Genomic DNA, 50,883 nt, shown 5'->3' with positions numbered 1-50,883 from the left:
CTCAGAATGAACCGAAGCATACAGGCTGAAGGCGTATTCGGAGTGTTGAAACAGGATCATGGCTTCAGAAGATTCCTGTGCAGGGGCAAAAACAACATCAGAACTGAGTTCCTTTTGCTGGGACTTGCATACAACATAAAGAAGCTTTTTGCTAAGATCTCAGAAAACCGACTTGGAATTTCTCTTTTTGAACTGAAATCAGCATAAAACCAGCAGAACATTACACCCCCGAGTCCTCTTTTTTGAAGAGGGCTTGGGGGTGTGCGCACTGAAATAGCTTATTTCACCAGTAAATATGTTTTTTTACTCTGATGTTCGGATATGGTTAGGGGGTGCTGCGATTGCAACACCCCCTTGCTTTATTGCTGAAAAAAATCAGCCGGTTTATCACTTTAAAAGCTTTTTGCCCTTGACGTGTGCGGCTACCTTTGTAATATCGGTAACTGTTATTTTTCCATCCTTATTAACATCAGCACGGATGAACTCATCATTTTTCAGCAGCTTTTTGCCCTTGACATGAGCTGCTATCTTAGTGATATCTGTAACGTTGATCTTGCCGTCATTGTTGACGTCACCGAGTGAAGAACTGTTTTCATCGATGACTGCTTCAACACATTCTGCTTCTGTATCAAGAGTGTTTTTATCGCCCTTTACCTTGAACCATACAAAGTAAGTTCCCGCTTCTTTTCCATCGGGGATATCCTCGGAATATGCTTCATCATCGGGCGCCTGCTCCTCGCTGTCGCTGACAGCATATACGTAACGTCCGTCCTCGGAGGATCCTGCAAGGACAAGTGCCTGTTCCTCGCCGTTGAATTTAAGGTCTGCTATAGCTGTGGGCTTAGTGTCAAATTTGGCTTCTGCCTTTGCAATGCTTATCGTATTGCTTCCGCCTGCGGGAACAGGAATGTAGTTATCGGATACTACATAGAAATACACAGTGTATTCGCCCGCATCGGAGAATGTCAGATCTTCTGTGGTTCCTACGGTCTTATAATTATCCTTGGTGAGTTCTTCAGAAGCGTAATATACAACTGCATCTGAATCACCGATATCTACCGTGATACCATGTGCGGCTTCGTCGTATGTTCCGCTGTATCTCTCAGAAGTGACAGTCAGTTCTGCTTTGGAAACAGTAAAATCAACACTTGCCACCGCATCGCCGACCTTTACCTTTGCGGTGTAGTCGCCTGCATCAACAGGAGCGGCGGACAGCTTATTTTTGCCCTTGTAGTATTCTATGGTGTAATTATCGGGGAAAGCGGCTTTGTTATAGTCATCAGCGATATATGCTGACTTTTCTTTGCCGTCATAGGTAAGTGCTTCGGGGGCACATAGGGTAAGTGTCAGACCGTTTTTGGCATTGCATATGGAGTCAGCAGTGCATTCTGCGGTTATGGTGTTTTTATCAGCTGTGTATGACCATTCATGATCGTGGTCTTTCCACTTTGCGTAAAGTGTGGTATCCTTATCGAAAACCGTCTGTGCAGTTACGGGTACACCGCTGTATTCTTTGTTGTCATACCAGCCGTCAAAAACATAACCTGCCTGAACAGGGTCTCCTGGGAAAGCCTCACCCAGAGAATTACCCTGCCAGATGCCGTCATCGTCGAGCTGTTTGGTTATGGTCAGCGAAGCATACTTGTCATCGTCAGAACGCATAGCATCAAAGGATATAGTAACAACGTTATTATCGTTCAGTACCAATTTTGATCCCGAAGAATTTCTTCCCAGACCGCTGTAACCGAAATCAGGTGTAAAGTTGCTTTCGCCACAGCCCTCGATGGTCAGCTGTCCTGTGGCAATATCGGGAAGATGCAGGATCACATTACCGTCGCTCATGGCGATGGCTCCTCCTAAGCTTGCGTGGCAGTTCTCTATTTTGCCGCCAAGGACATAGTTCTCGGTATTTCCGTCAAAATTTATCGCACCTCCGCGGTAGTTTGCATAACAGTCGTGGATATATCCGCCGTACATATTTACAGTAGCGGCATCATCTCTCGAAGTTCCTGCTCTGTATGTGCAGCCGATAGCTCCGCCGTGGCCTGAAGCACAATTATAGATAGTTCCGCCATAAACGTTAAGATGAGCAAAGTTGTATGCGCCCAGTGCGCCGCCCCAGCCGCCGTTGGCATAGCAATCGTGTATAACTGATCCTGCTTTTACATTGACTGTTCCGCCGCCATGAGGTCTGGTATAATCAACTCTTACAGCACCGCCGTAGTTTGCAGATGTACCGCCGTCAGAACAGGTGGTATCAGTGGAATTGGTAGTCGATGAGTTGCGAAGCTCCAGTCCGTCACCGAGGTTCAGTACAGCGCCCTGAAATACATCTATCATAGCTCGTCCGCTGACACCTGAATTATGTGGAGATGTATTTGTTATACCATCTTCGCTCCATACTGCGCCTCCGTCGATTATGATATTGCGAAACTCAACTTCAACTGTATTTGTGGCAACATTGTTATATCCGTCGTCCTTACCGTTACCTTTTATGCCAAATACAGAGGTAAGGCTGCCGCTGTTAGCGCCTTCTGCGGCAGTACGCTTTATCGTAAATTTTTTACCTTCTGCACTTTCGATAGTAAGACTGCGGTCGATGACCAGCTGTAATGTGGTCACTGTCGATCTTTTTATTGTTTCACAGGGCACGTCAATATCCGCAGTGATTATAATGGTCGAAATGTTCTCGTTTTCAATTGCAGCCTTCAGTTCATCGTAATTTGAAACTTTTGCCGTGTTGACATCAGCCGCATAAGCTGTCAGCGATGTTCCTTCAAACATTTGAAAGCTGCCGCATATGGATGGTACAAAGCCTGCGGACATCGTTAATGCTATAACCGCCGCAGTTACATGTTTAAACGAAATATTCATTTCAGATCCTCCCTAAACGCATTAAAAATTGTATTTCAATGATTGATTAATATATTTAATAATATTCTATCACATTTATTTGAGAATGTCAATCGATTTTTGCTGATAAAGTGCCAATATCTCTTTTTATGGAGAAATATACTTTTCTGACTGTTGCTTATTCTCAAATGTGTACGTGATGGTAACAGGTTTCTATCGAAATTCCTTTAAACAGTTTATTTACTCATCAATTAATTTCGAAAATTATGTTTTCGCAAACTTAAACTGTTATTCTGAGAAAACCTAAAAATCTAAAAGTTGTATTAATAAATTATCATTTTGATACAATACATTGTTTGACAAAACAAAAACGTTTTTGAAATCACAAATCAAACGTTTTCGTGGGAATAAATGGTATTTACAGTACTAACATCAGTTGGGCACGACTTGCGTTCATGAAATTATAACAAAATTCCTATTGACAAAAGGTACAATTCGTGATATAGTTATTTACAGAAAACAAAATATTGTTTATTGAAATCAAGAAAAGATTTTCTATAATTCGAAAATGTTTCGTGGACATATTCATTGGGCGTGGCTGATGATATGTGGTCAAATATAGTTTTTAACTAAGACAATGATGATAAGGGTGGTTTATATGAAAAGAAATAATAACAATTTTCCGAACCGAAAGGGCTTTACACTGGTTGAACTTATCACAGTAATGGCAATTATTGCAACTTTAGCTGCAATAATCGTACCAAACCTGCTGAAGCTTATTGAAAAAGCAAACAATACCCGAGATGCTAATGAAGCAAAAGATATTGCAAAATTGATCATGGCTGAGGCTGCGATAGATGATGATATCAATCTATATAACCCATGGTCAACAAACCTGGATCCGGACGGCACGTCATCCTGGGGTTATATATATGTAGGTAAAGATGATGTAAGAACTTCATCAAAACAAATGATGCAGTTGCTGATCGACAATGGTTATGTAAAAGAAAATGCTGCTATAAGGAGACGAGGCGGAGATGTTCCCGGTGAAGGCGAGCAGCAGGTATATAAGAAAGATACAAATCTTCTTTGTCGTTCTAGTCATAACTGGGTAGCTTATGAGATTCATTTCAGAATAATGCCTGATGGTAATCTGGATATTTCATATTGTGCAACAAAAGCTAGTACAACTAATCTCGCAGATGCAGATGCAGATGAGAAAGCGACCAAATTATTCTGTCAGTTTACCGCAGGCCATACCGACGAATTCGCGATAGAACACGCTAACCATAACTACTGATATCTTTTCACGATAGTTTAATGCCAAATGATTTGTATGTGATGTTAGTCCATCATAAAATAGTTTTCCCAAACTTCCCCAAAAAACAGACCCTGCCAGTTCCGGCAGGGTCATGTTCATATATAATATTTATATTTGAACATCTTATCTGAGTTCTTGAAATCGGATTTTGAGCATATTAATCGTGGAGATAATCTTTGAGTCTTGTGACTTAAATCTGCGTTCACAATCAAAATCAAATCATGTGCAGAAAAAACAATTACAAAGAGCGAACCGAACATGATATTCGGTTCGCTCTCTTATACTGTAAAGTCTTTTTATGAAATGGTTATCTCCGGAGGTTCGTCCTGAATATGGATGATATCATATCTGCCGTTGATCTTGGCGGCAACAGCTACATGATAAGTGCCTTTAGAATATCAGGTGAGATGTAGGAAGTCTTGTCAGCAGGAATTGTAGTGACTATCTTCCATCTGTCGGTCTGGAATACTGCCACTGCATAGCTCTCAGCATCTTTATCGGCGTTCCAGGTAAGTTTGAATTTGCTTCTTTTTACTTCTGCTTTTTCCTTCAGATCATGAGGAGCATCGGGAGTAACGGTTACGGCATTTGAAAAATCCGGATCCCATTTGCCGTTGACCATACCAACAATTGCGACTTTGTAATATGTACCGTATTTGAGGTTTTTCAGTACCTAGTTGGGGGCGGGGAGTCACGGGAGTGGGTATGAATAAAAAACATCTGCGGAAACACTATCGAGAAGCTTACACTTACCGTTAACATAACCTGCTGTACCATAATGACTATTGCCTAACACATTTTCCCATTTGAACTTGACTGCACCGAGTTGCTTTTCGGAATGGGCAAAGCAATATACTTTGAAGTTTTCCTGTAATTTTTCATAAATTGCAGAGTCATCATAACAATACCCAATAGCATACCAGCCTATGAAGGAGACATTTTCAGGAATAGAAATAGAACTCATTGACGAACAGTTGAAGAATGCATCGCCTTGTATTTCGGTAACACTGTCGGGAATAGACACAGATGTGAGTTCTGAATTATTATAAAATGATAAACTGCCGATGATTTTGACGGTATCGGGAATGACAATATCTTCCGAAGCGGTACTGTTGTCTATAAGGATATTATTAACTATGACCAGAGGGTTTGCTTTTCTATGTTCATTTAGCCATTCGGTATTCTCGAAAGCATTACTGCCTATAGTTGATACACTTTACATAAAGCGAATAATGATATTAGTCAAATAACCGAACGCGTTGCGAACTGTTGAGTTAATTTAGATAACTCATGAAAAAATATCACAGTTTTTGTTGGCAACCCTTGAATTGTTTTGCGTTTTGTGCTATAATAAAACAAAAGTAATATGGGAGGTCGCACCATGGATCTTGATAGCATTCTTTCTGTTTATAAAAGTAAGACCTGTATTATTTCGGTCGAGAGATTTCCTGACGGAAAATACGGAAATATACGCATAGCTGCAGGAAACAAAGCCCACTGTGACGACATGATGAATGTTATGCACCGTCCGTTTATCCCGGATTCTCCTTATGCGGAGTATTTTCCTGAAAACAAGAATTTTGAGGATTTTTGCTGCCGCTGTGCTTTTACGGGACAGCCTCTTCATTCCTATGTCAGCCTTCCGCAGATGGGGCTGTGGCTGAATATGTTCCTGCTTCCACTTGAATCGGATAAGGAAAATATCGGATACTGCATATACTCATACGATGTTACGCCTGAAGTCGATGCCGAACAGAGGGCAACTCTTTCTGCTGATACATCTGCAGCGGTATTGAAGACCTGTATTAAACTTCACGGCGCTGATAACACAAGCCGTACATTTCAGGAAGTTATTGAGGATATCCGCGGTATATGCGATTCAAATTACTGTTGTATACTTCTCATTGATGAGGAAGAACGCAGATGCACGACTTTCTGTGAAGCCTTCAAGTACGATGCTCCGAAAAATTCCATAGACAATTACAACAACGATGCTTTTTATGATATTGTGGAAACATGGAAGGATACCATCGGTGACAGCACTTGTATCATAATCAAGGATAAAGAAGATATGGAATGGCTGAGGTCTATAAATCCTGTATGGCATAAATCGCTGACCGAGGCGGGTGCTAAAAGTATCGTTATGTTCCCGCTGAACCACAACGGAAAACTGCTGGGATATATGTTTGCTAGCGATTTCAATGTAGATAATACTGTTAAGATCAAAGAGACCCTTGAACTCAGCACATTCTTTATCGCTTCAGAGATAGATAACTTCCTGCTTCTGAAAAGGTTTGAAATACTCAGTTCGATGGATATGCTGACAGGCGTAAAGAACCGCAATGCTATGAATAATATCGTAGATGAGATAAAAAGCGGTAAGAAAACGATGGACGCTCCCTATGCGATCTTGTTTACTGATCTGAACGGTCTTAAAAAGGTGAACGACATCGAAGGACACAGTGCAGGAGACCAGCTTCTCCAAAAGGTGGCGGATGTACTTCAATGTGTATTTTTCGACAGTGAGATATACCGTGCAGGCGGAGACGAGTTCATGATACTTGTGGAGCGGGCTGATAAAGCTGAAATAGAATCAAGGCTTGAACGGCTGAGAAATTATTCAGAAAACGAAGATGAAGGTCATTTCGCTGTGGGCGTATGCTTTGTTGACGGAGATATGGACATCCTAAACGCTATGCGTATCGCAGATGAGCGTATGTATGACGACAAAAAAGAGTATTACCGCCGAAATCCCGAGCGAAAATACAGGTGAATAAAGGTTATATATTTAAATATAAAAGGTGTATGCTTCAAAATTTTTCCGTCCTCTTTTTATGTATGTATCCTCAGCTTTTGCAGATACTGTGAAAAAGGAGGAATGTGCATGAACAAGCTTATACTTGCAAGGCTGGCGGCGGTTTTCACCGCGGGTGTGCTGACTGCCTGCGGTGTAACAGGTAAGTCTGGCAAAAATGAGGATTTTCCTGAGACCACCACCGCCGAAGCTGAACCTGTGATGATGTCAGCTCAGGCGGCTAAGGATTATTCTGCGCTTTCGGCAGAAAAACAGGGCTACGGTCAAGGTGTTCAGGTGGACGAAAAGAACCGTACAACAGGCGCTCTGGATTTTAACCGCACATACGGAAAATTCAACGCAATAGCGCTGAATGAGGATACCGACAATATAACCCTCACCTTCGATCAGGGCTATGAAAACGGCTATACTTCGGGGATACTTGATACGCTGAAAGAGAAAAACGTCAAAGCGGTGTTTTTTCTGGTACAGGACTACGCCGAGCGGAATCCCGAGCTTGTGCGCCGCATGATAGATGAGGGTCATACCGTGGCGAACCATTCGGTGCACCACTACTCGATGCCGTCACTTACGCCTGAAACCGCCCGCAGCGAGATAATGGGTATGCATGAGTATATGCAGAAAAATTTCGGTGTTGAAATGAACCTGTTCCGTCCGCCTATGGGTGAGTTTTCCGAACAGTCCCTGGCGGTGACATCGGACTGCGGCTACCGGACGATGCTGTGGAGTTTTGCCTACGCTGACTGGGATACAGACGATCAGCCGGAACCCGCAGAGTCCCTTGAAAAGCTGAAAAATGCCGCTCACCCCGGTGCGATATATCTGCTCCATTCTGTGTCAGCAACAAACGCAAAGATACTCCCCGAACTTATAGATTCTATCCGTGCAGAGGGCTTTGAATTTAACTAAATTAACCATAACGGCACTTTTGTTAGAAAGGCAGAAGTGCTGTTTTTGTGTCAAGAAAAACCATCGCCAAAGGCGATAACTTTATTATTCATTTTTCGTTATTCACTATTCATTATTCATTGAGCAAAGCGATACCGTTTCTGTCGATTTTCACAATATCATCATATTCACTTTGGGTGAAATGACTAACAATTATCGAGCCGATATATCTAAATTAACGAATCGAAGTCAAAACTATTAATAACTCTTGACTTTTATTTGCTGAATGAGGTATAATAGATAAGGAAAATAATACCTTAATAACGGTATTATCCAAAAGAAAAAATGCTCCGCCAAAAACCGCCGAAAAAGGCTTGTTTTGCGGATAAATAAGGGTATGTCTGAATGTTTGAACATAAGAGATTGGTCGGTCTTGATGACTACTTCAAGGAACTTAGCGCAAGACACGAAAAAGGAGTTTATTTTTACCGCGTCTGCGGATATAACGAGCAGGTAGCGGAATTTCTGAAAAAATACTACGAAGCCGCACGGACAAGCGGTGTCATCATAGAGGGCAGGATACCGAATCCCGATAATAAGAACCTTGCCTATTTCGAAGAAATGATGGGCATGGATTTCAAGATGGATCTGAATTTCCTGACAATGAAGCTGAAAAAATGGCTTCCCCGAATGAGTGATTATCAGCGTGGTGCCGTGGCAGGTTCTATTTATAATACCATGAATGATCTTCGCAGTCAGGGCAAAAATGATAATATGCTCAAAAACTGCTATATCAAATTCATGTGCTGGCTTTACTATAAGTTTGAGCGAGTGACAGCTCAGCTGGGCGAGAGCAAAGTACCGAAAATACTCTATGAGGGCGATATCAGCAACTACGAACTTCTGCTGATAACCGTGCTTTCAAATGCAGGGTGTGATGTGGTGCTTTTGCAGTATAACGGCGATGATGAGTATCTGAAACTCGACCCCATGTCGAAAACATCATATAAGCTTGATATCGCATGTCTGGGTGCTTTCCCCGATGGTTTCAGCCTTAAGGGTATGCGCCAGATGCAGCAGGCTGAGGCTAACAGGCAGAGGCTCTACGGACCAGAGCCGAGATTCACCAACTGCACCAACGCGTGGATGAGCGGCGAAGAAGAACATATCGCCGATTTCAAAAAGCCAGCCACTGAGAGAGGTACTGACCCAAAGATGTTCTATAACATCTTTACGCGGATAAACGGCGTTTGGGATAAGCTGACCTACCTCAACGACCTTTACCAGATGCAGCTTGAACTTAAAAAGAGCGGCAGACAGGTTGTGGTGATAGACGAGGGTATACCTCTCCCCACACCGGATGAGATAAACGGCGTTCCGAGAAAATACTATAACCAGCCCGAGCAGATGATATCCGACCTTGCGCTGCAGATACGCTACGGCAACAATATCGAACTGCAAAGGGTGATGGTGAAAAGCTTCGTTGATACCATGCTGGGCGAATGCGCTGCCGATAACAGCAACCTCAACAGGCTGACAAATAAAGCGGTATATATCATATGCTGGCTGAAACGTTATATGACACAGCTTTTCGCCAACTGGCGTATGCCCGAGCTAGCCTGCTTTATACTGATGGGTGGCTGTAAGAATGAGCATGAAGCTATGTTTCTGAGATTTCTGGCAAGGCTGCCTGTGGACGTATTGATACTCGTCCCTGACCTGAATGCAGATAAGTGCTGCCTTACAGATAAACTTCTGTTTGAGCAGAACTGTGCCGAGACTCTCGATGCGAAGAAATTCCCGTCAGAGACCACACAGATACAGATGGGCACCCTTGCTTACCATGCTGAGCGTGAGCTCGATTCACTGATGTATCAGGATTCGGGCATCTACCGCAACAGGCAGTATTCAAAGGCAAATGCCCTGACATTAAAGACGATGTACGAGGAGATAGCTCTGCTGTGGAAAGAGGAGCTTAAATACCGCCCGAATTTCAGCACCGTCGAGGACGTTGTGAATATGCCTGTCATCTTCGCAAAGGTATCCGGCGTTAAGGACGGTGACCTTGAGCAGTACTGGGGCAGCATAAAACAGCTGCTTACTCCCGATACGTTCCTGATAACTCAGGCGCCTTATATAAGCACTGACAGTTATAACGAAATGAAGAGCTACAGCACAGAGTTCCTGAAAAGAGGTATGCTGCAAAGGCGTGTCATAAAGAACCACCCAAGCTACCGCTACGGATTCCTGCGTGATGAGATTCAGGATCATATGCTGGATAAGTTACAGCTCCTCATCGACAGCCGTATGATAAAGGGCACTTTTGAAAACGGCACCGAGTATACGATAGTCGCGACCATAATGAACCTTAATATGGATATGGTCAGAAAGATACAGAGCTTTGATTTCACAAAGTCTAACCCCAAGCTGGTATACATCAATCCGGGTGAGAGGATGATATCGCTGGAGGATTCAATCATAATCGCATTCCTGAATCTTATAGGCTTCGATATAGTTTTCTTCGTGCCCACAGGATATCAGAGCGTTGAGAAATTCTTCAACACAACTGTGATGGAGGAACATCAGATAGGGCAGTACGTCTATGACCTTAACGTGCCCGATCTGAGAAGATTTGTAGTTAAAAAACAGCCAACTTCATGGCGAGAAAGAATATTTAAGAGAGGTAAATAACTATGGGACTTGATTTCACAAAGGCTGCACCCCAGCCTGCACCCGCAGCAGCACCGACAACAGACGCAATGCCTACAATGGCAGCAACTCCTGTACAGCAGGAGACAGAGCTTTCAGTGGTAGAAAAGTATGATATCGTTGCAGACAGAGAAAAGATGACCACCGAACTCGTAAATTCACCTGAGGTAGATGCTCTTGTTAGCACTATCGAACTGGATAACCTTGATTCTATCGTATCTTTCGGCGCAGAGGCTGCCGATGAGATAGCAAAGGCTTCCGACCAGGTGCTCAACAGCATGAATATGTCGCAGATAGATGAGACCAGCAAGCTGATGCAGGTCCTGGCAAACATTATGTCGAAGTTCGATGCTGACGAGATAAAGGATGATCCTTCCTTCTTCAAGAAGTTCTTCAACAACGCAAGAAAGCAGCTGGATAAGATACTCGCAAAGTATCACACTATGGGCGATGAAGTAGATAAGATCTACGTTCAGCTGAGAAAATACGAGGACGAGATCAAGCAGTCCAACAGAAAGCTGAACACTATGTTCGACGCTAATGTCAACTTCTATCATGATCTTGTAAAGTATATCCTCGCAGGCGAGCAGGGCTGCCGCGAGCTGGAAGCTTACATAGCACAGAAGCAGGATGAGCTTGAAAAGACAGGCGATAATTCCATACAGTTCGAGCTGCAGTCCCTCAATCAGGCACTGATGATGCTGGAGCAGAGAGTACAGGATCTGAGAACAGCCGAGAACGTTGCTATGCAGTCCATTCCTATGCTGAAGACAATGGAGTTCTCCAACTACAACCTTGTAAGAAAGATCAACTCCGCATTCATCATTACCCTGCCTATATTCAAGCAGGCACTGGCTCAGGCTATACTGCTGAAGAGACAGAAGATACAGGCTGAATCAATGGCAGCACTCGATCAGAAGACCAACGAGATGCTGATAAAGAATGCTCACAATACTGTTGAGCAGTCCAAGATGACCGCAAGACTTGCTTCGGGCAGCTCGATACAGATCGAGACCCTTGAGACTACATGGAAGACCATCATGAACGGTATCGAGGAGACCAGAGGCATCGAGGCTGAGGCAAGAAAGAAGCGTCAGGAAGACAAGGTCAGACTTGAAGCCATCAAAGAGGACTTCAAGGCTCACTACGACGTTCCCGACAAGAGGAAGTAAACCGCTTATCATGTATGCTATCTGTAATTTGCAACTGTCCGTTGCGGAAGTTCCAACTTTCGTAGCTGGACAAGCAGGTAAAAATCTGGTATAATGCAATTACAGAAAGATAAAGGGGCTAAGCCCCATACCAAAAGAAAGGCACAAAGCCAAAATGTATTTATGAGGAGGACAATATTATGCCTATCAATCTTAGCAAGGGACAGAAAGTTAGCTTGACAAAGGGAAATCCCGGACTGAAAAATATCATGATCGGTCTTGGCTGGGACGTTAATGCGTTCGATTCAGGTGCAGATTTCGACCTGGATGCAGCCTGCTTCATGGCAGATGACAGCGGAAGATGCCCTTCCGAAAAGGAATTCATCTTCTACGGCAACCTGGAGCACTCAAGCGGCGCTGTTAAACATATGGGTGATAACCTGACAGGCGGCGGAGACGGCGATGATGAGCAGATCATGATCGACCTGAGCTTGATGCCTGCAAACATCTCCAAGATCGCATTCACAGTTACTATATACGATGCTGACAACAGAAGACAGAACTTCGGTCAGGTATCCAACTCCTTCATCCGTGTTGTTGATCAGGCAACAGGCGAGGAGATCGTAAGATACGACCTCGGTGAGGACTTCTCCATCGAGACAGCTATCGTTGTTGGCGAGCTTTACAGAAATAACGGCGAGTGGAAGTTCAACGCTATCGGCAGCGGCTTCCAGGGCGGTCTGGCTGCACTTTGCGGTCACTACGGCATCGACGCTGAATAAGGAGCGACCTGATAATGTCTATTAATCTTCAAAAAGGACAAAAAGTCAGCCTTTCCAAGGAAAGTGCCGGACTTTCAAAAGTAATAGTTGGTCTGGGCTGGGACGAGGCTGCGCCCGCTCCCGCACCGCAGAAGCAGGGCGGATTCTTCTCTAACCTCTTCGGCGGCAATACCTCAGGAGGTATGCAGAGTGTTGGCGGCGATACCATCGACTGCGACGCATCGGCATTCGTTCTACAGGGCGGAAAGCTCACCAACAAGAACGATATCATCTATTACGGCAATCTGCGCCACGCTACAGGTTCTGTAGTCCACATGGGCGATAACCTGACAGGTGCGGGCGACGGCGATGATGAGCAGATCGTAGTTGATCTTTCTCAGGTACCGCCTCAGTATGACAGGATAGTCATTACTGTAAATATCTACCACGCACTGCAGAAGAACCAGCATTTCGGCATGATCAGAAATGCATTCATCAGGCTGGTAGATGGCAGGAATAACAATGAGATATGCAGGTACAATCTTACCGAAAGTTATCCCGGCATAACAGCTATGGTATTCGGCGAGATATACAGACACGGCAATGAATGGAAGTTCAATGCAATCGGTCAGGGTACCAACGACGGCAGTATCGCTGATCTTGCCAAGAGATACGCGGGTATGTGATACCCCATTCAAATTGAGAAAAACAGGAGAACTGCGGCGCTGCCGTGGTTTCTCCTTATTTTCTGACAATTATTTCTAACGTTTTCGTTGGAAAAAAGCTGTAAGGGAGTTTATTGAACTATGGATTTAAAAGGTTTGACCTCACAGCAGGTCGAAGAATCTCGCGCGAAAAACGGCTCAAACGCCATCCCCGAGGCAGAGCCCACCACGTTTCTGAAAGAGTTCCTTGAAACCTTCGGAGACCCGATGATAAAGATACTCCTTGCTATCGCAGCACTGATGATAGTAATGGCAATCGCGGGACTTGCCGAGCCATATGAGCCTATCGGTACGATAGTTGCCGTTCTGATAGTTGCATTCGTTTCGGCAAAAACAAACGTGGCAAGTGACCAGAAGTATATCGAACTGAAAGAAAGTGCCGAGAAAGATAAGTGTAAGGCTATCCGTGACGGTGCTACAAACGTTATCGAAGTCGATGACGTTGTTACAGGCGACCTGATACTTCTCCAGTCGGGTGATAAGATACCTGCGGACGGTGTTCTGGTACACGGTAACATCAAGGTGGATAACTCCGCACTTAACGGTGAGGCTGAAGAATGTAAGAAGACCGCAGCTGAGCCCGGTTTTGAAATGCCCACTGATATCACAGGTGATACTTTCGTTGATGAACACTCTCTGTTCAGAGGTGCTGTTTGTATCGACGGCGAAGGCTACCTCGATGTAAGACAGGTCGGTCTGAAGACCATGATGGGTAAGATGGCAGAGGAGATGAACGAGGAAGAACCTGATTCACCTCTGAAAGTCAAGCTGGCTAAGCTGGCAAATCAGATATCCGTTTTCGGATATGTTTCCGCTATCATAATCGCTATCGTTTACTTTATTTACTTCGTTATCAAAGCAGGAGGTCCTGCAGAGTTCTTCTCACAGGACATTTCCACTATCGTCAAGAAGATCGTTGATGGTGTATCCATCGCTATACTGATCGTTGTCTGTGCAGTCCCCGAGGGTCTGCCTCTGATGATATCCCTGGTTCTTATGCAGAATACCAGCAAGATGCTGGATCACAACGTACTTGTTCGTAAGGCTGTCGGTATCGAGACCGCAGGTTCTCTGAACGTTCTGTTCTCCGATAAGACAGGTACCATCACCAAGGGTAAGCTTGAAGTTGTTGAGTTCTTCACAGCTGACGGCGAAGTTATCCCTAATGATAAGCTTGCAGGCTGCAAGAAGGTCAAGGAACTGCTGGATATATCCATCGGTAAGAACACACAGTCACTGTTCGACGGCAACCACAATGTAATCGGCGGTAACTTTACAGATCAGGCGCTGATGCACTTCATCGGCGAGGCTGATTTCAATGCACTGAAAGACAATAAGGAATATGAAGTTACCACATATCAGGGCTTCAATTCTGCTAACAAGTTCAGCCAGTCGAGAATAGATAATCTGGGCAAGACCTTCTACAAGGGCGCTCCCGAAAGACTTCTCGCAAAGGCAACAAAGTATCTTGATGCTGACGGCAATATCAAGGATATCGATATGGCAAAGCTGAACGAAAAGATAGACGCACTTGCAAACAAGGCAATGCGTGTGCTCAGTTTCGGTTATTCCGAGAAGCCCATGGTCGAGAATGAGATCAATGATGACGTTGTAATCATCGGTCTCGTTGGTATTCGTGACGATGTTCGTCCCGAGGCAAAGGAAGCTATCAAGGAAGTTCAGGACGCAGGTATCCAGGTCGTTATGATAACAGGTGACCGTCTTGAAACTGCTAAGGCTATAGCTAAGGACGCAGGTCTTATCAAGAGCGATAAAGACATCGCACTCTCTTCTGCCGAACTCAATAAGATGAGCGACGAAGAGGTAAAGAAGATCGTAAAGGATATCCGCGTTATCGCAAGAGCACTGCCAACCGATAAGTCCAGAATGGTAAGACTCTGCCAGGAAATGAACCTGGTTGTAGGTATGACAGGTGACGGCGTAAACGACAGCCCTGCACTTAAAAAGGCTGATGTCGGCTTTGCAATGGGCAGCGGTACCGAAGCTGCTAAGGAAGCAGGCGAGATCGTTATCCTCGACGATAACTTCAAGTCCATAAAGGATGCTATCCTCTACGGCAGAACTATCTACCGCAATATCCTTAAGTTCTGTAAGTTCCAGCTGGTAATCAACGTTGCAGCTGTACTTGTATCCGCATTCGGACCTTTCTTCGGCATCGAAGAACCTCTGAAAGTTACACACCTGCTGTTTGTTAACCTCGTTATGGACGGTCTGGGCGCTATCATGCTGGGTAATGAGCCCGCACTTGAAAAGTATATGCACGAGAAGCCCAGAAGAAGAGACGAGAGCATCATCAGCAAGCCTATGGCTGTACAGATCGGCGTTATGGGCGCATGGCTGACTATCATGAGCTTCCTGTTCTTCCTGTTACCTGCTGCTGGCAACAGTGTCGGCGACGTTATGAAGGATCTCTCAAAGGGTCTGCTCTGCCAGAATTTCTTTGATGGTGATGTTGATAAGCTGAAAACAGGCTATTTCGTACTGTTTATCGTCAGCGCACTTGCAAACGGCTTCAATGTAAGAGACGAGAAGTTCGGTATCTTCAAGGGTCTGAACCTGAACCCCGGTTTCCTGAGAGTTATGTGCGCTATCATCGCTGTTCAGGCAGTTATCGTAAACTGCGGTCTTATCCCCCTGGCACCTTTCCAGTGGCTGGGTAAGATGTTCAGCTGCGTACCTTTCGGCATCACAGGCTGGGTAGTAGTAGTCCTCATGGCTATTACTATGATACCTGTTGATCTTATCAGAAAGTCAGTTTCGGGCTCCGGCAATACTGCTGAATAAGCAATAACCATATCAACTGTACACGGCTCACACGCTTTTGTGCGAGCCGTGTTTACAGTAATGGTATCGGGTGCTTTTTATAATGCTCACGGTCTTACGCGGGCATTTTAAAAGGCATAAAACGAATCAAACATAAAGGAGAAAGCAATATGAAAAACAAGCTCACATCAGAGAATAGAAACAGCTTTGAAAGTGAACTGACCTGTGTCATCAAGGGCAGCTCGGTGATGAACGTATCAGTGGCTGAGGATTGCGAACCTCTCAGAGAATACACCCTCCCTCAGCTGATGCACCTTGCAAAGCGCTTCCATAACACCAAGCGCACCTATCTTCTGGTAGACCCACTGCAGGGCAAGCATATCCCCGTAAGCCCCAATGACTGCCTCACCATGCTGCGCACCCTGGGCGCAAAGCTGAAGAGGGAATTCCCACATACAAAGCTGGTAGTCGGCTTTGCTGAAACTGCAACTGCCATCGGCGCAGCTGTTGCAGAGTATATGGGCAGTGACTGTGTCTATATCCAGACCACCCGTGAGGAAGTTCCTGAGGTCAGCAAATGGATAGAGTTTCAGGAAGAACACAGTCACGCCACCGAGCAGAAGCTCTCTGCTGACGGCTTTGCTGCCGCCCTCGACAATACAGAAACCGTCATATTCGTGGACGATGAGTTTTCAACAGGCAAGACCCTTGTGAACATGATAGAACAGCTCAGGGACGAATTTCCGCAGCTGTGCGATAAGCAGATAGTGGCTGCTTCCATCATCGACCGCATGAGCGAGGAAAACGTCCGCAGACTTGAAATGCACGGCATGATATGCCGTCAGCTATTGAAGATAGACAACGTGGATTATACCGAGACAGTCAACAAGTTTGATATCCGCGGCGCTTCCGACCTGCCCGGCGCAGATAACAGCGATGACATGATAAAGGCGGCTTATCTGCTGAAAGAGGACGGCGACACTTCACCAAGAACAGGTGTCGTGATAGGGGAGTACATCGACAACATCCTCACTCGTCATGAAATGATAAATTCAGCCGACAGCACAATGATACCCTCGGGCAGGGATATTGCCGTTATCGGCACCGAGGAGTGTATGTATGCGGGACTTATCATAGCCGAAAAGCTTGAAAACAGCGGCGCTTACAACAGCGTAAAATTCCATGCCACCACCCGAAGCCCCATAGGTATCTGCGAAAGCGAGGGCTATCCCATATTCAACGGTTATAAACTGCAAAGCCTCTACGAAAAGGGCAGGCAGACTTTCCTGTACGACCTTGCAAAGTACGATTCAGTACTCATCGTGACAGATTCCGCCCCAGAGAATATGGAAGCTGTAAACGAACTTGGTTCGCTATTCAGGCATTACGGCTGCAAAGAGATCATCGTAGAAAGGATATAGCTGATGTTCGGTTCCTATAAAAATGAAGATGTAACGATACTGCTGAAAGATATCACAGGTCAGGTAAAGCCCCAGAGCACCGAGGAAAGAGAAAAGCTCATACAGGGCGGCAGGCACTACTGTGAGATGCTGCCCATCGAGTATGAACCCTCGGAGCAGTACATGAAGTCTTTTTACACGGCACTTGATATGTACAGCGGCATCACCGCCGAAGCCGTTGGCAGGCTCGGTCAGCTGATATACAAAGACAAAGGCGAGAATGCAGTTCTTGTATCTCTGGCGAGAGCAGGCACTTCCATCGGCGTACTGCTGAAACACTATATGGACAGAAAGTACGGCATAAATACTGCTCACTACACCATCTCCATTATCCGCGGCAGAGGTATCGACCAAAATGCCATGGACAATATCCTTGCAAGGCACAGACCTCAGGATATCCAGTTCATTGATGGCTGGACAGGCAAGGGCGCTATCACCCGCCAGCTTGAAGAAGCTATGAAAGATTATCCGCAGGTGAGTGCAGGTCTAGGTGTGCTTTCAGACCCGGCCTTTATCTCCGAAAAATGCGGCACTCACGATGATTTTCTCATCGCCAGCAGCTGTCTGAATTCAACAGTTTCGGGACTTTTGAGCAGAACTTTTCTGAGAAGCGATATCATAGGTGAAAAGGATTTCCACGGCGCAGTCTTCTACAAAGAACTGGCCCACAAGGACCTCACCTATAAATTTATAAACACCGTGGAGGAGCATTTCAGCTTTGAGGACTACGACCTCACCGACAATGCCGCCGACACAGCAGAAAACACCATGGAGGAGGTAAAAAGCATCTGCCGCGATTTCGGTATCGCAGATATAAATCTGGTCAAGCCCAGCATTGGCGAAGCCACAAGAGTGCTTCTGCGCAGAATGCCGTGGAAAATGCTGGTACACAGCCTTGATGATAATGAGCATCTCGGTCATCTGTATCAGCTTGCCGAGGAAAAGGGCTGTGAGCTTGTGGAGTACCCGCTGAAACACTACCGTGCCTGCGGGCTTATCAAGGCGATGGCGGATAACTGATATGAAAAAGATACTACTTGCAAGCGACCTTGACAACACGCTGATACATTCATACAAGCACAAGCGTGAGGGAGATATCTGCGTTGAGATGCTAAACGGTGCGGAGCAGGGCTTCATGAGCGGTAAAGTTCATACACAGCTGTCAGCTCTCCCCGAATGTGTCGAGCTTGTTCCCCTGACCACCCGTTCCGTGGCGCAGTTTGAAAGGATACAATTGCCGGAAGGCTGTTACAAAAGGGCGATAACCACCAACGGCGCCATACTCATTGAAAACGGCATTCAGAACGAGGAATGGCGTACCAGCGAAAAGCGCTTCGCCGATGAACTCATGCCCCTGATGGAAAAACTCCGCGATGAGCTTGAAGGCAACGCAAAGCTTAATGTGGTGAGGATAGTCGATGAGATGTACCTCTACATATCCTGTGCAAAGCCCGAATATGTGGGCGAATTTATGGACAGATACAGTTCCATCACCGAGCTTGATGTCATGCTCTCAGGCAGAAAAATTTACTTCCTGCCCTCCGAGATAAACAAGGGCAAAGCTCTGAAACGTCTTGCACAGGGCGAAAACGGCGCATTCATCATTGCCGCAGGGGACAGCACCATTGATCTGCCCATGCTTGAAGCCGCAGATCTAGCCATTATCCCCGAAGCCCTCGAACAGCTTCTAAAAAATCCCAACAGAAGCGTCTTCAAAGGCGACGGCGATTTCGCTGAATTCGTCATTGAAACACTTCTTGATAAATGCAAAGAATAACCTATTAAAGGCACTTTTGACAAATACTGTCAGAAGTGACTTTTTGTATGCAAATAAAAAGGCATCGTTCTCAGCGATGATAAGTTATCACCGCCGAAGCCGATACCATGTGATCAATTATTTACTTAAAACGCGAGCCGGAACTCGCCCTCAAATCCAGCAATCTTAGGAGGCTTTGAGTAGCCGTCTGTAATGGCAGTTCCGCTTATCTTAACGTGAACGAGATTATCTTCAACTCCGATGATAGTCCATTTGTAGTTTACTAGCGGCTCGTGCTCAAATACATACAAGCTGTCCTCACGTTCGTAGGCTTCATCAACGCTTGCTACTTCAAACTCCATGCCGATCATCTCGCCAATAGCAGTTTTGTTCGTGGAAAACTCATTTATATTCAGCCTAGGAGCAATCTCTTCAGCGCCGAAACGCCCTTTTTCAAAGCTGACTTCCATGGAAACGGTTTTGGTTATGATATCACGTTCCTCGTCAATGTCCTCGTCGTTGTCGAATATATAGAACTTTGTCATTCCGCAGTCCTTGACCTGAAATTCGTGACCGCCGAGAATTAATCTGCCATATGATTTTTTGGTCATATCAATACCTCTGTCGAGAGTTCAGACATTCAGCTTATCCGAAGTCACAAGCTGACCTCCGCAGGAAGTGCAGAACTTGCCGTGATCGAATACAGCGCCGCACTGTACGCAGTGCAGCTTGCCGTCATTTACAGGTGCCGCTGGAGCCGCATTCTGAGCTACAAGAGTTGAGCCGCAAACCGTGCAGAATTTGCCGCGTTCAAAAGTTTTGCCGCAGGTGGGGCAAACAAGACCGCTGTTATCGGCAATAGGCGCGGTCACAGGCTGGCTGTCCATAGGAACAAGGTCGCCGCCGCAGGCTGTGCAGAACTTGCCCTTATCCAGTATCTTACCGCAGACTTTGCATACCAGCTTTCCCGAAGCTTCTGCGCTCGCATCCAGTGGTGATGAAATAGGTGCCGTCGGATCAGTTGGCAGGTGAGCGGATACAGGCGTAGGTATTACCGATGCCACTGGCTCAATAGGTGTGGGTATGGCAGGAGTCGGATCGACTGCTGCGCTTGCAGAAATGAGCTGACCTCCGCAAGCTGTGCAGAATTTGCCCTTGTCGTGAAGCTTGCCGCAAACAGCGCATTTTAGCCATTCAGCCGCGGGAGCTACTGTATTTGCAGGAGCAGTATCGTTAGCCGCAGAGATGAGCTTTCCGCCGCATACAGTGCAGAATTTACCTTTATCATGTGGCTTTCCGCAGATTTCGCACTTTAGTCCGCTTGCCGGAATTTCAGCCACAGGAGTACTTTCTATAACCGCCTCAGGAGCTGTTTCAGTAGCAGCAGGAATAAGCTTTCCGCCGCAGGAAGTGCAGAACTTGCCCTTGTCGTGGGGCTTGCCGCAGACCTCGCACTTAAGTCCGTCTGCAGGAGCATCAACTACAGGTGCACTTTCTATTACAGGAGCGGACTCAGGCTCTTTGGTCAGTGAGGGAGCAGTGCTCGGTGCTTCAACAGGTTCGCCGACAGGTTTCAGCGCACCGCCGCAGGCAGTACAGAACTTTCCGCCGTCGTGAACTTTTCCGCAGACAACGCAGGCAAGCTTGCCTGCGTCATCCTTAGCTGCGGGAGCGTTCGCAGGTATGAGAGCGCCGCCGCAAGCTACGCAGAATTTGCCGGTGCTGTGTATCTTTCCGCACTCACTGCATTTCAGCTTGCTTTCCTCAGCAGGGGCAGCTTCAACTATGGGAGCAGTTTCAGCAACAGGAGCAGTTTCAACTTCGGGCACAGGCTCAGGTGTAGCGGCAGGTTCGGGCTCGGCAATAGCCTGAATTTCAACAACAGGCTCTGCAACAGGAGCGGTTTCAACAACGGGAACAGCTTCCACAACAGTTTCTGTCACAGTCTCGACAACCGTGCTGTTGTCAAGCTTTGTGCCGCAGAATACGCAGAATCCACCCTCTGTGTACTCCTTTCCGCACTGAGGGCAGGTGCCCTTGGGGGCATTGTTGTTTTCGGCAGTTTTCAGCTTAAAGAACTCAGTGAGCTCACCGCCGCAGTACACGCAGAATTTACCGCGCTTGCTTGTTTTTCCGCATTTATTGCATATCAGCATATATCCTCCTGACCCGACAAGCCTGAGGGGCATTGCCGTAAAGTTATTCTCTACCGTATAAGATCTCGGTTATTATAATTATAATATTAATTTGACTGATTGTCAAGTGAAATTTGTCATATCCAACAAAAAAAGCGACCGTCCCGACAGTTTCATGTCGAGGCGGTCTATATTACTATACTTCGCAAAGAACATTATTTACTTGCATTTTACGAATTTGATGACCAACATAGCATCGGTGACATTTACCCAACCGTTGCCGTCGATATCAGCTTTCTTTTCAATAGTCGAAAGCATAAGCTTTCTTCCGGAAATATGCGCCATTACAACTACGATATCTGTAACATTGACCTTGCCGTCGCCGTTTATATCGTATTTCAAAGATGCCTTTTTCGTATTGTTCACTGCTGACTTGGAAGCTTTGTTAACAGTGATCTTGTACACTCTGGTAGTTCCTGCGGGTGAAACGCATGAAACTTCGATAGTGTTCTTACCATCTTTAAGAGCGATCTCGCCGGTGCCGTAAACATCTGAGGTGCTGCTGCTTGCTTCAGCCGAAACAGAAATACTGTTTGTGTCAGCTGATACCTTAGCGGTATAAGACTCAGTATAGCTGTTAAAAGCTGGGCTGATGCTGACACCTGAAATGCTCAGAGAACTGAGGTAATCATTGTTATCCAACTCTGAATCAGGCTTGGGACAGCGTGTTTCAGGCATATTGTTGTATACGGGTATCTTGAATTCCATAGCGGAATCCAGAACTTCGTCACTGTAAGCTTTCAGCAGGCTGACAGCTTCATTGGCTTGTCCGAACACACAGGTCATGTACTGGTGTGCGAAATATCCGTTGCCGCCGTCGGTCACATCAAACTTCTGAAGATAAAGTGTATCCTGATCTTTGGTGATATAACCGTTGCCCAGGAATATCGAACCGCCAACTATCGATCTGTACTGATTCGTCCAGGGCATCAGATAGTTTTCGTTGTAGTTTGAAGCATATTTTGCAGCCATTTCTCCGGCTGTCATTGAAGAAGTAGCATAAGCACCTACATCGAAGAAATTGAAGTAATTCTCATATCCCGATATTGTGCCCAGTGACTGTGGTGCACCGTAAACGCCCTGTTCATTGCGGCATCTCGAAGCCAGATGGTAAGGCGAAACGCCTGATACCTCAGCAGCTTCCATAAAGGTGTCTGCATAAGAGAACCACTCGCCTGTATCGGGACAAGTGTATCCGCCATCCATGAAAGTGCCGCGTAGTATAGCCTCAACGCCTTCCCTGGTATGTACATCAGGGTCGTATGACAGATTTTCAAACATGAAAATGTAGTTCTCGCTCAGGAAATTCCTGGGGTCGAGATAATACTTTATTATACCGTCAGAAGCCGCTACCCAGCCTGTATCCAGCTGATACCAGCTATCTGTATTGGGGTCGTAAGCACCTTTTGCTCTGGACTTCCATGAATCGGGAGCACCATTGTGAACAAGATTCCTGCCGACTACGGTCTCTTCGCTTACAGCGGTATCCCAGTCGATACCTACGTGCTGAGCTTTGAATATCCAGTTAGGATGCTGCTTGTGCAGTTCTCTGAGATATATCCTGTAGCTCTCAGGGAAAGCCTGAGAATCCAGATAGCTTTCAAAATCGCTGCTGTTATCAGCAGACTGAGAGCCGTTTACCGATATAGAAGCTGCGGGAACATATCCCACAAGAAGTTCAAATTGTATCTTATACCAAAGAGTACCGTTGCTGTCGTATTTCTCGCCGAGTATGCTAACTGCATCTCCGCCGTCCAGCCAGCCTTTGGCAGCCGAATTCTTATCTGCGTCTTTTCTGACGTCTATATATGTGTATGAACATACACCGTTTCTGTCCTGTGCTGCTGCAGCCTTGATGATATTGCTGCCAGATGCTGCAGCTGTACCAAACATCATAGCCGCTGCCATGAGCACAGCCGCTGTTCTTTTAAGTATCAACGAACTCACCTCCGGGTGAACAAAAGAGACATATTTTTATGATTGTTCTTAACTCGTACTGTTTGTTTTGTTGTATTCATATTATATAGTAAAATACTAGCATTGTCAACCGCATGGTTTATTAACGTGTGGTATATTTGGTTAAATTAAATTGTTTGGTTCATTAGTTACAAAATAATTACAAGCTATATAGGCGCAAAATTCAAGCCGCATACAATATATGGTATAGGAATATTTGTTCTGATATATTAATGGGCATTTTTAACGAATTTTAATAACTATTTTTGGCATTTTGATCATCTTAGTGTCAGAAATTTATATCGCAGATTAACGATGCTAAAATTGTTACAAAGTTTGTAACCGAATCTGCCCTGTTTATCGCGAAAATCGATTGTTAAATTTATTTATCAATATGCCGATTTTGACTTTGGTTAAAAGAAAATATAATGATATGAAACTTGATGCAAATTTACGATTTTGCAAGAAAACGTTTAAGATAAATATATTAGTCGATTTTACACGAATTCATAATGATTAAAAGATAAAACATGAAAGATTATTAGCTCCCGTATGCTATAAGGCGCATACAGGAGCTAATTGGCTACCTCAGTTCAAGCAAACAGTTTTCAAGGTCAAGTTCATTTACCAGTTCTGAATTATCTTTTTCCTTGTATATCGGATCGCGGTAAAACTCGAGATCATGGTCGAAATATTCAAGCAGGTAAGGATCATTGAATTTCAAAACCGCATACCCCTTTTTATCGATCAGCTCTTTTAGCTTTTCGTTTTCTACCGATTTATGTGATTTCCCGTCGTATATGTATTCGATGTCGTCGCTTTCCTCGGTAACATTCACCAGGATATCTGCACACTTTGCCGCAGGAGAATCAACAGAAAACTTTTCTTCCGTGGGCGGCAGGAAGTATATGCAATTATCGTTCAGGTTGGTCATTCCCAGCTTTGAACTGCGTTCCGTACCGAACCATTTGTAGTATTCGGGATCTTCAACGGATGTAAGTTCATCGCCCTCTGATTCGCAGTAGTTCCTCAGATCCCAAGTGGCATCGAAATCCCATACCTCATCTCCGATGTAGGCGAAATTCCAGACATGACCCGATTCATCGGCGCTTATAGCATCTGCATCGACCTTGCCACAGTCGATATCAGCCATATTGAACAGCAGCTGTACTGCACTTGCGATACCGTCACATACGGCTCTCTTTTTTACTATCGCTCCGTAAACGGACTGCGGTTCGTTATTTACCATACCGGTGCTGTTTATATGGTATTCGTCATAGGCAACATTTGTGCATATCCAGTCATAAAGATAATAAGCTTTATCTGCATCGGTGGTACATTCTGGCGGTATGCTGTCAACTATCTCCTTAGCGGCGGCAATAACTTCATCGGTGTGAGAAGCTGCTTTCAGCACAGAATCAGAAAGCTTCATGCGGTAATATCCGTTCTCTGTAAGCTGGTATTCGCAGCCACCTGCCGTCATTGGTACATCCGGAAATGATAGCCCTGCGTACTGCCAGCCCAGGTCGATCAGGGCAGAATCGTACTCAACAGGGAATTCCAGCTCCTCAATGCCGTTCTCGTAGGCGTAGCGTATAGCGAAAGCCACAGTATCCAGAGTGGTGTAATATCCGCTGTCATCGCTGTATAACAAAGGCACATATTCATCATAGGGGCTTACATAAGAAAGCCATTCCTCGTATGGTTTATCAAGATAATTGAATTTTATCTCCTTGCTGTACACCTGATAAAAACTGCCGTCGACCTCCAGCTGATGTGTCTTTGTCTCAAATTTGTAATTGCTGTTCTGTGAGACCTCTGTACTATCCGCTGTCTGACTTGAGGGATCATCAGCATTACCGCTTTTTTCGGACTTTGAATTCTTATTGCAGCTGACGGGTATAGTCACCGTAAGCAGAAGCGCAGCTGCTGCCGACAAATACTTTTTTATGTCTATGACCATTTCGTTCTCCTTTGTATTATCATCAGAGATAATGCTTCTGTCGGGCACAGCGCGATCCGTACCCGACAGAATCTTTTTTATTTTGAGGTGATATGAGTTTTAGCCGACTATGGCTCGATTATCTCAACGTCGTTAGCGCCGAGCTTCTTGGTCTCTTCCTCTGCAACTCTCTGGATAGCCTCCTCGCGGGACTTCTCCAGAGCATCCTTCATGTCCTTGCCCAGGAACTCGGGCAGAGACATACCTGCCTGCTCGAACAGATCGTTCAGAGGAGGAACGCTTTTCATCAGACCGCTCAGGAAGTTAGCGGTAGAACCGCCGCCCTGACCGCCGTTAGCGCCGCTGTCCCAAACAGTGATCTTATCGATCTTGATGTTCTTGATAGCCTCAACCTGGATAGCGATCAGCTGCTCCATCTTGTCAGCGATGATGAGTCTTACGGCTGCATCTGCATCGCCGCCTGCAGCAGCAACTATCTGCTTCAGACCTTCTGCCTGCTTGGTGAGTATCTCCTGATTACCATTAGCCTCAGCTTCCATCTTAGCGAAGATAGCGTCAGCTTCACCCTTTGCCTTACGTCTTGTAACTTCAGCCTGTGCCTCAGCTGCGATCTCAGCCTGCTGCTTGCTGATCTCAGCCTTAACGATAACGTCAGCCTTCTGGGTTGCCTTTTCCAGCTCTGCTCTTGTAAGCTCTGCTTCCTGCTGAGCGATGTAAGCTTCCTGCTTAGCCTTTGCAGCCTGAACTGCCTCGGCAGCGGTAGCCTTACGCAGAGATTCTGCTTCTCTTTCTCTTCTCTCTGCCTCGGACTGTGCAACAGCTACCTTAGCATCGTTCTCACCCTTGATAGCATCAGCATTTGCAGCTGCAACTTCGATCCTCTGCTCTTTCTGAGCGTGTGACTGACCGATCTCACCGTCTCTGTGCTTCTCCGCAACGCTCTTCTTAGCGTCGTTGATAGCCTTAGCGGCAGCCTCTTTTCCGAGAGCTTCCAGATATCCGGACTCGTCTGTGATATCGGTAACGTTAACGTTTATCAGTTTCAGACCGATTTTTTTCAGCTCGATCTCAACGTTGTTGGATACTGCCAGCAGGAACTTGTCTCTGTCGGAGTTGATCTCTTCGATGTCCATTGTAGCGATGATAAGTCTCAGCTGACCGAAGATGATATCCTTAGCCAGTTCCTGGATCTCCATCATTTTCAGTCCGAGAAGTCTCTCGGCTGCGTTCTGCATGATGCCGGGTTCGGTAGAGATACCAACTGTGAATCTAGAAGGAACATCGATACGGATATTCTGCTTTGAAAGTGCATTTTTCAGGTCAACGTTGATGGAGATAGGTGTCAGATCCATGTACTCATAGGACTGGATAACAGGCATGATAAATGCCGCACCGCCGTGGATACATCTGGCACTTCTTGCCTGACCGTTCTTGTCTGTACCTACCTTACCGTAGATTACCAGCACCTTATCGGAAGGGCATTTTCTGTATCTTGAAAGTATAGCCATAAGCGCTGCGAAAAGTACCGCAACTATAACACATATAATAATCATTGTCTCGGTTCCCATAATAGATCTCCTTTGTCTGTAAACGAATTTGGTTTATGTGAGATGTTGTCTTTTTCTATGTTCTTTGTTCCTTTATCTTTCTGTCAGGAACGGGCGTTAACATCGGTATGTTCCGGTGAACTGCTTGCCGTCCGATTCATATCGGTATACGGACTTCTGAAGTATGTTTTTCATGTTCTTCTCCTTTATTTTTCGGATGTGTTATATCCGCATTTTTCGACGATCATATCTTTGTACTTATCATGTGCTTTATCGTCATCTGGGTCGAAGTTAACTTTTTCACCGCTTGCGACAAATATTTGATTTTTATCAATTTCCTCAAAACCTTTTTCCTCGCCGCTTAGTGTGCGTACTGTACAGCAATAATTTCCTCCAAAGTCCGAAGCAGCCGCATATTCTTTGCATAAAGCTTCTGCTTTTTCAGTAAATTCATCTATCATATCATATTTGCTTTCATCGGTTATATCGATATTTACGCGAAAAACAAAGGTTTTGATATCTGCGGCTGAATCCATATCGATATCTGATAATACAGGGCAATTTTCGGGTGATAAGTATTCAGATACCTTGTCATTGTTACGATATCTATATTGGGTATAACCTGCCGCGTAATCAAAAGCTGTTATATTGATCGTATATCCATCGCCATTTACTCTATGTGAAATGTCAGGATCACGTTCTGCTTCAAAATACTTAGGCAGTACATTATCGATTATATCATCGTTTACTATGTTGTATATCTGTAACGAAAACGCTGTCATCATAGCACCGTCTGATTTAGTATATCTGTTTCTTATGTATTCGCTCAGACTTTCATCTTGATACCACTTAAGGTAACCCTCTCCGCTGTTAAGTTCAAGGTGTCTTTCGTTGCCGTTTTTATCCTTGTATTCAATATCATAATCTTTCATTATGGAAGGAATTTTCAGCGGAGCATCATCATCGGTACCAAACCCGCTATCAGTAACGGTTATCTTATAATCCCCTTTGAAAGTCTTATCAAAGAGTTTCTTGTATCTTCTCTCGTAATTGATACCGCTGCACCACGAAAACCATATTCCGCCTGCTACCCCAACTATTGCTGCAGCAGATATCAGTGCGGCTTTTGCTTTTGTTTTCATTCAAATTACCTCTGCTTCCATGTGGTGTCATATCCGTATTTTTCAACTATAGTATCTCTGAACTTTCGTCTAGCCTTGCCTGTATCTAAATCGTAAGTAACTTCTTCTCCGTTAATTACATAGATGGCTTTGTGATCGATAGTTTTAGTCTCATCGCCATCTTCTTTTACCGTTCCGACTATGCACATGTAATTTCCACCATAGTCAGAAGCTTCCGAGTATTCTTTGCATAAAGCTTCGGCCTTTTCAGCAAATTCATCCATCATATCATATTTGCTTTCATCGTTAATAGATACAGATAGATTTAAAGAATAAGTCTTGATGTCTGCGGCTGATCTCCAATCAATGTCAGAAAGTACAGGACAAGTTTCAGGTGAGATAAACTCAAGCATTTTATCATCGTTATTGTGATATTGGTCGATATAATCGTAAGAAAAATCGATTGGGTTCATAAAGATCCTATAACCGTCCCCCTCTGCTCTAATGGTCATGGAATCATCGGGTTCCGCATCGTCAAAATATTTTGGCAGAAGATCATTGAAAGCATCATTCGATACAATTAAATATATTTCATTATGCAACGCCAATGCTACATCTCTGTCTGCCTTGATGTTCCTGTTTTTAATGTATTCAAACAGGGTCTCGTAATCGGAATAATCTTCTTTATTGTAATAATAATATGGATATCTGCTGTCAAAAGTTATATTCCTTGTATTGCCGTTTTTATCTTTATATTCAACATCATAAACTTTGTATTTGACAGGAAGCTTTAAAGGTAAATTTTCTTCTGTATAATAACCGCTTTCAGTAACGGTTATCTTGTAATCCCCCTTGAAAGTCTTGTCAAAGAGTTTCTTGTATCTTCTCTCGTAGTTGATACCGCTGCACCAAGCGATGCACAGCCCTCCTGCTACCCCCGCTATTGCTGCACCGGCTATCAGTGCGGCTTTTGCTTTTGTTTTCATTCAAATTACCTCTTCTCTCTTTTTTGCCTTATCAAAAGCCGTCTTGTTGTCTTCCTTCTTTTGTCCTACACATAAGATATTGTCTCTTTTTTATGTCTCTTTCTTTTGTATTTTTATACGTCCTGTTGTCTTCCTTCTTCTGTCCTACACATAAGATATTGTCTCTTTTTTATGTCTCTTTCTTTTGTATTTTTATACGTCCTGTTGTCTTCTTTCTTCTGTTCTACACATGGATATTTTTGTCTCTTTTATTCTTTTTGTCTCTTCTCTTGTCTTATAGTTTTTTATTTATTTCCCGTGTCATTTTGACTTTTTTCTATCTTTACTGTAGAGATAACTGCGTATATCACAGCGCCCGCTATCAGAGGTATCTCGATAAGTTCGAGTTTTGTATTCTCAAATATCACCGTCAGTCCCAGCACGATGAATACCGCACTCATCAGTAAAAATACAACAGCGGACTGTCTGTAATACGGCTTTTTGTTCATTGACTCCCGTTCTGTTTTCGGTGCGGATATATACGCATTGTTTAATAAGTATCCCCGTTCGAGAAAATGCCTTATGCTGCATTTCGCTAACAGTGCGCTTATCACGAATAGTATTATCGAAGTAATTGTCCTCGTCATATTCCGCACCTCCCGGATCTATTAAGCGTCTTTTTCTACTATCACATCGTCCCCGCGAACGTCTACCACAACTACCTTGGTGCCTGTTTTCAGCATCTCTTCGCCCTCGTTGAAAGCTCCCAGCTCCATCATCTGACCCTGAAGCGTCATGGTTATCTTGCCCATACCCTGATTTTTCGGCGGACAGGGGATATAGACCGTTGCACTTTCGCCTATGGCATTTCTCAGGTCTACTGTGCCGTTTTCAGCAAGTCTCATTGAAAGCTGTACCATCTTTGCTACCAGTACCATCGTTCCCAGACCAAGCAGTATTCCCACCGGCAGTGCCGCGATGCTGGGTACCTTTGAACCTACCAGCACTATGGACGACCAGCTGAATACCGTCAGGAAAGCAACTATCGTCTGTAAAGTGAAGAAGTGCATCGAGGTGTCTGTCACACTGTCATTGTAAGAATGATCATGGAAGTCGCCGTCGTGATGTGCATCGATATCGTGATGTACATCGATATCATGATGACCGCCGTGGATATCGAACCCGTGGTGTCCGCCTATATCATGAGGTGCGCCGTGTCCTATATCGAAACCGTGACCACCCACATCTGTGTGCATATCCAATCCGGAAGTATCACTTACATCGTGCCCGCCGTGGTGCATACCGAACATTGCCAGCAGGGTCTGCAGTATCAGCAGCATTGTTGATGGGAAGGCGATGCAGTAAAGCACTTTCAGCAGTCCGCTGAGCCCGTTCCACCAGATATCAAATCTTTCCATCATATTTCCCGCCTCCTTTTACGTAGGTAAATATGTGCTGTAAATTTAATTTACCTAATTATACACCAAACGATTTACTTTGTCAAGAGGTTTTTCAAAAAAATTTTTACGAAATTGACCTATTGTTATATATAATACTATTATAATAATAAAAAATCATTCTGCATTTACCTTTTTCGTAAATGATATATCCCAAACGGGTAAATATAAATGTTAATTTTTCGTGAAGCTCTTGCAATTTCTTGAAAAGTGTGATATAGTATATGTAAATCGAATTGACACGTAAAGGAGGTTAACAAATGGATGCTAAAAATATAGGACGTATTATAAAGGAAGCCCGCCTCGCCAAGAAAATGACACAGAATGAAGTGGTGGGCGATTTCATAACCAGAAATATGCTCAGCCAGATAGAGAGCGGCAGTGCGATGCCCTCGGTGAAGACCCTTGAATATCTCTGCAAAGTGCTTGATATACAGCTTGAAGCCTACGATACTACCCCTGCGGCAGATGCCGGAATGATGGGATATATCGAACTGCGAAACCTCTACGCCGCAGGCGTTTATGAGGAGATAGTAAAGGCCGAGCCGCCACACGGATACATCGACGAGTTCACCGCCCTTAAAGCAAGAGCCTGCCTGCACCTTGCGGAACAGCTTACAGAAAATGATGATATATCTGCATTTCAGCGCGCCGTAGAACTCGCCAAGCAGGCACAGGAGCTCTCATCACAGGGCATATTTGCAGATATAAACGCCCACGACAAGGCTGAACAGCTGATAAAAAAAGCTGCTGCGAAGCTCAGTGCTTATTACAGCAGTCTTATCTGAAAAAAAGATAAAGGAGGACAACTTTATGGATTTCATCATTGATATAGCAGAAGAGTTTGTAGCAGGTTTTCTAAACAGCAGATATGTACCTCGCCCCATAAGGCTTATCCTTCGCGCAGGATTTTTCATGCTCTGCCTTGCAGTAAGTATACTTGTTACAGCAGCGGGCATCTATATCCTGAGACGCTCTATCGCTCTTGGCTCGGTTTGTGCTGTTATTGGTATTACAATGCTTATCCGTTCTGTAAAAATGTTCACCGCAGCAATTCGTAAAGCATGAGTTTCTTATTAATATAGTATGCGGGAGATATCCGTACTGTTAAAGTGCGTTTATCTCCCGCATTTTTTATGGCAGAAATCCCGTGATCTCCCTGTAAACATCGAGTATATCCGATATGCCATTCTTTTTCTTCGAGAATCTCATTCTTCGCATATCGATCTCGTCACAGTGAGATATCCCGCGGAAAGAACTGCTTCGCTTTATCCCCATGAACTTGCCCCACATTACCCCGCGGGGCGCAAGCAGACCGTCGTTTTCACCCTCGAAATGTTTGACCACCAAGTATGGCAGCCACATGAAGATATCGCTGAGTGCATTTTTCATGACGAAAGCATAGCTTCGGTAGACCACATTCGGGTCATCTGGGTTTTCACGATTGAACCTTTCAGCCCCAGCCGTTGTGAAAGAGTGAAAAACGAGGTAAGCATCAGGGTGCTTGTCTCCGAGGATCTTAAGCCATATATCAGAACATTTCGCCACGAACCTCACGGCAATATCGGGAAGTTTCATCAGTCTGTCAACGGTCAGAGAACCGTGATGCGGCGTTGAAAGGGTAGTCAGAGTTGCAACATATTTACCCATGCCAAGGGTGGAAATCGCATACCTAGCGTCCATTCCGCCCTTTGAATGTGCGATGATATTTACCTTGCCGCAGTTTGTTTTACGGACAATCTCTTCTATCTTGTCCGCGATGACTTTCCCGTTTGATTCGGTAGTGCCGTTGCTGTCCTGTCCGCCGTAGTAAACATCAAAGCCTGCCTTTTTCAGCATTTTTGGAACTCTGCCCCAGTAATTGATAACTTTGCTGTCACGAAAACCCATACCGTGAATCAGCAGTATCGGATATGCCATGGTTTTTCTCCTTACTTTTTTTGTGACAGCCGTACAGCTGCCAAATATTTCTTTTGTACCACTTGCAAAAATCGAAAAAATATGTTATTATATATGATATAATTAATTACAACGGAGGTGCAGCTTTGAAAATACAGGAATCTGCCGAAAATTATCTTGAAAGCATACTCATGATCAGTGAACGTAAGGGCGATGTAAGAAGCATCGATATAGTAAACGAGCTTGAATTTTCCAAGCCCAGCGTCAGCATTGCCATGAAAAATCTTCGCGAGAACGGATATATTTCAGTTGATAAGGACGGCTACATCACACTTACAGATAAAGGTATGGAGATAGCTGAAAAAATGTATGAGCGCCATAAGCTGTTTTCCAAGCTGTTTGTTTCACTGGGCGTAAGCGAAGCTACTGCTTCCAAGGATGCCTGCCGCGTTGAACATATCCTCAGCGATGAGACCTATGCGGCAATCAAGAAGTTTATAAAAGAAAAAGGTCTTGTGGACTAATGACCAATAAAACCCGCGGCGGAGCAGTTATGCCCCGCCGTTTTTATTTTCTGAGTTTATCAAGAGTTTCGTCAAGTATCTCTTTTCTGAGTTCGGTCAGCCATTCAGAGAAAGCCGTCGCATCTGTTCCATAAGTAAGATTTAATTCGCGTTCATTTTCAGACCATGTGTCAAGCGGCGATTCGTTGTGCTGTATAAGGGCTTCAAGCTTGTCAAGTGCCTTGAACAGTTTTGCTTCAACTGTTTTCTGTTCTTCCATTTCTTGATATAATGCTTTGAATTCACAAGAAATATCAACAGGCAGAGAATCGAGCCATTTTGACAGAAGTCTGTCCTCGGTTTCACGGTCTTTGTCAGTCTTAATGAATGTGGGTATGTCACCTGTAAAACATTCGCCAAGGTCGTGTATTATACACATGGCGGTCAGCTTGTTTATGTCGGCTTCGGGAAATTCTCCCCGAAGCATTATTGACATAAGTGCTAGTCGCCAACTGTGTTCTGCCACACTTTCGATACGTCTGCCTGAAGTTGTGCAGTGCCTTGTGGTGTCTTTCAATTTTTCTGCGGTGTGCAGTATTTTCAGATATTCTTTTGGTGCCATTATGCCTCCGTTAATCAGGTGCTATCTCAGCCATTATCTTCAGCGCAGTGTTGAGACCATCTACCGCCGCGCTCATTATTCCGCCCGCATAACCCGCACCCTCGCCACAGGGATAGAGATTATCGCAGGAAAGGGAAGTCATGCTTTCGCCGTTTCTTGTTATCCTGACCGGTGAACTTGTCCTGGTTTCCGGTGCGCACAGCAGTGCCTTGCCGTCACCGAAGCACTTCATTTTACGTGAAAATACTTTCAGTCCCGTGCGCATCATGTCAGTCACCTGCTTCGGGAATATCTTTTCATAATCCACCGCAGTTATACCCAGAGAATAGCTGGGCTCGATATCCGTGTCAAGGTCAGCTCTGCCATCAAGGAATCCCTTTACGCTGGAAGCGCAAGCCTTATAGCTGCCCGCACATCTGTAAGCTTTCTGCTCTATCTCCCGCGCGAAGTACATACCGTCCAAAGGCTTGCTGCCGAAATCATCGGGAGTTACCGATACCACCAGCGCCGAATTGGCATTTTTACCGTCACGGGCGAACACGCTCATTCCGTTTGTGACAGTTCCGCCGTTCTCCGAAGCCGCAGGCACCACCGTACCGCCGGGGCACATACAGAAAGTATATGCCGCACGACCGCTTCCGACGCGGTGAGAAAGCTGATATTCACCCTTGGGCAGCATGGGGCTTCCTGCGTACTCGCCGTAAAGACTTTTGTCTACTTCGGTCTGCCTGTGCTCTATCCTTGCTCCAACGGAGAAAGGCTTGGCTTCAAGAAAAATTCCTTTTCTGTGGAGCATCTCAAAGGTATTTCGTGCCGAATGACCAATCGCCAGCACCACCGCAGAGACTTCCTCACGACCTCCGTTGAAGCGTACAGCCTCAGCCTGTCTGCCGTTCAGCTCGATATCTTCCAGCATCGTCCCGAACCTTATCTCGCCCCCAAGTTCGATAATTCGTTCCCTTATCGCCTTAACAACACCCCTCAATCTGTCCGTGCCGATGTGGGGTTTTGCCTTTGTAAGTATCTCTTCGGGGGCGCCGAATCCCACCATTCTCTCTAGCACGTATCTGCAAAGCGGGTCTTTTATGCGGGTCGTGAGTTTCCCGTCCGAGAAAGTTCCTGCGCCGCCCTCACCGAACTGTATGTTGGATTCCTCATTGAGTATACCCGTGCTCATGAAACTTTCCACCGAAGCAACACGGTCTTCGATGCATTCGCCGCGTTCCAGTATAATAGGGCGATATCCCTGTTCAGCCAGCGCCAGCCCGCAGAACATTCCAGCAGGACCGAATCCTGCGATGACTACACGTCCCTTGACCTTGTTTTTTGATATCACAGGCGAGAATCCCGCAGGCGCAGCATAGGTGAAAGAGTTGTCCTTCTCGGCAAGACGCTTCTCCTCATCACTGCTGCCAAGTGTGAATATCACCGAATGTACATAGTGGATATTCTCCCTCTTTCTCGCATCAAGAGAGGTCTTGTATATATGCGCTCCGCGTATGGCAGATGAGTTTATTCCCAGCTTTTTCCTTGCCGTTTCAATGACACTTTTTTCATCCGTACTCAGTGCGGAACTTATCTGATTTACAATAACAGGCATTGCTGTACCTCCAAAAAAGCGGTCCGACATCTTCCGCGCCGAACCGCTGTTTATAATTTTTTTATGAGAGCTCAGAGTCAGAACTGCTATCGTCTGTCTTTGGCTTGGATACTGTGATCTGTACCTCGTTTGTGCCGAAGCACCAGACGTTCTTCTTGCCCTCTGCGTAAATAGTTGCTTCCTTGGTGTAAGAACCTACTTCCTTGATATCGCTGAGTGATACCTTAGCACGGATATCATCGTCAGTAAGGCTCTCGATCACCTCTTTGGGACCGTAAAGCACCACGTTCGGCAGCTTCTCGTTGTCGATCTCGCTGGTGAATACCATAGGCGTACCCACGAGTTCTATGTTATCCGAATCAAGGGTGAATGTTGCTGAGCTGTAACCCTCTTTGTCGAAGCTTACGATTACGGAATCAGTACCGCTCATATTGACCTCGCCCTTATTTTTCTGAGGGATCTTGAATGAGAATGTCCTTTTGAGGTCGATGCTGCTCAGTGGGATATCACCAAGTTCGAGATCTTCCTCATCGGGATCGTCCAGATGGGGCGTTATCACCGAGATCTTGTCTTCCGAAAGCTTCATAGGCAGCGAAGATACATCAAATCCATCAGGCGCACCTGTGATATTTACCGACAGGTTCAGCACTTTCTTTTTGTATATCTCGAACTGTACGATGTAGTCGGAAGCGCTGTTTGCAGTGAACTTAGAGCTGTCCAGCTTGTTGCTGTCAGCATCATAGAATACCAGTTCCTCAGCCTGCATCGGAGAATTCTCCGAAAGTTTTTTGGATTTCGATATCCTTGCCGATACTCTGTCTATCTTGTCAAGCTCGTTTTTTGGACCGCTGATAGTTATTTCCTCAGGTGTCACTGAGGTCTTGTTAAGAGTGTAGCCTTCTTCCGCCGAAACCAGCGGAGCTTCCGCATCTACCTTGAGAGTCTTCTGGGTCATCCTGTCAAAATCCACTTCAATGGTGTCGGGGGTCACCGAAACTATCGTGCATCTGTCCGTGGTATGATTGCTCCTCACATCGATATCCAGCAGGTAAGTGCCTTCTTTGGTAACATCTTTAAGATTCACCGTGGCGCTAAGATCGTTTTCCGTATATGTTCCTATCTCGTAGTTCATGCCCTTGATCTCAACATCAACAGTGATATCCTTGTAATTCAGCGCCTCCAGACCTTTTTCCTCAGCCGCCGTGCCGTCCATATTGAAATCAACATGAACTCCAGAGATCGTCTTATTTATCGTCGGGAACTGAGTTATGGACATTATGAACCAGCTTATCACCGCGATGATGAAAGCCAGTATTCTCAGGGAAAAGTCTGTACCCTTGTCCTTGATGTTCTTTATCTTTTTGGATATCGGAGTGTTCTTGGTGTTTTCTTTTACTTCTTCCATCTTGAGAACACCCTTCCTGCTAAAGATTTTTCTTTGCCCGAACTGCTTTCCTTATCGGTTATCAGCGAGGAAGTCAGCAGCTTTTTCAGGGATTCCTTTGAATATCCCCTGGTAAGCTCGCCGTTTTCAGCCACCGATATAGCGCCTGTTTCCTCAGATACAACTATTACCAGTGCGTCCGAGTTCTCGCTCATGCCGATAGCAGCTCTGTGTCTTGAACCCAGCTGCTTGTTTATCAGCTCGTCTTTCTGCGGCCTTGGCAGAAAACAGCCCGCCGCAAGTATAATACCGTCCCTGACTATCACCGCGCCGTCATGCAGCGGGGTATTGGGGTAAAAGATATTTCCGAATACAGCAACAGATGGTGTACAGTTCAGCACTGTACCCGTAGCTATCTGTTCGCCCAGCTTTGTCTTGCGCTCACAGATTATCAGCGCACCTGTCTTGCTTGATGAAAGATTCTGTGCCGCATCGCAGATAGCGTCTATGGCACTGCTCCACTTCATCTCGTCCGAGGTAGCGTCCTGCGGATTCAGAAAACTGAGCTCCGCGATCTTTGTTCGTCCGACTTTTTCCAGCATACGCCGAAGCTCCGGCTGGAAAAGTATGATAAGAGCAAGAAAGCCCCACTGAAAACACAGTTTCAGCAGAAAACGAATAGTGTTCAGATTGAACAGATAAGCTATGGCGTAGCAGGCAAGCAGCACTGCGATACCTTTTGTCAGCTGCTGTGCCCTTGTCTCACGGATAAGCTTGATGCCGTTGTATATAAGAAAATAAAGTATGATTATGTCAACAATATCGTTAATACGTATATTGAGAAACACGCCCCATATTGAATTCAAGGTCTCTTGTATTGTCTGAAGCATATTCCACACCCTTTGCAAAAAAGTAAATGAACTCTACATTCTTTAATATTATAGCATAATCCATAAAAAAGTACAAGAGTCCACGCCCAAAATTTTTATACAAATTGTAACTAATCTGCCAATAATTTTTCATACTTATCACAAAGGCGGATAATCCCATTGATACGCCATTTAACCCACTTCTGTACACCCGATGTCAGGTAAAGTATGTTTCAAAAGGTTAAAATTTCGGTACAATTTACTGTAATTCATTGACAAAAATACAATTTCGGCGTATAATAAATATGTATGTGCGATAAGCGCAAAAGTCCTCCCGAATGGGAGCAAATACTATATTATATGAAGGAGTGTGTACAAGTGGACGATGCCGATAATTGCCGAACGTGCTTTGCTGCCGTGAGCAGGCGTTTTCTGCCTGTGCATATTTTTTGACCCACGGCAGCAATAGTAAATGATAAACTATTATTACTATAATAAGCATGATTCGTGCATGGTAGCCCTTGACATTTTGGAGGGATAGATATGTATGAAAAAGTTTTGCAGCTGCTGACAGACCGCGATTTCAAGAGTATCCGCGGGATATTCATTGAGATGAACGAAGCCGATGTAGCTTCTCTGCTCCAGCGATTCCACGATGACCATGAAGCCGACAAGCGCGACCTTACTGTGCTTTTCAGGCTTTTAAACAAAGATATCGCCGCCGACGTTTTTGCCTATATGGACAGCGATATGCAGATGATGCTCATAAATGCTTTCTCGGATAAGGAGCTTCAGGAAGTCGTCGATGACCTGTATGTCGATGATACCGTTGACATCATCGAGGAAATGCCCGCCAATGTTGTGGCGAGGATAATCAAGTCGGCAGATGCCGAGACCAGGAAACAGATAAACCAGATACTCAAATACCCAAAGGACAGTGCAGGCTCGGTAATGACCACCGAGTATGTCTACCTGAAAAAGGATTATACCGTAAAGGAAGCTCTTGAATGGATACGCCATGTAGGCGTTGTAAAGGAAACGGTATATACCCTTTATGTTACCGAGAGCCGTGTGCTGATAGGCGTGCTTTCTCTCCTAGACCTCATCACAGCCGATGAGCAGGATAAGATAGAGGATATCATGGAGACTAACATCATCACCGTGAGTACCCTTGAAGACCGAGAGCTTGTGGCTTCAAAAATGGCTAAGTACGACTTTGCCGCTATGCCCGTTGTGGATAAAGATATGCGCCTTGTTGGTATCATCACCTACGATGATGCTATGGACGTTATCGAAGAAGAGACCACTGAGGACTTCTCAAAGATGGCAGCCGTTGCCCCCAGTGAGGAATCCTATTTCAAGACCTCTGTTTTCGCCCATGCAAAGAACAGGATAATGTGGCTTCTGGTGCTGATGCTTTCCGCAACCCTTACAGGCGCGGTGGTAAATCATTATCAGGAAGCCTTCGCGGCAGTACCCGTGCTGGTGTCATTCCTTTCCATGCTCAGCGGTACAGGCGGTAACTGCGGTTCCCAGACCTCCACCCTCGTTATCAGAGGTATGGCTCTGGGTGAGATAGATATGCGTGATTTCTTCAAAGTCATATTCAAGGAATTCCGCATAGCCATAGTCTGCGGCATACTGCTTTCCATAGTAAACGCAGGCAGGATAATACTTGTATACCATAACGATACCTCGGTGAACTGTTATAAACTTGCATTCACCGTAAGCGCCGCCATTCTGCTGACGGTCATTCTTTCAAAGCTGATAGCCGCCATGCTTCCCATGGCAGCCAAAAAGCTGAAACTCGATCCCGCGATAATGGCAGCCCCGCTGATAACAACTATCGTCGATACCTGCTCAACTCTTATGTTCTTCATTCTCGCGACTATAGTATTCGATATCAAATAAAAATCCAAGCCGCAGCTTACCTGTTGATAAGCCGCGGCTTTTTGATATTTATTCAGTCAGTACATACCTGACAACCGTGGACGCTCAGATATGTATCATGCACCGCGCATTTCGGGAAACCGCACTTCACGGGATCATTCTCATCGGCTTCCGAGAGCCATTCATCCAGCGAAGCATCGATGATATCATCGGCGGTCATGCGATATATCAGTTTCTTGAATGCTCCCAGAAATTCTTCTGCATATTCCTCGTTGGGTGAATACCCAAGAGTCTCCCAACCCAGCTTGTTTTTCGCTCCCTCGATGACCCTCAGCATAAATGCTTTGTCCTCATGGAAACTGCGCCTGTCCCAGGGAATATCAACTATATTAAAACCCACAGTTCCTATCCCGACAACGCTTTGATTCTTCTCCGCCAGAAAAACCATCAAGCGCTTCTGGCTTTCCGTTTCGGCAAGCCGTCCGCCGCTTAGGCAAAGTATATTTATTAACATCGAAGTGCTTCCGTTTTGAATATGGAGACAGTCTTCGTCAGCATAGTCTTTAAAACATATCGTGTTCATCTGTGCATCACCCCGTCATGAGCATATTTTGAGGATAATATACATATTATAAAAAGAGCGCTCCACACTCGTGCAGCGCTCAGATATTTATCAGTCGATCTTAACGGTCCAGCCGAAAGTATCGGGGATCTTGCCCCACTGGATACCTGTCATGGTATCATACAGCATCTGGGAGATCTTGCCTATCTTGTTATCGTTGATAGTCATTACCTTGTCGCCCCACTTCAGGTGGCCAACAGGGGAGATAACAGCAGCAGTACCTGTGCCGAATACCTCGTCCAGCTTGCCCTCGTCATAAGCCTTGGCAACTTCCTCGATGGTGATGCGTCTCTCGCTGCATGGGATACCCTTGCTCTTGCATACTTCAAGTGCAGACTTTCTGGTGATGCCGGGGAGTACGGAACCTGTCAGCTGAGGTGTAACAACTTCGCCGTCGATAACGAAGAATATGTTCATCGAACCAACTTCCTCGATGTACTTCTGCTCAACACCGTCCAGCCACAGAACCTGCTCGTAATCCTGATTGTGAGCCTCGTCCTGACCCTTCAGGGAGATAGCGTAGTTAGCAGCAGTCTTTGCGAAACCTGTGCCGCCGCGTACCGCTCTTACATACTTCTGCTCAACATAGATCTTAACAGGGTTCAGACCTGTGGAGTAGTAAGCGCCTGAGGGCGAGAGGATTATGATGAACAGATAGTGGTCAGCGGGTCTGACACCAACATAAGGATCGGTAGCGAAAATGAAAGGTCTGATGTACAGTGAAGCACCATCGGTGTGAGGAACCCAGTCCTTCTCTATCTCTACCAGTTTCTTTGTAGCTTCTACCATGAACTCCTCATCGATCTGAGGGATAACCATTCTCTCAGCAGATACGTTCATTCTCTTGTAGTTCTCATCGGGTCTGAACAGCTGAACGCTGCCGTCAGCAGTTCTGTAAGCCTTAAGACCCTCAAAGATCTCCTGACCGTAGTGCAGGCACATTGCGGAAGGAGAAAGTGAGATATTGTCAAAGGGAACGATACGAGCATCGTGCCAGCCCTCGCCGGCGTCATAGTTCATAACGAACATATGGTCTGTGAATATGTGACCGAAACCAAGCTTAGTCTCATCTGTAGGCTTAGCCTTAGGAGTTTTGGTCAGTTCGATTTTGATTTCCATAGTGATCCTTCTTTCTTAAAAATTGATCTGTTACTATTATAATACACTTTCTCTGATTTTTCAAGGGGTAAAATGACATTTCTTGAAATATTTCTGATTTTTTCCTGCAAAAATGCGATATCCCATCACGAAGAATCCGCTTAACAGCCCATTGGCTTGAATTTTTTTGCAGTTCGATTTTACAAATATTCACAAGATCTTTTCCCGCCATTTTTATCACGGATGCCTGTGTTTTGCGCCACTTGACAAATTCGTAAAAAAGTTGTATATTATAGACTATATTTATGTGCTATATCAATCAAATATAAACGGAGTGATAAATAATGAGTTTTAAGATCAGAGCGGCAGCTCTTGTTATGGCGGCAGTTACCGTCAGCAGCAGTCTGTCGGTACTTCCTGTGTCAGCAGCAGTACAGTCCGCTTCATACAGTGCGTCTTCTTCAAAGGCGCCTACAGCCAAAATGACCTATACCTCCACAGATAAATCTATAACCATCAGCTGGGATAAGGTCAGCGGGGCGACGGGATACTATATTTACAGATGGTCAGATCTTGCCCCCGCATGGGTCAGGGTGGGAGTTGCCGGCTCCACGGCGACCAACTATACCGATAAAAAGGTAACAGCGGGTACATCTTATAAGTACTATATCGTGGCGTATAAAACCAGTGGAGGCAAGCGTATCATGAGCGGCAGGAGCAGTGAGATATCAGCTAGCACCAAGCCTGCAGCACCAAAGATCACGAATACTTTTGCTGATACAAACAGCATTTCTTTCAGCTGGAATAAGATCAAGTGCAATGGCTATGAAGTCAGCTACAAGAAAAGCAGCGGTTCATGGAGTTCTTCAAAGAAGATAAACTCAGCCAACACCACTTCCTATGATATCACAGGTCTGAAAGAGGAAACAACTTACACCGTCAGGGTGAGAGCTTTTGTAAAATCAGCTGATGGCACTCTTGTTTACAGCAGTTACTCCACCGCTGATATCAGTACGGAATCCGATTTTCCCTACAGAAAAAGCAGCAAGTACCTTATAGAAAGGCTTGACAGCGCAAAGCGTACATCTTCCCAAAATACCTACTACGAGTGCAACCGTCAGGATTCAAAAGAAACCAAGACTCTCATCACCATAAGCGATGAAGATATGGCGACCATCAAGCGCTTTGTTGATGCACACTATAAGTCCGATATGTCTGTTGGTGAGTTTCTTGATTACACCGTTCAGTGGCTCAACAAGAATATCTCTTACGCTGACGGCTACCACGGACCCGCATACAGTGAGATATGGAATAGGAGCCATGTTGACAATTGCTTCAACTACAAGGTAGGACAGTGCATACAGTATAACTCTACCATATGCGCAGTTATGAGATATCTGGGTTACGATGCAAGAGTTATCCAAGGCTGGCGCGGAACTTCCCTTGATAACAAGTGGCAGCATTTCTGGTGCGAAGTTACTATAAACGGCACGGATTACGTCATGGATTCCTATAACTACGGTACCGACGGCGACTGGTATTTCGTATGCGCAACCTATGAGGAAACTGCTCCATATTCATATAATTCCCATTATATAATGAATAAAAAGCTGATGGCACCATTCTCGGGCTACAGCAATTTAAGGAACCGTCTTGCGGCAATAAAAACAAAGTGATAACAAAAAAGCCTTTCGTCAAACACGAAAGGCTTTTAATATTCAGAAAACTCTGATCACTGCTTCTTGAAGTTAACGGTCAGACCGCTTTCAGTCATCGCGATAGTCTTGCTGTCAACGATGTCGAATTCCATTGTAGAGTCGTCTTCGCCTGTACCGTCCTTGAGGATGATCTTCTTGTCCTTAACTTCCCACTCGATCTTGTCTTCCTCACCTGACTCTATGCCACCGAATGCCATCTTTGCAGTGTGATCCTTTTCAAGTGTGATAGTCATGCCAACCTCTTCAGATTCAGACTTCCATGTGCCAACATACTTGCTGTCGCCGCAGCTTGTCAGCATAAAGCAGCACATTACTGCAACCATGATAATTGCTACAAACTTTTTCATTTTTTCTTACCTCCTTGTTTTACCGCAGAATCATCTGCACTTTACTTTAGCAGTTTACCATTTATACCGCCAAATGTCAAGAGAATAGCTATTGTTGAAAATATTTTTAATTTCTTTGAACAACAACCATGTTATACTGTGAACAATATTTGACATTCATTACAAATCATATCTGCCTATATCAAAAGCCCCACAGACTTTTCATCGTCCGCGGGGATGAATATCTTATTTTTTCTGATATTTGATCAGCTTCCAGGCGCTGTATATGCCCATAACATCAGCAAGCAGAAGTCCTACAAACATAGCCATCCACGGTACGTACTGTTCCGTGATGAAAGTCTGGTGATCTTTGTCCATGATATTGTCTGCGATATTGCCCTTACCGAAAACATAGAATACCATTGCAAGGGCGAACCTCAGATTTATCAGACATATCACTATAAGCACCGAATATATCAGGCTTTTTCCTAAGGCACCCATGCTGTCCTCGTACTTGTAAGCCGAAGCTCCCTTGCACAGACAAACTATGCACATGGCGAAAAACAGCAAGTATCCCGCAAACACTGCGCAGGTCATCACTTTGCTTCCCGTATCTAATATCCTGTTCATCATCGTGAACAGTTCTGCCGTGAATAAAACCGATATGACCATGCACACCAGCGTGCTTACACAAAAGTTCTTTTCCCGAGGTTTAAGCTCGGGGCGTTTTATCTTGATAGGCATTTATTTTTCCTCCGTAAATGTTATTTTTACACGACCGATCTTCTGCTCGTCCTGCATATGTATCTCCATCTCAAATGGCGGTGAGAATATCCTCTCGCCCTCTTCGGGTATCCTGTCCAGAAGTTCCATTATCCAGCCGCCGACGGAGTGTCTTTCCGTTTCGATGGCATTCTCGTCAAGCTCCCATCTCTCCAGAAAATCCGATATGGAAAGCTCTGCCGATACTTCGCAGGAATTATCCGAAAGCTTAACAAAGGAAGTGTCCTCCTCATCGCTCTCGTCGTATATCTCACCCACCAGCTCCTCGATGATATCTTCAAGGGTGCATATTCCCGCAGTGCCGCCGTACTGATCGACTACTACAGCCATATGTACTTTCTCTTTCTGCATCAGCTTCAGTGTCTCGGATATCTTCTTGCTCTCGGTGATGTAAATAGGTTCGCCAAGAATCTTAGCGATATCCTTTTTGCCCTTTGAAACGTACATCTCAAAGAAATCCGCCTGATGTATCACGCCGATTATGTGGTCGATGTCCTTTTCGTAAACAGGAAGTCTGGAATATCTGGTTTTAAAGAAAAGCTCCTTTATATCCTCGATATCGTCTCCAAGCTCCACAGCCTCGATGCTGACTCTCGGCACAAATATACTGCTTATGGTTATCTCATCGAAATCCAGAGCAGAACGTACAAGGTCAGATTCCTGCTCTTCCAGCACGCCCTCGTCTTCAATCTCCTCGATGATGTATTTAAGCTCTTCTTCGGTAACGGAGGGGGCTTCGTTGTTTGAGCCCACCAGTTTTACGACACCCTTTTTTATACCTGTGAACAGCCATATCAGCGGTGTAGTGATGAACATGAAAGCCGCCAGAGGAGCCGCCATCAGCACCGAGAAGTTCTCAGCATTCTCCTTAGCCAGACTTTTAGGCAGTATCTCACCGAAGATAAGCACCAGCACCGTCATTACCGCTGTCGCGATACCAACGCTGCCCGAACCGAACTTCTCGGTGAAAAACACCGTAGCCAGCGCCGAAGAAGCAATATTCACAACATTGTTGCCGATGAGTATGGCAGTCAGCGCATTGTCGAAGTTCTCGCAGATGTACAGCGCCTTAGCCGCACTCTTGCTGCCGCCGTCAGCCATTTTTCTGAGCCTTATCCTGTTACATGAGGAAAAGGCGGTCTCGGTAGCCGAGCACACTGCCGAAAGTATCAGCAGCAAGGCTATCAAAGCAATGTCCATAAAAGAAACGATCATCCTTTCAGTCTTTACTTCGTATCCTTTATATAATAGCATACTTTTTCACAAAAGTAAAGAGATTATTAATCAAATACGCGAATAATCACTGCATAAAGGGTGAGTGTACATATAATTCCAATAATTCCGATCATTTATTACGGAAGATTTTTGCCAATTTTGCTGTTATTATTACTTAATTTACTTCCTTAACTTAAAATTCTTGACATATAAGGTGGGATATGATATAATAATGTAGAATTATTGTGATAGATGTGAACAATCTTATGTATTTATCTATCACAATAAAATTTTTTTGGTAAATAATAAGTTCATCTGACAGGAGGATCTTTACTATGTTTTGTACGAATTGTGGTAATCAGGTAGCTGATGGTCTCAGCTTTTGCCCAAACTGCGGCACTAAGCTGGCAGCTCCGAGCAACGCTCAGCCTGTGATCCCTCAAGAGCCTGTACCCCAGGCACCTATACAGCAGCAGGCTCCCATACAGCAGCAGGCACCTATCCCTCAGCAGCCTGTTGGTCAGCCCGCAGCAGCGGCAGTTGTAAAAAAGCCACTTGATAAAAAGCAGATCAAGAAGATAGGCATCATCGCAGGTGCAGCAGTTGCAGCGGTGGGAGCTATCGTAGGTGTAGTTTCCTTGATTTCTTCAGGAGGTTCATCCGATAATACTCTTTTCAAAGATGGTCTTGTAAAGTTCTGCTCAGATGGTGACTACGGCTACCTCAATAAAAAAGGCGAGATAGCTATAAGTCCCCAGTATGATAGTGCCGAGAATTTTTCTGATGGTCTTGCCTGTGTTACCACAATGGTCAGTGATGGCTACCGTTCCGGCTACATAAACGAAAAGGGCGAAACAGTTATAGATTTCCAGTATGAAGAAGCTTCAAACTTTAAGGATGGCATAGCAGAAGTAGTTGTAGGCGATTACGCAGGCTTCATTGATAAGAAGGGCAAATACATCATCAATCCCCAGTATAAGGAAGATGAGATCGTCTATATCGGATATAATATGTTCCTTATCCAGGATACAAGCGGAGATTACTGGTCTCTCTGCAATAAGAAGGGTAAGAAGATAAGCGAAACAAGATTCGATGAGCCTGATAATGAATATATCATTTGCCCGCTGTTTAACGAAACCTGGGGCAATACCGATGTTAAACAGGACTGGAAGACTATTCCCCTGAAGACAGAAACAGGCAAGTATTGCTATATCAACAGCAAGGGCAAAGAAGTCATCTCAGCCCAGTACGATTATGCAAGTCTTTTCTGTGACGGCATAGCAGTAGTCGGTGTTAAAGACGGCGATTATAATATGAAGTACGGCTACATCAACAAGAAGGGCGAGTACATTATCAATCCCCAATTTGATTCCGCTGAGAACTTTGTGGAAGGTATTGCTCCTGTCGCTGTAAGGCTTGACGGTTCCCGTAAGTACGGTTACATCGACAAGAAGGGAAACTATACCGTAAATCCTCAGTACGATTCCGCCAGCGTTTTCCAAAACGGCGTTGCGATCGTATCCGTTTATTCCCAAAAAAAGGATAAGGATAGATACGGCATCATTAACAAAAAGGGCAAGGTCATCTGCGAACCTCAGTATGACTGGATAAGCTTTGGCGAAGATAAAAAGCGTCTGATTTTTGAGTTGAACGATAAGTACGGCTATCTTGACTATAAGGGTGAGGTCGCGATCCCCAACCAATACAAGTACGCATCTTCTTTCTACTCTGATGGTTATGCTGTTGTAAAGGTCACCGACGATAAGTGGTCACTTATCAACAGCAAGGGCGAGCAGGTATGGAACAATATGTTTGACGGCATAGGCTAAAAACATCACGACCGAGAACGTTAAGGCGTTGTCGGTCGTTTTGGGATTTATGAGATAAAAGAAAAAGCCGACAGTATTAAAACTGTCGGCTGAATTTATATAAGTCTATCAGTCTTCTTCCTCAACGGGCATATTCTCCCAGTTGTGGTAAACGTTCTGAACGTCGTCGTTGTCCTCAAGATACTCCAGAAGCAGACCCATCTTCTTGATGGAATCCTCATCTGTCAGGGTAACGTAGGTGGAAGGCACCTTGTCAGCCTCAGCGGAAAGTACCTTGTAGCCCAGACCTTCCAGCGCTTCTCTTACAGCGGTAACGTTGTTGGGACCGCAAGCTATCTCGATAACATCGTCATCAACATTGAAGTCGTCAGCGCCAGCCTCGAAAACGTCGTCCATGATCTTATCTTCGTCAGCGCCGTTGTTCTCGATAACAACAGTTCCAACATCGGAGAACAGATAGGATACGCAGCCGGAGTTGCCCATGTTTCCGCCGAACTTGCTGAAGTAGCTTCTTACATCGGCAGCAGTTCTGTTCTTGTTGTCTGTCAGACACTCAACGATAACTGCAACGCCGTTAGGACCGTAGCCCTCGTATACCATTGACTCGTAGTTGTTCTTGTCGCCGTCGCCTGCAGCCTTCTTGATTATTCTGTCGATGTTGTCGTTGGGAACGTTGTTAGCCTTAGCCTTAGCGATGAGGTCTCTCAGCTTAGCATTACCTGCGGGGTCGGGACCGCCCATCTTAACTACAACTGCTATCTCTCTGCCTATCTTGGTGAATATCTTAGCTCTCGCAGCGTCGGTAGCACCCTTTTTCCTCTTGATATTTTCCCACTTTGAATGTCCTGACATAAAATTCACTCCTTGATCTTTTCGTTGAATTCGTCCTCACCGTGTTCCCAGCAAAGACTGAACAGCACATCGATTCGTTCATGCTGTGCTGTCAAATATAAATAACCGAATAAACATTCCAGACCCGTAGCATTGCGATATTCAGCTATTGTGGAATGTTTCGGTGCATTAACTTTGGTGTTGCGCCCGCGCTTGAAGACCTCAGTTTCGTTCTCGGTAAGTACGCCCTGCTCCTGTAAAAGCAGCGCACATTCCGACTGATACTCAGCGCAGACTCTGCTCACCGCCAGCTTGTGAAGCTTGTGGGCGGGCATATTAGCCGCGAGAAGTATCCTCTCCCTTACCAGCTGTTCATAGACGGAATCGCCCAGAAAAGCCAGGGCAAGAGGGGAGTACTGATTAGCCTCGCGCTCTGTCATATCTATATGCATCAGTGTCACCTTTATGGGATGTACTCAAACTCGAAGTCGAACACAGCAACAGTGTCGCCCTCCTGAATGCCCATAGCTTCCAGTTTTCTGATTATGCCGCTGGATACCAGAACGTTCTGGAAGTACTGCAGGGATGAGTAATCGTCCATATCCGCAACTCTGAGGATATCGTAAAGCCAGTCCGCCTCGACGAAGTAAACACCGTCTTCCACCGTGATGGAGAATTCGCGGTTGTTGGTATTCTTCCTCTCAACTTCCTCACGGGTGAGGGGCTGTGCTTCAAATCTTTTAACAGGCGGGAGCTCTGCAAGCTTTTCGTTTATGCCGTATATGAGTTCCTGAGTGCCCTTTGTGGTGGCAGCAGATATCTCGTAATAGGGGAGCTCCTGCTTTTCGATGTATTCCTTGAATCTTGCTATCTGCTCGGGGGTAGCCATATCGGTCTTGTTTGCCGCAACTATCTGCGGAGCTGCTGCCAGTTCCTCCGAAAAATTAGCAAGCTCTTTGTTTATGGCTTCAAAGTCCTCGATGGGGTCACGACCCTCGATACCTGAAACATCTACCACATGGACTATCAGCCTGCATCTTTCAACGTGTCTGAGGAACTCATGTCCCAGACCGATGCCTTCGCTTGCGCCCTCGATAAGTCCCGGGATATCAGCCATAACGAATGACCTTTCCTCACCGACCTTAACAACGCCCAGCACGGGTACAAGTGTGGTGAAGTGGTAGTTGGCGATCTTAGGCTTAGCCGCTGAAACTACGGATATCAGCGTAGATTTGCCAACATTGGGGAATCCCACCAGACCAACGTCCGCCAGAAGCTTCAGCTCCAGCCTGATATTGAATTCCTCGCCCCTGAAACCAGGCTTTGCGAATCTGGGTATCTGCCTTGTTGAGGTTGCAAAATGAGCATTACCTCTTCCGCCCTTGCCGCCGTGTGCGACAGTGACAGGTTCATCAGAGGACATATCAGCCAGGATCCTGCCCGTATCAGCGTCCTTGATGACCGTACCTCTCGGAACTTTAATCAAAAGGTCAGGAGCGCTTCTTCCGTAGGAATTCTTTGCGCCGCCGTTCTGCCCCTTTTCAGCCACATATTTTTTCTTGTATCTGAAATCAATAAGGTTCGAGATGTTGTCATCGACCTTAAAGATGATATCGCCGCCTTTTCCGCCGTCGCCTCCGTCGGGACCGCCTGCTGCGACATATTTCTCACGGTGGAACGATACCGCACCATCGCCGCCGTCGCCTGCTTTGATATAGATTTTTGCCTGATCGACGAACATTCTCCGACCTCCTTATCAGTACCGATAATTTCTATTATTATAAAACATATCAGATGAGCTTTCAGTAAATATTTCTGTCCCTGCGTTCTCTGCGCCGACGCTCTTCGTCCTTTTCACGCTGTATCCTTGCGTGTGCCATACCTACAAGTGCGTCCTCCGTATTTGAAAATTCAAAATGGGATTCGTATACCCTGTCGCCGCTGTAATTGTCAGCAACACTCTTTGACTTCAGACTAAGTGACATACTCATTATCCCGATAAATCCGAAAAATCCCAGCACCATCCAGGTGAATAACGGCGGGTCGAGCTTTCTGTATTCACGCTCGGCTTTAGTCTTGTCACAGCCCACCCGCGAAACGGGATAGTGCCTGCCCCAGTCGGTGGTATACATCGTAACTCTTGAGCTTTTGTAATTTCTGAAAAGCTTGTAGTATTCGTAGGGAACAGATTCCGAAAACAGCTCGGCAGTGCCGTCGCTGTCTTTATCGTTTTCATCATCACGGTAAGTTATATTGACTTTCATCCTGCTGTCTTTTTGCTGTGTTTCTTTTTTGGTTTCCTTAACCGCACCGCTGACATAGCCGGGATCTTCACGAACTACCTTTACATAATACTTGGTTATCCTGTCCCCGTCCGAATCCCTGAGAACCTTTGAATGGGTGGTTACAGTACAGTTGTCATAGGTTTCGTACATCTTGACTTTTGTGTAGCCAAACATTGTTTTATACAGAAAAACTGCGAGGGTCAAGCAGATAACTACCAGTCCGAACTTACCAAAAGACCTGCTCATCTCTTTGTTGACATTTTGATTGTTATTCATTTTTGTCGTCCTCAAAAAACATCAGTTGTTTGAATTTTGAATGATGGCATAGGGGTGATGTTCTATGTTTTTAGCACCCATATACGCCTTTGTTGTTTCTTTTGTCTTTTTCTCTCTTATAAAAAGACCCCGAGCAAAGTAAGCTCAGGGTCTGTCTTTTCGCAATTAAGCCTGAGGATAAACAGAAACCTTCTTACGGTCCTTACCCATTCTTTCAAATCTTACAACACCGTCGCTGGTAGCGAACAGAGTGTCATCAGAACCACGCTTAACATTCTCACCGGGGTGAATGTGAGTACCTCTCTGGCGAACAAGAATGTTGCCTGCCAGTACGAACTGTCCGTCAGCTCTCTTCACACCAAGTCTCTTGGACTCGGACTCACGGCCGTTCTTGGTAGAACCCATACCCTTTTTATGAGCGAAATACTGCATTGATATCTTTATCATTTGAGATCACACCTCCATGTAACGTGATACAGTCAGCCTCAGCCGACCTTCAGCTTGATATGCCCCGGAAATTCGTCCCTCAGATTATACAGATGGATCAGAAGTCCCATTATTACCTTGTCCGCGTTCTCATCGGGTATTTTCATGTCAAGCCTGATCTCGTTCTCCCCGACCTCAACATCAGCTTCCAGCTTGAAAGCCTCAGTGATGGTATTAGCCGTCATCATAACGGCGGAAGATACGCTTGCACAGCAAACGT

At 45.2% G+C, this 50,883-nt stretch carries 46 protein-coding genes (1 of these 46 cut by a window edge); 18 read left to right on the top strand and 28 right to left on the bottom strand.

All coding sequences use genetic code 11. The features are described 5' to 3' along the window. Positions 1 to 207: transposase (locus BM265_RS08575; RefSeq protein ID WP_177219562.1), on the top strand; the 207-nt coding region annotated here is incomplete at its 5' end. Between the two features lie 180 nt (positions 208 to 387). Here BM265_RS08575 and BM265_RS19555 read toward each other — a convergent pair. Then, positions 388 to 2,874: a dockerin type I domain-containing protein gene (locus BM265_RS19555; RefSeq protein WP_081358409.1), complete on the bottom strand. Its 2,487-nt coding sequence runs from the start codon at positions 2,872 to 2,874 to the stop codon at positions 388 to 390. A gap of 637 nt (positions 2,875 to 3,511) precedes the next feature. Here BM265_RS19555 and BM265_RS08560 point away from each other — a divergent pair. After that, on the top strand, positions 3,512 to 4,153 hold the full coding sequence (locus tag BM265_RS08560; RefSeq protein WP_074961157.1) for a prepilin-type N-terminal cleavage/methylation domain-containing protein: 642 nt from the start codon (positions 3,512 to 3,514) through the stop codon (positions 4,151 to 4,153). A gap of 394 nt (positions 4,154 to 4,547) precedes the next feature. Here BM265_RS08560 and BM265_RS08555 read toward each other — a convergent pair whose 3' ends face one another. Both BM265_RS08555 and BM265_RS19550 read right to left on the bottom strand, forming a co-directional pair. Next, on the bottom strand, positions 4,548 to 4,796 hold the full coding sequence (locus BM265_RS08555; RefSeq protein WP_074961156.1) for a hypothetical protein: 249 nt from the start codon (positions 4,794 to 4,796) through the stop codon (positions 4,548 to 4,550). A gap of 69 nt (positions 4,797 to 4,865) precedes the next feature. Beyond that, a complete protein-coding gene (locus tag BM265_RS19550; RefSeq protein ID WP_081358407.1) occupies positions 4,866 to 5,378 on the bottom strand; it encodes a leucine-rich repeat domain-containing protein in 513 nt (170 codons plus the stop codon). A 177-nt stretch (positions 5,379 to 5,555) separates the two neighbouring features. On the opposite strand from BM265_RS19550, the gene BM265_RS08545 reads away from it, so the two are divergent. The 10 genes from BM265_RS08545 (at position 5,556) to BM265_RS08500 (ending at position 19,244) form a co-directional block, all read left to right on the top strand. Further along, on the top strand, positions 5,556 to 6,947 hold the full coding sequence (locus BM265_RS08545; RefSeq protein WP_074961154.1) for a sensor domain-containing diguanylate cyclase: 1,392 nt from the start codon (positions 5,556 to 5,558) through the stop codon (positions 6,945 to 6,947). 111 nt (positions 6,948 to 7,058) lie between these two features. Beyond that, a complete protein-coding gene (locus tag BM265_RS08540; RefSeq protein ID WP_074961153.1) occupies positions 7,059 to 7,898 on the top strand; it encodes a polysaccharide deacetylase family protein in 840 nt (279 codons plus the stop codon). Positions 7,899 to 8,282: 384 nt separating this feature from the next. After that, positions 8,283 to 10,568: a YceG family protein gene (locus BM265_RS08535; protein ID WP_074961152.1), complete on the top strand. Its 2,286-nt coding sequence runs from the start codon at positions 8,283 to 8,285 to the stop codon at positions 10,566 to 10,568. 2 nt (positions 10,569 to 10,570) lie between these two features. Then, positions 10,571 to 11,758: a toxic anion resistance protein gene (locus BM265_RS08530; protein ID WP_074961151.1), complete on the top strand. Its 1,188-nt coding sequence runs from the start codon at positions 10,571 to 10,573 to the stop codon at positions 11,756 to 11,758. Between the two features lie 179 nt (positions 11,759 to 11,937). After that, positions 11,938 to 12,519: a TerD family protein gene (locus BM265_RS08525; protein WP_074831395.1), complete on the top strand. Its 582-nt coding sequence runs from the start codon at positions 11,938 to 11,940 to the stop codon at positions 12,517 to 12,519. A gap of 14 nt (positions 12,520 to 12,533) precedes the next feature. Beyond that, on the top strand, positions 12,534 to 13,184 hold the full coding sequence (locus BM265_RS08520; RefSeq protein WP_074961150.1) for a TerD family protein: 651 nt from the start codon (positions 12,534 to 12,536) through the stop codon (positions 13,182 to 13,184). A 120-nt stretch (positions 13,185 to 13,304) separates the two neighbouring features. Further along, on the top strand, positions 13,305 to 16,028 hold the full coding sequence (locus BM265_RS08515; RefSeq protein ID WP_074961149.1) for a calcium-translocating P-type ATPase, PMCA-type: 2,724 nt from the start codon (positions 13,305 to 13,307) through the stop codon (positions 16,026 to 16,028). A 149-nt stretch (positions 16,029 to 16,177) separates the two neighbouring features. Beyond that, complete coding sequence (locus tag BM265_RS08510) at positions 16,178 to 17,428, top strand: phosphoribosyltransferase domain-containing protein (RefSeq protein WP_081358406.1); 1,251 nt, start codon at positions 16,178 to 16,180, stop codon at positions 17,426 to 17,428. A 3-nt stretch (positions 17,429 to 17,431) separates the two neighbouring features. Next, the gene (locus BM265_RS08505) at positions 17,432 to 18,487 is read left to right on the top strand and encodes a cysteine protease StiP family protein (protein WP_074961148.1); all 1,056 of its coding nucleotides are present in this window, start codon (positions 17,432 to 17,434) and stop codon (positions 18,485 to 18,487) included. A gap of 1 nt (position 18,488) precedes the next feature. After that, the gene (locus tag BM265_RS08500; protein WP_074961147.1) at positions 18,489 to 19,244 is read left to right on the top strand and encodes an HAD-IIB family hydrolase; all 756 of its coding nucleotides are present in this window, start codon (positions 18,489 to 18,491) and stop codon (positions 19,242 to 19,244) included. 125 nt (positions 19,245 to 19,369) lie between these two features. Here the strand turns inward: BM265_RS08500 and BM265_RS08495 are convergent, their stop codons facing one another. From BM265_RS08495 to BM265_RS08455, 9 genes are all read right to left on the bottom strand, one after another. Then, positions 19,370 to 19,834 (bottom strand): hypothetical protein, encoded by a 465-nt coding sequence (locus tag BM265_RS08495; RefSeq protein ID WP_074961146.1) that lies wholly within the window; start codon positions 19,832 to 19,834, stop codon positions 19,370 to 19,372. A gap of 21 nt (positions 19,835 to 19,855) precedes the next feature. After that, on the bottom strand, positions 19,856 to 21,379 hold the full coding sequence (locus tag BM265_RS08490; RefSeq protein ID WP_074961145.1) for a hypothetical protein: 1,524 nt from the start codon (positions 21,377 to 21,379) through the stop codon (positions 19,856 to 19,858). Positions 21,380 to 21,577: 198 nt separating this feature from the next. Further along, the gene (locus BM265_RS08485; protein ID WP_242940809.1) at positions 21,578 to 23,365 is read right to left on the bottom strand and encodes a dockerin type I domain-containing protein; all 1,788 of its coding nucleotides are present in this window, start codon (positions 23,363 to 23,365) and stop codon (positions 21,578 to 21,580) included. Between the two features lie 592 nt (positions 23,366 to 23,957). Further along, positions 23,958 to 25,337: a transglutaminase domain-containing protein gene (locus BM265_RS08480; protein WP_074961143.1), complete on the bottom strand. Its 1,380-nt coding sequence runs from the start codon at positions 25,335 to 25,337 to the stop codon at positions 23,958 to 23,960. 107 nt (positions 25,338 to 25,444) lie between these two features. Further along, the gene (locus BM265_RS08475) at positions 25,445 to 26,905 is read right to left on the bottom strand and encodes a flotillin family protein (RefSeq protein ID WP_074961142.1); all 1,461 of its coding nucleotides are present in this window, start codon (positions 26,903 to 26,905) and stop codon (positions 25,445 to 25,447) included. 185 nt (positions 26,906 to 27,090) lie between these two features. Beyond that, positions 27,091 to 28,026 (bottom strand): hypothetical protein, encoded by a 936-nt coding sequence (locus BM265_RS08470; RefSeq protein WP_074961141.1) that lies wholly within the window; start codon positions 28,024 to 28,026, stop codon positions 27,091 to 27,093. Positions 28,027 to 28,031: 5 nt separating this feature from the next. Next, complete coding sequence (locus BM265_RS08465) at positions 28,032 to 28,991, bottom strand: hypothetical protein (RefSeq protein WP_074961140.1); 960 nt, start codon at positions 28,989 to 28,991, stop codon at positions 28,032 to 28,034. 284 nt (positions 28,992 to 29,275) lie between these two features. Next, positions 29,276 to 29,617 (bottom strand): DUF3784 domain-containing protein, encoded by a 342-nt coding sequence (locus tag BM265_RS08460; RefSeq protein ID WP_074961139.1) that lies wholly within the window; start codon positions 29,615 to 29,617, stop codon positions 29,276 to 29,278. Positions 29,618 to 29,638: 21 nt separating this feature from the next. Continuing rightward, positions 29,639 to 30,391, bottom strand: a complete 753-nt coding sequence (locus BM265_RS08455; protein ID WP_074961138.1) for a hypothetical protein — start codon at positions 30,389 to 30,391, stop codon at positions 29,639 to 29,641. Positions 30,392 to 30,687: 296 nt separating this feature from the next. Between BM265_RS08455 and BM265_RS08450 the strand changes: the two genes are divergently transcribed. Further along, complete coding sequence (locus tag BM265_RS08450; RefSeq protein WP_074961137.1) at positions 30,688 to 31,215, top strand: helix-turn-helix domain-containing protein; 528 nt, start codon at positions 30,688 to 30,690, stop codon at positions 31,213 to 31,215. Positions 31,216 to 31,240: 25 nt separating this feature from the next. Beyond that, on the top strand, positions 31,241 to 31,495 hold the full coding sequence (locus BM265_RS08445) for a hypothetical protein (protein WP_074961136.1): 255 nt from the start codon (positions 31,241 to 31,243) through the stop codon (positions 31,493 to 31,495). Between the two features lie 66 nt (positions 31,496 to 31,561). On the opposite strand, the gene BM265_RS08440 is transcribed toward BM265_RS08445, so the two are convergent. Then, on the bottom strand, positions 31,562 to 32,347 hold the full coding sequence (locus BM265_RS08440) for an esterase/lipase family protein (RefSeq protein WP_074961135.1): 786 nt from the start codon (positions 32,345 to 32,347) through the stop codon (positions 31,562 to 31,564). 125 nt (positions 32,348 to 32,472) lie between these two features. On the opposite strand from BM265_RS08440, the gene BM265_RS08435 reads away from it, so the two are divergent. Then, complete coding sequence (locus tag BM265_RS08435) at positions 32,473 to 32,850, top strand: metal-dependent transcriptional regulator (RefSeq protein ID WP_074961134.1); 378 nt, start codon at positions 32,473 to 32,475, stop codon at positions 32,848 to 32,850. A gap of 43 nt (positions 32,851 to 32,893) precedes the next feature. Here BM265_RS08435 and BM265_RS08430 read toward each other — a convergent pair whose 3' ends face one another. The 4 genes from BM265_RS08430 to cdaA form a co-directional block, all read right to left on the bottom strand. After that, positions 32,894 to 33,451, bottom strand: a complete 558-nt coding sequence (locus tag BM265_RS08430; protein ID WP_074961133.1) for an HD domain-containing protein — start codon at positions 33,449 to 33,451, stop codon at positions 32,894 to 32,896. A gap of 10 nt (positions 33,452 to 33,461) precedes the next feature. After that, positions 33,462 to 35,051 (bottom strand): NAD(P)/FAD-dependent oxidoreductase, encoded by a 1,590-nt coding sequence (locus tag BM265_RS08425; RefSeq protein WP_074961132.1) that lies wholly within the window; start codon positions 35,049 to 35,051, stop codon positions 33,462 to 33,464. Positions 35,052 to 35,112: 61 nt separating this feature from the next. Beyond that, positions 35,113 to 36,456 carry a CdaR family protein gene (locus BM265_RS08420; RefSeq protein WP_074961131.1) on the bottom strand — a complete coding sequence of 448 codons (1,344 nt, stop codon included), beginning with the start codon at positions 36,454 to 36,456 and terminating at the stop codon, positions 35,113 to 35,115. Beyond that, positions 36,444 to 37,325, bottom strand: a complete 882-nt coding sequence (gene cdaA, locus BM265_RS08415) for a diadenylate cyclase CdaA (RefSeq protein WP_074961130.1) — start codon at positions 37,323 to 37,325, stop codon at positions 36,444 to 36,446. Before cdaA ends, BM265_RS08420 begins: the two co-directional genes overlap by 13 nt. A 522-nt stretch (positions 37,326 to 37,847) precedes the next feature. Between cdaA and mgtE the strand changes: the two genes are divergently transcribed. Next, positions 37,848 to 39,215 carry a magnesium transporter gene (gene mgtE / locus BM265_RS08410; RefSeq protein WP_074961129.1) on the top strand — a complete coding sequence of 456 codons (1,368 nt, stop codon included), beginning with the start codon at positions 37,848 to 37,850 and terminating at the stop codon, positions 39,213 to 39,215. 52 nt (positions 39,216 to 39,267) lie between these two features. On the opposite strand, the gene BM265_RS08405 is transcribed toward mgtE, so the two are convergent. Together BM265_RS08405 and BM265_RS08400 are read right to left on the bottom strand one after the other, a co-directional pair. Next, on the bottom strand, positions 39,268 to 39,708 hold the full coding sequence (locus BM265_RS08405) for a hypothetical protein (RefSeq protein ID WP_081358405.1): 441 nt from the start codon (positions 39,706 to 39,708) through the stop codon (positions 39,268 to 39,270). A gap of 159 nt (positions 39,709 to 39,867) precedes the next feature. Continuing rightward, positions 39,868 to 40,935 carry a branched-chain amino acid aminotransferase gene (locus BM265_RS08400; RefSeq protein ID WP_074961127.1) on the bottom strand — a complete coding sequence of 356 codons (1,068 nt, stop codon included), beginning with the start codon at positions 40,933 to 40,935 and terminating at the stop codon, positions 39,868 to 39,870. A 323-nt stretch (positions 40,936 to 41,258) separates the two neighbouring features. On the opposite strand from BM265_RS08400, the gene BM265_RS08395 reads away from it, so the two are divergent. After that, entirely contained in the window at positions 41,259 to 42,590 is a 1,332-nt protein-coding gene (locus tag BM265_RS08395; RefSeq protein ID WP_074961126.1) for a fibronectin type III domain-containing protein, read from the top strand. Between the two features lie 56 nt (positions 42,591 to 42,646). Here the strand turns inward: BM265_RS08395 and BM265_RS08390 are convergent, their stop codons facing one another. The 3 genes from BM265_RS08390 to BM265_RS08380 all read right to left on the bottom strand — a co-directional run bounded on the left by BM265_RS08390 (position 42,647) and on the right by BM265_RS08380 (position 44,941). After that, positions 42,647 to 42,979 carry a hypothetical protein gene (locus tag BM265_RS08390; protein WP_074961125.1) on the bottom strand — a complete coding sequence of 111 codons (333 nt, stop codon included), beginning with the start codon at positions 42,977 to 42,979 and terminating at the stop codon, positions 42,647 to 42,649. 225 nt (positions 42,980 to 43,204) lie between these two features. Continuing rightward, a complete protein-coding gene (locus BM265_RS08385) occupies positions 43,205 to 43,702 on the bottom strand; it encodes a hypothetical protein (protein ID WP_074961124.1) in 498 nt (165 codons plus the stop codon). Then, positions 43,703 to 44,941 carry a hemolysin family protein gene (locus BM265_RS08380; RefSeq protein ID WP_074961123.1) on the bottom strand — a complete coding sequence of 413 codons (1,239 nt, stop codon included), beginning with the start codon at positions 44,939 to 44,941 and terminating at the stop codon, positions 43,703 to 43,705. It lies immediately after the preceding gene. Between the two features lie 350 nt (positions 44,942 to 45,291). On the opposite strand from BM265_RS08380, the gene BM265_RS08375 reads away from it, so the two are divergent. After that, a complete protein-coding gene (locus tag BM265_RS08375; RefSeq protein ID WP_074961122.1) occupies positions 45,292 to 46,785 on the top strand; it encodes a WG repeat-containing protein in 1,494 nt (497 codons plus the stop codon). 108 nt (positions 46,786 to 46,893) lie between these two features. Here the strand turns inward: BM265_RS08375 and BM265_RS08370 are convergent, their stop codons facing one another. From BM265_RS08370 to BM265_RS08345, 6 genes are all read right to left on the bottom strand, one after another. Continuing rightward, positions 46,894 to 47,637, bottom strand: a complete 744-nt coding sequence (locus BM265_RS08370) for a YebC/PmpR family DNA-binding transcriptional regulator (protein WP_074961121.1) — start codon at positions 47,635 to 47,637, stop codon at positions 46,894 to 46,896. A 5-nt stretch (positions 47,638 to 47,642) separates the two neighbouring features. Then, on the bottom strand, positions 47,643 to 48,068 hold the full coding sequence (locus tag BM265_RS08365; protein ID WP_081358404.1) for a Mini-ribonuclease 3: 426 nt from the start codon (positions 48,066 to 48,068) through the stop codon (positions 47,643 to 47,645). Positions 48,069 to 48,079: 11 nt separating this feature from the next. Then, positions 48,080 to 49,357, bottom strand: coding sequence for a GTPase ObgE (obgE, locus tag BM265_RS08360; protein WP_074961120.1), 1,278 nt, complete (start codon positions 49,355 to 49,357; stop codon positions 48,080 to 48,082). 61 nt (positions 49,358 to 49,418) lie between these two features. Continuing rightward, entirely contained in the window at positions 49,419 to 50,177 is a 759-nt protein-coding gene (locus BM265_RS08355; RefSeq protein WP_074961119.1) for a hypothetical protein, read from the bottom strand. Between the two features lie 165 nt (positions 50,178 to 50,342). Continuing rightward, positions 50,343 to 50,624 carry a 50S ribosomal protein L27 gene (gene rpmA, locus BM265_RS08350; protein WP_074831298.1) on the bottom strand — a complete coding sequence of 94 codons (282 nt, stop codon included), beginning with the start codon at positions 50,622 to 50,624 and terminating at the stop codon, positions 50,343 to 50,345. Between the two features lie 38 nt (positions 50,625 to 50,662). Further along, a protein-coding gene (locus BM265_RS08345; RefSeq protein ID WP_074961118.1) for a ribosomal-processing cysteine protease Prp crosses the window boundary here: on the bottom strand, positions 50,663 to 50,883 show its 3' portion. It continues 91 nt past the right edge of the window; the window shows 221 of its 312 coding nt (coding positions 92–312); the start codon falls outside the window, past its right edge — the gene reads right to left on this strand; it ends in the stop codon at positions 50,663 to 50,665.

It is taken from the genome of Hominimerdicola alba (genome assembly GCF_900112155.1).
Taxonomy (GTDB): Bacteria; Bacillota; Clostridia; order Oscillospirales; family Ruminococcaceae; genus Hominimerdicola; species Hominimerdicola alba_D.
The sequence above is the reverse complement of the archived record's forward strand: the minus strand, read 5'-3'. Positions and strand labels throughout refer to the sequence as shown.

What these genes read in the sequence shown, in the direction of transcription:
- BM265_RS19555 (WP_081358409.1), bottom strand. Translation starts at nt 2,874, where the DNA reads ATGAATATTTCGTTTAAACATGTAACTGCGGCGGTTATAGCATTAACG.
- BM265_RS08560 (WP_074961157.1), top strand. Translation starts at nt 3,512, where the DNA reads ATGAAAAGAAATAATAACAATTTTCCGAACCGAAAGGGCTTTACACTG.
- BM265_RS08555 (WP_074961156.1), bottom strand. Translation starts at nt 4,796, where the DNA reads ATGGTCAACGGCAAATGGGATCCGGATTTTTCAAATGCCGTAACCGTT.
- BM265_RS08545 (WP_074961154.1), top strand. Translation starts at nt 5,556, where the DNA reads ATGGATCTTGATAGCATTCTTTCTGTTTATAAAAGTAAGACCTGTATT.
- BM265_RS08540 (WP_074961153.1), top strand. Translation starts at nt 7,059, where the DNA reads ATGAACAAGCTTATACTTGCAAGGCTGGCGGCGGTTTTCACCGCGGGT.
- BM265_RS08535 (WP_074961152.1), top strand. Translation starts at nt 8,283, where the DNA reads ATGTTTGAACATAAGAGATTGGTCGGTCTTGATGACTACTTCAAGGAA.
- BM265_RS08530 (WP_074961151.1), top strand. Translation starts at nt 10,571, where the DNA reads ATGGGACTTGATTTCACAAAGGCTGCACCCCAGCCTGCACCCGCAGCA.
- BM265_RS08525 (WP_074831395.1), top strand. Translation starts at nt 11,938, where the DNA reads ATGCCTATCAATCTTAGCAAGGGACAGAAAGTTAGCTTGACAAAGGGA.
- BM265_RS08520 (WP_074961150.1), top strand. Translation starts at nt 12,534, where the DNA reads ATGTCTATTAATCTTCAAAAAGGACAAAAAGTCAGCCTTTCCAAGGAA.
- BM265_RS08515 (WP_074961149.1), top strand. Translation starts at nt 13,305, where the DNA reads ATGGATTTAAAAGGTTTGACCTCACAGCAGGTCGAAGAATCTCGCGCG.
- BM265_RS08510 (WP_081358406.1), top strand. Translation starts at nt 16,178, where the DNA reads ATGAAAAACAAGCTCACATCAGAGAATAGAAACAGCTTTGAAAGTGAA.
- BM265_RS08505 (WP_074961148.1), top strand. Translation starts at nt 17,432, where the DNA reads ATGTTCGGTTCCTATAAAAATGAAGATGTAACGATACTGCTGAAAGAT.
- BM265_RS08500 (WP_074961147.1), top strand. Translation starts at nt 18,489, where the DNA reads ATGAAAAAGATACTACTTGCAAGCGACCTTGACAACACGCTGATACAT.
- BM265_RS08495 (WP_074961146.1), bottom strand. Translation starts at nt 19,834, where the DNA reads ATGACCAAAAAATCATATGGCAGATTAATTCTCGGCGGTCACGAATTT.
- BM265_RS08490 (WP_074961145.1), bottom strand. Translation starts at nt 21,379, where the DNA reads ATGCTGATATGCAATAAATGCGGAAAAACAAGCAAGCGCGGTAAATTC.
- BM265_RS08480 (WP_074961143.1), bottom strand. Translation starts at nt 25,337, where the DNA reads ATGGTCATAGACATAAAAAAGTATTTGTCGGCAGCAGCTGCGCTTCTG.
- BM265_RS08475 (WP_074961142.1), bottom strand. Translation starts at nt 26,905, where the DNA reads ATGGGAACCGAGACAATGATTATTATATGTGTTATAGTTGCGGTACTT.
- BM265_RS08470 (WP_074961141.1), bottom strand. Translation starts at nt 28,026, where the DNA reads ATGAAAACAAAAGCAAAAGCCGCACTGATATCTGCTGCAGCAATAGTT.
- BM265_RS08465 (WP_074961140.1), bottom strand. Translation starts at nt 28,991, where the DNA reads ATGAAAACAAAAGCAAAAGCCGCACTGATAGCCGGTGCAGCAATAGCG.
- BM265_RS08460 (WP_074961139.1), bottom strand. Translation starts at nt 29,617, where the DNA reads ATGACGAGGACAATTACTTCGATAATACTATTCGTGATAAGCGCACTG.
- BM265_RS08455 (WP_074961138.1), bottom strand. Translation starts at nt 30,391, where the DNA reads ATGATGGAAAGATTTGATATCTGGTGGAACGGGCTCAGCGGACTGCTG.
- BM265_RS08450 (WP_074961137.1), top strand. Translation starts at nt 30,688, where the DNA reads ATGGATGCTAAAAATATAGGACGTATTATAAAGGAAGCCCGCCTCGCC.
- BM265_RS08445 (WP_074961136.1), top strand. Translation starts at nt 31,241, where the DNA reads ATGGATTTCATCATTGATATAGCAGAAGAGTTTGTAGCAGGTTTTCTA.
- BM265_RS08440 (WP_074961135.1), bottom strand. Translation starts at nt 32,347, where the DNA reads ATGGCATATCCGATACTGCTGATTCACGGTATGGGTTTTCGTGACAGC.
- BM265_RS08430 (WP_074961133.1), bottom strand. Translation starts at nt 33,451, where the DNA reads ATGGCACCAAAAGAATATCTGAAAATACTGCACACCGCAGAAAAATTG.
- BM265_RS08425 (WP_074961132.1), bottom strand. Translation starts at nt 35,051, where the DNA reads ATGCCTGTTATTGTAAATCAGATAAGTTCCGCACTGAGTACGGATGAA.
- BM265_RS08420 (WP_074961131.1), bottom strand. Translation starts at nt 36,456, where the DNA reads ATGGAAGAAGTAAAAGAAAACACCAAGAACACTCCGATATCCAAAAAG.
- cdaA (WP_074961130.1), bottom strand. Translation starts at nt 37,325, where the DNA reads ATGCTTCAGACAATACAAGAGACCTTGAATTCAATATGGGGCGTGTTT.
- mgtE (WP_074961129.1), top strand. Translation starts at nt 37,848, where the DNA reads ATGTATGAAAAAGTTTTGCAGCTGCTGACAGACCGCGATTTCAAGAGT.
- BM265_RS08405 (WP_081358405.1), bottom strand. Translation starts at nt 39,708, where the DNA reads ATGTTAATAAATATACTTTGCCTAAGCGGCGGACGGCTTGCCGAAACG.
- BM265_RS08400 (WP_074961127.1), bottom strand. Translation starts at nt 40,935, where the DNA reads ATGGAAATCAAAATCGAACTGACCAAAACTCCTAAGGCTAAGCCTACA.
- BM265_RS08395 (WP_074961126.1), top strand. Translation starts at nt 41,259, where the DNA reads ATGAGTTTTAAGATCAGAGCGGCAGCTCTTGTTATGGCGGCAGTTACC.
- BM265_RS08390 (WP_074961125.1), bottom strand. Translation starts at nt 42,979, where the DNA reads ATGAAAAAGTTTGTAGCAATTATCATGGTTGCAGTAATGTGCTGCTTT.
- BM265_RS08385 (WP_074961124.1), bottom strand. Translation starts at nt 43,702, where the DNA reads ATGCCTATCAAGATAAAACGCCCCGAGCTTAAACCTCGGGAAAAGAAC.
- BM265_RS08380 (WP_074961123.1), bottom strand. Translation starts at nt 44,941, where the DNA reads ATGGACATTGCTTTGATAGCCTTGCTGCTGATACTTTCGGCAGTGTGC.
- BM265_RS08375 (WP_074961122.1), top strand. Translation starts at nt 45,292, where the DNA reads ATGTTTTGTACGAATTGTGGTAATCAGGTAGCTGATGGTCTCAGCTTT.
- BM265_RS08370 (WP_074961121.1), bottom strand. Translation starts at nt 47,637, where the DNA reads ATGTCAGGACATTCAAAGTGGGAAAATATCAAGAGGAAAAAGGGTGCT.
- BM265_RS08365 (WP_081358404.1), bottom strand. Translation starts at nt 48,068, where the DNA reads ATGCATATAGATATGACAGAGCGCGAGGCTAATCAGTACTCCCCTCTT.
- obgE (WP_074961120.1), bottom strand. Translation starts at nt 49,357, where the DNA reads ATGTTCGTCGATCAGGCAAAAATCTATATCAAAGCAGGCGACGGCGGC.
- BM265_RS08355 (WP_074961119.1), bottom strand. Translation starts at nt 50,177, where the DNA reads ATGAATAACAATCAAAATGTCAACAAAGAGATGAGCAGGTCTTTTGGT.
- rpmA (WP_074831298.1), bottom strand. Translation starts at nt 50,624, where the DNA reads ATGATAAAGATATCAATGCAGTATTTCGCTCATAAAAAGGGTATGGGT.